Below are 45,135 nucleotides of genomic sequence, written 5' to 3'. Positions count from 1 at the left end.
GGGCGTAATGCGCTGGCGAGCCAGCTCCTACAAACACGTTGGCCGTTCTAGCCGTGGGGGCCGGCTTGCCGGCGATCAGACTTTGAGTTTGCGTCGCTCTTGCGGGCGTCATCGCTGGCGAGCCAGCTCCTACCAAGTTATGCGAACAATGTATTTAGGCGGCGGGTTTGCTGCGTTCGGCGGGGCGGCGCACGCCGGCGACGATTTTATCCACAGCCTTGGTGGCCGCCACCATGCCGAAGGTCGCCGTCACCATCATCACTGCGCCAAAACCGCCGGCGCAGTCCAGCTTCACGCCGTCGCCGACAAAACTCTTCTGCAGGCAAATGCTGCCGTCCGGCTTCGGGTAGCGCAGTTGCTCGGTGGAAAACACACAAGGCACGCTGTAATGACGGGTCACGGTGCGTGAAAAACCGTAGTCGCGACGCAAAGTCGAGCGCACCTTGGAGGCCAGCGGATCGTTGAAGGTGCGGTTCAAGTCGCAGACCTGGATCAAGGTCGGGTCGATCTGCCCGCCCGCACCGCCGGTGGTGATGATCTGGATCTTGCGGCGCTTGCACCAGGCGATCAGCGCCGCCTTGGCATTCACGCTGTCGATGCAGTCGATCACGCAATCGATGTTCGGCGTGACGTACTCGGCCATGGTCTCGCGGGTCACGAAATCCGCCACCGCGTGCACCCGACAATCCGGGTTGATGCCCCGCAGGCGTTCGGCCATGACCTCGACCTTGGCCCGGCCCACGGTGCTGTCCAGGGCATGCAGTTGGCGGTTGCTGTTGCTCACACACACGTCGTCCAGGTCGAACAGCGAGATCTCGCCGACACCGCAACGGGCGATGGCTTCCGCCGCCCAGGAACCGACGCCACCGACCCCGACGATCGCCACATGGGCCGCGCGCAGCCGCTCCAGGCCCTCAATGCCATACAAACGGGCGACACCAGCAAACCGCGGATCTTCTGTACTCATGACCATTACCCCAAAAACCGGCGCGCATTATAGGGCTTCGCAACGACAAGTTTTAAGCGACAAGCTACAAGTTAAGAACTTAAGTTCAAATGCAGTGCCCAAGGTCTGGTTTTCCTCTGCGCTGTACGCTCAGTTGAGGGCCGGTGTAGGATGCCCGCCGTTTGGCGCCTGCCAACCCTCCCCTCGTTCCACACCTTTTGGAACCCGAAATAGCTATGTCATCGCGTAAATTTGGACTCAATCTGGTGATAGTGCTGGCCATTGCCGCACTGTTCACCGGTTTCTGGGCGCTGATCAATCGCCCGGTTTCGGCCCCGAACTGGCCTGAACAGATCTCCGGTTTTTCCTACTCGCCTTTCCAGCAAGGCCAGTTCCCGCAGAAAAACCAGTACCCGTCGGACGATGAGATGCGTCGCGACCTGGAGATCATGAGCAAGCTGACGGATAACATCCGCACCTACTCGGTCGACGGCAGCCTGGAGAACATCCCCAAGCTCGCCGAAGAGTTCGGCCTGCGAGTGACCCTGGGCATCTGGATCAGCCCGGACCTGGAGCGCAACGAGCGGGAAATCACCCGCGCCATCGAGATCGCCAACAGCTCCCGCAGTGTCGTGCGAGTCGTGGTGGGTAACGAAGCGATCTTCCGCAAGGAAATCACCGCCGACCAACTGTCGGTGCTGCTCGACCGGGTTCGCGCGGCGGTGAAAGTGCCGGTGACCACCTCGGAACAGTGGCACGTCTGGGAAGAACACCCGGAACTGGCCAACCACGTCGACCTGATCGCCGCGCACGTCCTGCCGTACTGGGAGTTCATCCCGGTGGACAAGGCCGGGCAATTCGTCCTCGACCGCGCCCGCGACCTGAAAAAACTGTTCCCGAAAAAGCCCCTGCTGCTTTCCGAAGTGGGCTGGCCGAGCAACGGTCGTATGCGCGGTGGCGCTGACGCCAGCCCGGCAGACCAGGCGATCTACTTGCGTACCCTGGTCAACAAGCTCAACCGCCAGGGTTACAACTACTTCGTCATCGAAGCCTTCGACCAGCCGTGGAAGGCCAGCGACGAAGGTTCCGTGGGCGCCTACTGGGGCGTGTACAACGCTGCGCGCCAGCAGAAATTCAACTTTGAAGGCCCGGTGGTGGCGATTCCGCAATGGCGGGTCCTGGCCATCGGCTCGGTGGTCCTGGCGTTGCTGTCCCTGACCCTGCTAATGATCGACGGCTCGGCCCTGCGCCAGCGTGGCCGCACCTTCCTGACCTTTATCGCCTTCCTGTGCGGGTCGGTGCTGGTGTGGATCGGCTACGACTACAGCCAGCAATACAGCACCTGGTTCAGCCTGACGGTGGGCTTCCTGCTGGCCCTCGGCGCCCTCGGGGTGTTTATCGTCTTGCTGACCGAAGCCCACGAACTGGCGGAGGCGGTCTGGACCCACAAACGCCGGCGTGAATTCCTGCCGGTGGAAGGTGAATCCGATTACCGGCCGAAAGTCTCGATCCACGTGCCCTGCTACAACGAGCCGCCGGAGATGGTCAAACAGACCCTCAACGCCCTGGCCAACCTCGACTATCCGGACTTCGAAGTCCTGATCATCGACAACAACACCAAGGACCCAGCGGTGTGGGAACCGGTGCAGGCCTATTGCGAAACCCTCGGCCCGCGCTTCAAGTTCTTCCACGTCGCGCCCCTCGCCGGCTTCAAGGGCGGTGCGCTGAACTACCTGATCCCGCACACCGCCAAAGACGCCGAAGTGATTGCGGTGATCGACTCCGACTATTGCGTCGAGCCGAACTGGCTCAAGCACATGGTGCCGCACTTCGCCGACCCGAAAATCGCCGTGGTGCAGTCGCCACAGGACTATCGCGACCAGAACGAAAGCACCTTCAAGAAGCTCTGCTACGCGGAATACAAAGGCTTCTTCCACATCGGCATGGTCACCCGTAACGACCGTGACGCGATCATCCAGCACGGCACCATGACCATGACCCGGCGTTCGGTGCTCGAAGAGCTGGGCTGGGCCGACTGGTGCATCTGTGAAGACGCCGAACTGGGCCTGCGGGTGTTCGAGAAAGGCCTGTCGGCGGCGTACTACCACACCAGCTACGGCAAGGGCCTGATGCCCGATACCTTTATCGACTTCAAGAAACAGCGCTTCCGCTGGGCCTACGGGGCGATTCAGATCATCAAGCGTCACACCGCCAGCCTGCTGCGCGGCAAGGACACCGAGCTGACCCGTGGCCAGCGCTATCACTTCCTCGCGGGCTGGCTGCCGTGGGTGGCCGATGGCATGAACATCTTCTTCACCGTCGGCGCCCTGCTGTGGTCGGCGGCGATGATCATCGTGCCGCAACGGGTCGATCCGCCGCTGCTGATCTTCGCAATCCCGCCGTTGGCGCTGTTCGTGTTCAAGGTCGGCAAGATCATCTTCCTCTACCGTCGCGCGGTGGGGGTGAACCTGACCGATGCGTTCTGCGCGGCCCTGGCCGGCCTGGCGTTGTCCCACACCATTGCCAAAGCGGTGTTGTACGGGTTCTTCACCAGCAGCATTCCGTTCTTCCGGACGCCGAAGAATGCCGATAACCACGGCTTCTGGGTGGCGATTTCGGAAGCCCGGGAAGAGTTGTTCATCATGCTGCTGTTGTGGGGCGCGGCCTTGGGGATCTTCCTGGTCCAGGGCCTGCCGAGCAACGACATGCGTTTCTGGGTGACCATGCTCCTGGTGCAGTCGCTGCCCTATCTGGCTGCACTGATCATGGCGTTCCTGTCCTCGCTGCCCAAACCGGCAGCAGAAACAGAAGAGGCACCGGCCGTCTAAATCGCTTGCACCTACTAAACGGCGGCCTCTGGCCGCGTTTTGCTTTAAGATATCCGCCATTTTGCGCGCCCTGCCCAACCCTGTAGGAGCTGGCTTGCCAGCGATGTTTTCATACGCACCGCGTTCTCGTTCCGCGCCGGCCAGCCGGCTCCTACACAATGCCTTGCACCGGAGTTCCCCATGACGGCCCACGCCGACCTTTCGCCGACCCTGCAACTTGCCTGTGATCTGATCCGCCGCCCGTCGGTGACGCCGGTCGACGCCGATTGCCAGAAGCTGATGATGCAGCGCCTGGGCGATGCCGGCTTCAAGCTGGAGCCGATGCGCATCGAGGATGTGGATAACTTCTGGGCCACCCACGGCCGCCACGAAGGCCCGGTGCTGTGCTTCGCCGGCCACACCGATGTGGTCCCTACCGGCCCGGTGCAGGCCTGGCAGAACGACCCGTTCGACGCGCTGATCGACGAACACGGCATGCTCTGCGGCCGTGGCGCGGCCGACATGAAAGGCAGCCTGGCCGCCATGCTGGTGGCCGCTGAGCGTTTTGTCGGCGACTACCCGGGCCACAAGGGCTCGGTGGCCTTCCTGATCACCAGCGACGAAGAAGGCCCGGCCCACCACGGCACCAAAGCCGTGGTCGAACGCCTGGCCGCCCGCAAAGAGCGCCTGGACTGGTGCATCGTCGGCGAGCCTTCGAGCACCAGCCTGGTGGGCGACGTGGTGAAGAACGGCCGTCGCGGCTCCCTCGGTGCCAAGCTCACGGTACGCGGCGTACAAGGCCACGTGGCCTACCCGCACCTGGCGAAGAACCCGATCCACCTGGCTGCCGTGGCCTTGGCTGAGCTGGCCGCCGAGCATTGGGACGACGGCAACGCCTTCTTCCCGCCCACCAGCTTCCAGATCTCCAACCTCAACTCCGGCACCGGCGCCACCAACGTGATCCCTGGCGAGCTGGTGGCCCTGTTCAACTTCCGCTTCTCCACCGAATCCACCGTGGAAGGCCTGCAACAGCGCGTGGCGGCGATTCTCGACAAGCACGGCCTGGACTGGCACGTGGAATGGGCACTGTCCGGCCTGCCGTTCCTCACCGAACCCGGCGCCCTGCTGGACGCGGTGTCGGCGAGCATCAAGGCCATCACCGGCCGCGAAACCAAGGCGTCCACCAGTGGCGGCACTTCCGACGGGCGCTTTATCGCCACCCTGGGCACCCAGGTGGTCGAGCTGGGCCCGGTCAACGCCACCATTCACCAGGTCAACGAGCGGGTCTTGGCCAGCGACCTCGACGTGCTGACCGAAATCTACTACCAGACCCTGATCAAGTTGCTCGCCTGATGCTCGCCTGCCCCATTTGCAATGCGCCGCTGAGCGCAGTAGACAACGGCGTGGCCTGCCCGGTCGGGCACCGTTTCGATCGTGCGCGCCAGGGTTACCTGAACCTGTTGCCGGTGCAGCACAAGAACAGCCGCGACCCGGGTGATAACCAGGCCATGGTCGAAGCTCGTCGCGACTTTCTCAACGCCGGGCACTACGCCCCGGTGGCCCGGCGCCTGGCCGAACTGGCCGCTGAGCGGGCGCCGCAACGCTGGGTCGACATCGGCTGTGGCGAGGGTTACTACACCGCGCAGCTCGCCGACGCCCTGCCCGGTGCCGACGGCTACGCCCTGGACATCTCCCGGGAAGCGATCAAGCGCGCCTGCCGCCGCAACCCCGAGCTGACCTGGTTGATCGCCAGCATGGCCCGGGTACCCCTGGCCGATGCCAGCTGCCAATTCCTGGCCAGCGTGTTCAGCCCGCTGGACTGGCAGGAGGCCAAACGCCTGCTCAGCCCCGGCGGCGGCCTGATGAAAGTCGGCCCCACCCGCGGCCACCTGATGGAACTGCGCGAGCGCCTGTACGATGAGGTGCGCGAATACACCGACGACAAGCACTTGGCCCTGGTGCCCGATGGGATGGCGCTGCAACACAGCGAAACCCTGGAGTTCACACTGAGCCTGGCGAGTGCGCAGGACCGCGCCAACCTGCTGGCGATGACGCCCCACGGCTGGCGCGCCAGTGCCGAACGCCGGGCCCAGGTCATCGAACAGGCCGAGCCGTTCGAGGTCACTGTGTCCATGCGCTACGATTATTTCGTCTTGCAATAACCCTTTAACCCACGGCCTTGAGCAACGGCTCGAGGCCGAATAAATCCGCGAATGGATTTTTCAGACCGGCAGTGAGGACATCCATGCGCCAGCCCGATATCGAGATTTACCTGAAAGACGCCGACGTCGACTACAAGGCCATCGCCGCCTGGCTCGGCAGCGCTTTGGGCCCCTGCACCGACTGGGTACAGAAAGGCCAGACCTTCAAGTGCAAGGCCGGAACCGTACCCGTGACCTGGCTGCCCAAAGCCGTGGGCAAGTGGAACAGCCTGTACCTGGAAAGCGACCAGACCCCGTGGGACGACGACATCGCCTGCGCCCGCGCCGCCTTCGCTGCGCTGAACGTCGAAGTGCGCTGTGCACCGGGTACCTGGGTCGAGGAAGAAGGCGAAGAAACCGCCGACCGCTGGATTCGCATCAGCGTTGACGGTGAAGAAGAAATTACTTGGAAGACGGCTTAAAAAGCAGCGGCAAGCTACAAGCGGCAAGTCTCAAGCTGAACCGCTTGCAGCTTGTAGCTCGCACCTACAGACCTACAACATCCTCAGCCTGCAACCCCTTCTCCCCCGTCACCACCGCATATTCCACTTGCTGGCCTTCAGCCAGTGAGCGATGGCCTTCGCCACGAATCGCCCGGTAGTGCACAAAGACATCCGCCCCGCCTTCACGTTGAATGAAGCCGTAACCCTTGGCGTCGTTGAACCACTTCACATTGCCGGTCTCGCGAGTAGACATGAATCCATACCTCATTTTTTTATTATTGGATTGGCGCACTGCAACCAAACCTTGAGAACTTTCCCTCGACCTGCCTCTCTATGAGTGGAAGCCATGCGGCCGCGGGAGAGTCGGCCGAGTATATGACAGGCGTAAAAACTCTCAACTCAATCTTGTTTCGGCGCTTTTTTGCCGATTTTCGGTGAATCCGGCACACTACCGGCCCCGAGCGCCTGCTCGGTTTTTATTCACTCATGCAGAAGCCGTATGACCCGCTCCCCGATCCGCCGTCTTGTGTTTGGCACCTTGCGCCGACTGCTGTATCTCTGGGTTCGCTCCGAGACCATCAACCAGTCGTCCTTCACCCTCGACCTCGACCGCAGCCGACCGGTGTTCTACGTCCTGCAAAACCCCTCGCTGACCGACCTGGCGGTGGTCGACGCCGAGTGCACCAAGGCCGGCCTGCCGCGTCCGGTGCTGCCAGTGGCGGTGGGTAGCCTGCTGGAACCGGCGGCCTTCTTCTACCTGACCCCGGAACCGGACTGGCTTGGCCGCCAGGACAAGCGCGGCGCACCGCCGACCCTGACCCGCCTGGTCAGTGCCCTGACGCAAAACGCCGCCGAAGACGCGCAGATCATTCCGGTCAGCGTGTTTTGGGGCCAGTCGCCGGACAGCGAGTCCAGCCCCTGGAAACTCCTGTTCGCCGACAGTTGGGCCGTCACCGGACGCCTGCGCCGGCTGCTGAGCATCATGATCCTGGGGCGAAAGACCCGGGTGCAGTTCTCGGCGCCAATCAACCTGCGTGAACTGATCGAACACAATAAGGGCCACGAGCGCACCGTGCGCATGGCCCAGCGCATCCTGCGGGTGCACTTTCGCAACCTCAAGGCGGCAGTGATCGGCCCGGATATTTCCCACCGGCGCAACCTGGTCAAGGGCCTGCTCAACCAACCCCTGGTCAAGCAAGCGATTCTCGAAGAGGCGGAGCGCGAAAAGATCGCCCCGGAAAAAGCCAAGGCCCAGGCCCTGCGCTACGGCAACGAGATCGCCTCGGACTACACCTACACGGCAATCCGCTTCCTGGAAGTGGTGCTCAGCTGGTTCTGGAACAAGATCTACGACGGGATCAAGGTCAACAACATCGAAGGCGTGCAAAAGGTCGCCCAGGGTCACGAAGTGATCTACGTGCCCTGCCACCGCAGCCACATCGACTACCTGCTGCTCTCTTACCTACTGTTCCGCAACGGCCTGACCCCACCGCACATTGCCGCCGGGATCAACCTCAACATGCCGGTGATCGGCAGCCTGCTGCGGCGCGGCGGCGCGTTCTTCATGCGCCGCACTTTCAAGGGCAACCCGCTCTACACCTCGGTGTTCAACGAGTACCTGCACACCCTGTTCACCAAGGGTTTCCCGGTGGAGTACTTCGTCGAGGGCGGCCGTTCGCGCACCGGGCGCATGCTGCAACCCAAGACCGGCATGCTGGCCATCACCCTGCGCAGCTTCCTGCGGTCCTCGCGCATGCCCATCGTCTTCGTGCCGGTGTACATCGGCTACGAGCGGGTGCTGGAAGGTCGCACCTACCTGGGCGAGCTGCGTGGCGCGAGCAAGAAGAAAGAATCGATCTTCGACATCTTCAAGGTCATTGGCGCCCTCAAGCAGCGCTTCGGCCAGGTGGCGGTGAACTTCGGCGAGCCGATCAAGCTGGCGGAGTTCCTCGACCAGGAGCAGCCGGACTGGCGCAGTCAGGAACTGGGCCCGCAATTCCGCCCGGCCTGGCTCAACGAAACCACCAACCGCCTCGGCGAGCGGGTGGCTCAGCACCTTAACGAAGCGGCTGCGATCAACCCAGTGAACCTGGTGGCCCTGGCGCTGCTGTCCACCAGCCGCCTGGCCCTGGACGACCGTGCCATGGCTCGGGTGCTGGACCTGTACCTGGCGCTGCTGCGCCGGGTGCCCTACTCGCCCCACACCACGCTGCCGGAAGGCGATGGGCAGGCGCTGATCGAGCATGTGAAGGACATGAAGCTGTTGTCCGAGCAGAACGACGCCCTGGGCAAGATCCTCTATCTGGATGAGCAGAATGCCGTCCTGATGACCTATTACCGCAACAACGTGCTGCACATTTTCGCCCTTCCGGCGCTGCTGGCGAGCTTCTTCCAGAGCTCGTCGCGCATGAGCCGCGAACAGATCCTGCGCTACACCCGCGCGCTCTATCCCTACCTGCAGTCGGAGCTGTTCATCCGCTGGTCCCTGGAAGAACTGGACAGCGTGGTTGACCAGTGGCTGGAGGCCTTTGTCGAACAGGGGCTGCTGCGTTTCGAGAAAGACGCTTACCTGCGACCCGCTCCAAGTTCGCGGCACTTTGTGTTGCTGACCCTGCTGTCCAAGAGCATCGCCCAGACCCTGCAACGCTTCTACATGGCCATTTCCCTGTTGCTCAACAGCGGCCAGAACAGCATCAGCGCCGAAGAACTGGAAGACCTGTGCACGGTCATGGCCCAGCGCCTGTCGATTCTCCATGGCCTGAACGCCCCGGAGTTCTTCGACAAAAGCCTGTTCCGGCACTTTATCCAGACCTTGCTCGACCTCGACGTGCTGCGCCGCGACGCCGCCGGCAAGCTCAGCTACCACGAACTGCTGGGGGACCTGGCCGAAGGCGCGGCCAAACGCGTGCTGCCGGCGGAGATTCGCCTGTCGATCCGCCAGGTCGCCCTGCACCGCAGCGAAGATGCCGCCGATCAGGTCGCGGCGCCTGAGCAAAGCGACTAGATTCTTATGGGCGCCTGGCAACTTCAGGCGCGCCGATACGGAGATCCTCCATGAAGAAACTCATCCTGCTGGCCGTCACCACCCTGCTCGGGGCCTGTCAGACCATGCACCCGGCCGCCAAGCTCGACGGTGAAGTCTTCTACCTGCAACGTATTGCCTTGCCGCCAGACGCCACCCTGAGCGTCAGCCTGCAGGACGTGTCCCTGGCCGATGCCCCCGCGGTCATCCTGGCCGAGCAGAAAGGCCCGGTAAAAGGCCAGGTTCCGCTGCCCTTCCACCTCAACTACGACCCGGCCCAGGTCAAGCCCGGCCATCGCTATTCGGTCAGCGCGCGGATCGAAGTGGACGGCCAACTGATGTTTATCACCACCGAAAACCACGCGGTGCAACTCGACGGCAGCGACCTGCAGCCGTTGAAAATCCGCGTCGACGCAGTCCGTTAATCCCCCCCTTTTTTGCACAAGGAAGCCGTCATGCTCCGTTCCTCCCTGCGTTTCACCAGCCTGTGCGCCGGTTTGCTGATTTCCGCCAGCGCCCTGGCCTTGTCCCTCAGTGACCTGTCCCAGGGCGACGCCTCCGGCGGTCTCAAGGACGCCCTGACCCAAGGCGCGCAAATCGCCGTCAAGCAACTGGGCACCCCGGGCGGCTTCAGCGGCAACCCGGACGTGCGCATCGAGCTGCCGGGCAACCTGGGCAAAGTGGCGAAAAAAATGAAGCAGTTCGGCATGGGCGACCAGGTCGATCAACTGGAAGCCAGCATGAACAAGGCCGCCGAAGCGGCCGTGCCACAAGCCCAGGCGCTGCTGGTGGATGCAGTGAAGAAAATGACTGTGTCTGACGCCAAAGGCATTCTCAGCGGTGGCAAGGATTCCGCCACCCAGTACCTGGACAAGAGCAGCCGCGAGCAGATCCGCGCCAAGTTCCTGCCAATCGTCAAACAAGCCACCGACCAGGTCGGTCTGGCCAAGCAGTACAACTCCTTTGCCGGCCAGGCCGCGACCCTGGGCGTACTGGACGCCAAGAGCGCCAACATCGAAAACTACGTCACCGAGCAGGCGCTCAATGGCCTGTTTGAGATGATCGGCAAGCAGGAAGAAACCATCCGCAAAAACCCGGCAGCCGCGGCCACCAGCCTGGCCAAGAAAGTCTTCGGCACCCTGTAAACCCGCCCCTCCTCACACACCCCGTAGCTGGCTTGCCAGCGATAGCGTTCTCAAGGGCAACACCTGCCTTGAGGACCTCTCGCCGGCAAGCCGGTTCCTACCAATGGGGTTATGTCTTTTTCACGCGGAACCAGGCGGCGTAGAGGGCTGGCAGGAACAACAGGGTGAGGGCCGTCGCTACAATCAGCCCGCCCATGATCGCCACCGCCATCGGGCCGAAGAACACACTGCGTGACAGTGGGATCATCGCCAAGACCGCCGCCAGGGCCGTCAGCACGATGGGCCGGAAACGCCGCACGGTGGCTTCGATGATCGCGTCCCACGGGCGCATGCCTGCCGCAATGTCCTGTTCGATCTGATCCACCAGGATCACCGAGTTGCGCATGATCATCCCCGACAGGGCAATGGTCCCCAGCATCGCCACAAACCCGAAGGGCTGGCGGAACACCAAGAGGAACAGGGTCACGCCGATCAAGCCCAGGGGCGCTGTGAGGAACACCATCAGGGTGCGCGAGAAACTGCGCAGCTGCAGCATCAGCAAACTCAACACCACCACGATAAACAGCGGCACGCCGGCCTTGACCGAGTTTTGCCCGCGGCTGGAATCCTCGACAGTGCCGCCCACGTCCAGCAAGTAACCGTCCGGCAACTCGGCACGCACCGACTCCAGGGACGGCAAAATCTGCTGCACCAGGGTCGCCGGTTGTTCCTTGCCGTAGATATCGGCCCGCACCGTCACGTTGGGCAAGCGGTTACGGTGCCAGATCACGCCCTCTTCGAAGCCGTACTCAAGCGTCGCGATCTGCGCCAGCGACACGCTGCGGCCATTGTCGGTGGGCACCGCCAGGCTGGGCAGCGACGACAATGCCGTGCGCTCCTGGGGCGTGCCACGCAGGAGAATTTCGATCAACTCGTTACCTTCGCGATACTGGCTGACACTGGAGCCGGTGAGCGAGCTTTGGAGGAATTTCGACAAGTTGGCGGTGCTCACGCCCAAGGCCCGAGCGCGGTCCTGATCGATGTTGAGATAAATCACCTTGCTCGGTTCTTCCCAGTCCAGGTGCACGTTGACCACGTAGGGGTTCTCCCGCACCTTGGCCGCCACTTTGCGAGCCAGGGCGCGAACCTCATCAATGTGCTCGCCGGTCACCCGGAACTGCACCGGGTAGCCCACCGGCGGACCGTTCTCCAGCCGCGTGACCCGTGAACGCAGGGCCGGGAACTGCTCGTTGAGGGTTTCAATCAGCCAGGTACGCAGGCTTTCCCGCTCTTCGATGCTGTTCGCCAGGACCACGAACTGGGCGAAGCTGGTGGCCGGCAGTTGCTGGTCCAGTGGCAGGTAGAAACGCGGCGAGCCCGTACCCACATACGCCACATAGTTATCAATGCCGGCATGGCCCTTGAGCAAGGCTTCCAGGCGCTTGACCTCATCCGCGGTGTTGCTCAGGGACGCGCCTTCAGCCAGCTTCAGGTCGACCATCAGCTCCAGGCGCCCGGAGGCCGGGAAGAATTGCTGAGGCACGAAGCGAAACAGCACCACCGAGCCCACGAACAGCACCACGGTCAGGGTAATCACCGTCTTGCGCCGCTCCACACACCAACCCACCACGCGCCGCACCCGCTGGTAGAACGGGGTGCCGTGAGGGTCGTTCTGGCCATCGTCCGTGCCGTGCTTGGCGGCATGCCGCTTCGCCAGGTCCGGCAGCAGCTTGTCCCCCAGATACGGAACGAAGACCACCGCGGCGATCCAGGACGCCACCAGGGCGATGGTCACCACCTGGAAGATCGAACGGGTGTACTCGCCGGTGCCAGACTGCGCCGTGGCAATCGGCAGGAACCCCGCCGCAGTAATCAGGGTGCCGGTGAGCATGGGGAAGGCGGTGCTGGTCCAGGCAAAGCTGGCGGCCTTGAAGCGGTCGAAGCCTTGCTCCATTTTGATCGCCATCATTTCCACCGCGATGATCGCGTCGTCCACCAGCAAGCCCAGGGCCAGGACCAGGGCGCCCAGGGAAATCTTGTGCAGGCCGATGCCAAAGTAATACATGGCGGCGAAGGTCATGGCCAAGACCAAGGGAATGGCCAGCGCCACCACCATGCCGGTGCGCATACCCAGGGAGAAAAAGCTCACTAGCAGCACAATGATCAAGGCTTCGGCCAAGACTTTGACGAACTCGCCAACCCCGGTTTTCACCGCTGCCGGCTGATCGGAAACCTTGTGCAACTGCATGCCTGCCGGCAGGTTGTTCTGGATCCGCGCAAACTCGCTTTCCAGGGCCTTGCCCAGCACCAGGATGTCGCCGCCCTCCTTCATCGCCACCGCGAGGCCGATAGCGTCTTGCCCCATAAAGCGCATGCGCGGCGCCGGTGGGTCATTGAAGCCGCGACGCACATCGGCCACATCATCGATGCGCAGGGTGCGATCACCAATGCGGATCGGGAAGGCGCGGATTTGCTCCACCGTCTGGAAGTTGCCGGAGACACGCAGTTGCAGACGCTCGCTGGCGGTTTCAAAGAAACCGGCAGTGGACACCGCGTTCTGCTGCTCCAGCGCCTGTTGCACCGCTGCCATGGGCAAACCGAGGGTGGCCAGTTTGAGGTTCGACAGTTCGATCCAGATCTTCTCGTCCTGCTGCCCCTCCAGCTCGACCTTGCCCACATCCTTGACCCGCTGCAGCTGCAGTTGCACCCGGTCGGCGTAATCCTTGAGCACCGCGTAATCGAAGCCCTCCCCCGTCAGTGCGTAGATATTGCCGAAGGTGGTGCCGAACTCGTCATTGAAAAACGGCCCTTGAACACCGGGCGGCAGGGTCTGGCGGATGTCGCTGATCTTCTTGCGCACCTGGTACCAGAGGTCGGGGATTTCATTGGAGTGCATGGAGTCCCGGGCGACGAAGGTCACCATCGACTCGCCGGGCCGGGAGAACGAGACGATGCGGTCGTACTCACCGGTTTCCATCAGTTTCTTTTCAATGCGCTCAGTGACCTGGCGCGACACTTCCTCGGCCGTTGCTCCGGGCCAGTTGGTGCGGATGATCATGGCCTTGAAAGTGAAGGGCGGGTCTTCGCTCTGCCCCAGCTTGGTGTAGGAAAGCGCCCCGACGATGGCCAGCAACAGCATCATGAACAGGACGATCTGGCGATTGCGCAACGCCCAGGCGGAAAGGTTGAAATCCATCGGGGATTACTCCTTGGCCGCCAGGTTGACCACACGGTTGTCGCGGTCCACCGGACGCACGGACTGCCCCTCATGCAGCACATGCACGCCGGCCGCCACCACCCAATCGCTGGCACTCAGGCCCTCGAGCACCGGAACGCTTTTCTCGCCAAAGGCACCGACCCGCACAGGGGTCTTGCGCAGGGTGTTGTGGGCATCCACGCGCCAGACATAGGTGGCGCCGTTCTCGGCGGTCACCGCCGCCAGGGGCACGGTCAAAGCCACCGCCTCGGCACTCTGGATAAACACGCGGGCACTCTGCCCGAGTTCAGCCGGCTGCTTGCCGGCGTTGAAAGCGATCCGTGCAGCGAAGGTCCGGGATTTCGGATCCGCCGCCGGAGACAGCTCACGAATATGCCCGGCAAAACGCTGGCCGGGTTGGGTCCAGAGTTCGATGGCCACCGGCTGCCCGACCTTGATTCGGCCGAAACTCTGTTCCGGGAAGCTGATGGAGACTTCACGCTCGCCGTCCGCCGCGAGGGTGAAGACGGTTTGCCCCGCCGCCACCACTTGCCCCACTTCCACCGCGCGCTTGGCCACGACACCGTCCTGGGGCGCCCGCAGCACGGAATAGCCCGCCTGATTGTTGGCGACGTCAAACTCGGCCTTGATCTGCTGCAAACGGGCGGCGCCCGCGCGATAGAGGTTCTCGGCATTGTCGTATTGCGAATGGCTGACCATCTGCCGATCCAGCAGGGTCTTGTAGCGGTCTCGTTCGGCGCGCACCAGGTTGAGGTTGGCCTCGGCGGCCGAGACCTGGGCGCGGGTGGCTTGCAGTTGCAGGCGCACATCCTGGGGATCGAGTTCGGCCAGAGGTTGATTGGCCTTGACCCGATCACCCTCTTCTACCAGTCGTCGACTGACTTTGCCGCCGATGCGAAAGCCCAGCTCCGGCTCGTAGCGTGCCCGCACCTCGCCCGGATAACTGTCCGCGGCCTGCGACGAAGGCTCTGGCTGGACCACCATGGCCGGACGCACAACACTTTGAGTCGGCTCCTCATGCCCACAAGCAGACAGAAAAAAAGCCAGGCTGACTGGCAAAGCGAGGGGCAAGGCATAGCGGAACATGGCGAGAGACCTTTCGCTAATGGAGCTTGGAATAATTATACTGGCCGGTATGTTATTAATAGCAAACTCACCAGTCCAGTATTAAAAGCGAAAAATGTCCGACAATAATTCTGCAAATGTTGGCCCAGGTCGGCCCAAGGATCTGGCCAAGCGCCAGGCCATCCTCGAGGCCGCCAAAGACCTGTTCCTGAGCAAGGGTTACGCCAATACCAGCATGGATGCTGTCGCCACCGCCGCCGGGGTTTCCAAACTCACGGTGTACAGCCATTTCACCGACAAAGAGACCCTGTTCTCCGCCGCCGTGGTCGCCAAGTGCGAGGAGCAACTGCCGACCTTGATCTTCGAACTGCCGGAGGGCATGTCCGTCGAAAAGGTTCTATTGAACGTTGCCCGGGGCTTTCACCTGCTGATCAACAGTGACGAGTCGGTGAACCTGCATCGCCTGATCATGACCCTGGGCAGCCAGGACCCTAAGCTTTCGCAGATATTTCTCGAAGCCGGCCCCGAGCGCGTGCTCACCGGCATGGAACGCCTGCTGGGCAAGGTCAACCAGACCGGCACCCTGAGCATCGACAAACCGCGCAACGCCGCCGAGCACTTCTTCTGCATGCTCAAGGGCGGGGCGAATTTTCGTTTGCTGTATGGCTGCGGCGAGGCCTTGCGCGGCGAGGCTGCGGAGGCCCATGTGCAGGAAGTGGTGAGGTTGTTTATGCGGGCCTACCGCCCCTAGGGGCAGCCAAGCGCTGCCCGCGCAAACGTGTTGCTGCAACGCTTTGGCCCGCGCTCAGGGCCTGCCGTTCAGGCCTTGAGAGCCTTCTTCGGATAGATGTCGTAGCGACTGGACTTGCCCTCCAGACCATGGCTCGGCTTCGGCCCTTCAATGCATGGCGCCTTGCGCGGACGCTTGACCACCACCCGATGACTGGCCAGGGCCAGGGCCGCCGCCAGCAAAGCCGGTGCATCCAGGTCATCGCCCACCAGCGGCCGGAACAGGCGCATTTCCTTCTTCACCAGGGCGGTTTTCTCACGATGGGGAAACATCGGGTCCAGGTAGATGACTTGGGGCGGCTCGCCTTCCCAGTTGCGCATCACCTCGATGGAGTTGCCTTTGAGCAGGTGCATGCGGGCGACGATGGGCGCGACATCGAAGTCCGTCGCAGCCCGTGCCAGGCCATCCTCCAGCAAGGCGCCGATCAGCGGCTGGCGTTCGATGAGGCTCATCTCGCAACCCAGGCTCGCCAGTACGAACGCATCCTTGCCCAAGCCGGCCGTGGCATCCAGCACCCGCGGGCGCACGCCCTGGGCCACGCCCACCGCCTTGGCGATCATCTGCCCGCTGCCGCCGCCGTACAGCCGCCGGTGAGCCGCGCCACCCTCGACAAAATCCACCCGCACCGGCCCCGGCGCGTCCGGCCCCAACTGCTGCAACTGCAAGCCTTGTTCACCCAATTGCAAGGCGAACTCGGCGTCATCGATCTGCAACGGCAGGCTTAAACGCTCGGCCCACTGCTCGGCCGGGCCCTGGAATTCATCGCTCAAGGCCTGGACTTTGATGCGGCAGGCCGCAGGTTGCTCACTCATCAGAAAACACACTCAAAAAATTAATGATCGGCAAAAACGGCCGATAACAAAACTATCGGGCATTTTGCCAGAGCTGAGCGTCGACCGAGAGCAATGTCAGACATTCGATCCACCTCCATAGGTTATATCTCGCCCCACGGCGACTATGGCCTGCGCAACTCCCAGGCACTGAGCGGCGTCAGCCACCTGTGGCAGGACTTCTTTGCCCAGGCCCTGGCCGAGCAACGGGGTGAGGGTGCGGGGGTTGAGCCGACAGCATTGGTGGCCGTGGACGGCCCGGTCGAACCCAGTGGCGGCAGCGACCTGCTGGCGCAAATCGTGACCCAGCGCCATTGCGACGTAAAAGACACCGAGATTCGTCCGCCAGAGCCGCTGTTCCTGCCGATCGCCGAATTCGAGACCGAACTGCTGGACAAGCCGTTCCCGCCCTTCCCCGAGGACGAAATCCTCGCTCAGCAGGCCCAACAGAACTTCGAGAGCGGCTGGGTTCGCCCGATCGTGCTCAACGCCGGTCAGCCGCTGCCAGAGCCGGGCCCGGCGCCACATCCGCGCCCGCTGCACCTGCCGATCGCCGAGTTCGAACTGGACCTGCTGGACAAACCGGCCACGCCGTTCCCGCCTGAAGAACTCATCGAGCAGCAGAAGCAATTCGACTTCGACATCCGCTGGGCCCGTCCGCTAGTCCTGCAAAACCTGCGCATCGCCGCCTAAGCCTCAACAACGCCTCAGCGACACACCCACCAAGGGCCCACGTCCAGGTGAAAGTGATTCCGATGGGCTGCGTTGTAATCCGGGCTCAACACCACATTGAACGCCTCGCAGGCTCCGTCCCGGGCCAAACGCAGAAACCGCCCCTGTTCACTGTCTTTGGGCCAATCCCTGAGCACGCTGATGCTACGCCCATCCGCCAGGCGAAACCCGGCGATATCCAGGGCGTTGGCACTGGCATGCTGACTGCGCGCCCCGCCCTCGCGGTTGTACATGTTGCGACAGGCAAAACTCCCCAAGTGATCGACCCGCGTCACCGCTTGGCCAAACACCTGCCGCGCCGCAGGTTGCAGGCCATGGCGCTCGAACAAGGCAAAGGCCACCGCCAGCGGGCAACTGGCAAGAAAGCTGCTGCTCAAGCCGACCTCGCCACCCTGCACCCGCAGGGTATTGCTCAAGGGGCAGGCAACATCCGGGCGGCTGTCCTGCTGGCGGGTGGCTCGCAAGCCTGACTGGCTCAGCACCTGATCGCACAACACCGGGTCGTTCCGCAGTCGCGCCAGTTTGAAACGGGTCAGCAGATTGGGCTCGGCCCGCACATCCAGGGGCGCCCAAGGGTTCCATGCCGCCGGCAACGGCAACCAGCCACGCCAAACGGCCAGCAGCGACAAGCCGAGCACGCCGGCAAACAGCATCAGCACTTTCAAGAAACGCACACAGACTCCCGGCTGATCAGCCCTTGAACAACTGATTGATCTGCCCGAACGGCATGGCCCGATCAGCGAAATCGAAGCGGCCATGCTCGCGCATGTCTTGCGCCGCGGCATAGAACGCACCGTAGGCGGCCCGGGCCAGGGTCGAACCAACGCTGATGCGCTTGACCCCCATCTCACTCAGCTCGGCGAGGGTCAGGTTGAGCCCACCGGACATCAGGATATTCACCGGCTTGGGCGCCAGCGCCCGCACCACCAGCAAAACATCCTCACGACTGCGCAAGCCGGGGGCATACAGCACGTCGGCCCCGGCTTCGGCAAACGCCTGCAAACGGCGCAAGGTGTCGGGCAGGTCATCGCGGCCATGCAGCAGGTTTTCCGCCCGGGCGGTCAGGGTGAAGGGGAATGGCAAACCGCGCACCGCCGCCACACAAGCCTCGATGCGCTCGACCGCCAGATTGAAATCGTAGATGGGCTCTTCGGCGCGGCCGCTGGCGTCTTCGATGGAGCCGCCCACTGCCCCACAAGCCGCCGCTGCCAGCAAGGCCTGGGCGCAGGCGCCGGGGCTGTCGGCAAAGCCGTTTTCCAAGTCCACCGCCACCGGCAGCTCACTGGCTCCGACAATAGCCCGCACGTTGCTCAAGGTGTCGTCCAGGGACAGCGCCCCTTCGGCATCTGGTCGCCCCAAGGAGAAGGCGTAACCCGCGCTGGTGGTGGCCAGTGCCTCGAAACCCAGGCTGGCGAGCATCTTCGCCGAGCCGGCGTCCCAGGGGTTGGGAATGACAAAGGCACCGTCACGCTCATGCAAGGCTTTGAAGGCGTGGGCTCGGAGGGTTTGCGCGTCCATAGGCTCGCTCCTGGAGAAGGGAACAACCCCGTCTCAGAGCAGGCCGAGCTGCTCCGCGACGGGCTCTCTGTATAACTCAGGCAGGGCGGGCAAGCCAGGCAAACGTTCCATCAAGCGAGCATGGAAACGTCGCGCCAATTCGGCCGCCAGGCGGTTGTCCGACGTGTGCAGAAACACATAAGGCGTGCGCCCTTCTTCAATCCAGCTGGCCACTTTTTCAATCCAGGGCGTCAGGAACGGATCGTTGGCTTCAAGCTCGGGATGGCCGATAAACCGCACCTGGGGAAACAAGGTAAAGGCGGCCGGACGCGGCGGTACCTTGGGCTTTTTCGATTGAGCATGAAGCACCGCCGGGGCGGTTGAGGTGCAACTGAACAGCGCCCGCGGATCCAGGCAAATGCGTTCCACTCCGCGGTCCAGCAGCAAACGGTTGAGGCTGCGCTCGGCGTCGCCCTTGGCAAAGAACTCCGGGTGCCGCACCTCCACCGCCAGCGGCCGATCCAGGCCGTCGATAAAGCCGGCCAGCTCCGCCAGGCGCTGGGGCGCAAAACTCGCCGGCAACTGCAGCCACAGGGGTGAGACGCGCGCGCCTAAAGGGCTGAGCAACTGGACAAAGGTCTCGGCGGCCGTCAGTTGCTCGCGCAGGTCGCCGCCGTGGCTGATATCCCCCGGGAACTTGGCGGTGAAGCGAAAGTGCTCGGGCATGATTTCCGCCCAGCGCTGCACCGTGGTTTCGGCGGGGCGGGCATAGAAGGTGGTGTTGCCTTCAACGGCATTGAACACTTGGGAATAGAGGCTGAGAAAATCCGCCGGCCGCGCGTTTTCCGGGTACAGGTACTCGCGCCAAGCGTTTTCGCTCCAGGACGGGCAACCGAGAAAATAAGGCAGCATCAGATATGCAGGTCGAGACCCACGACTTCCAGATCCCAATCGACAAAGCCGGCCGTGGTCAGGTAGCTGGCCAGGGCATTGGCCACGCTTCTTTTCATGGCGCGCTGGAAAATCATGTCTTGCTGGCGGGCGGGGAGATTGCTGGTGCGTGAGGCCGATCCCTGGGAACGGCTCTGCGGGGCAGGCTCGGGCTGAACCTCGATGGCATCCACGTCGTCCTGGTTATCGTCCAGCAGCACGTTGCCTTTGCGAGGCTTGCGCTTAATGGGATAGGACTGGGAGGAAATGCCGTCGATGCGCATAAATACATGCCCGGTATCAATGATGGCAATTTAGCGGCACACGTCCGACTTAGCAAATGCCCGAGTGATAACTAGAACACAGAAAAGCAAAAAGGTTTAAAAACCCCCTGAATCTGGCATGAAAACCGGACGACTGACCCTATAGACGGGGATCAACGCGCCTTGGGCGTGGCCACTTTATCCCGCAGATACACGGGTTGGGCGTCGTCGGCGACGATGGCTTCACCACGTTCCCAGGCAAAGCGCGCCAGGGTCAGCAGATCTTCGGCGTGGGGCAGCATGGCCGCGTCTTGGCCAGCCAATTTAACAGCGATGCGCTCGCCGTAACCCCAGCCAGTGCCGGCACCGAACCAGTCGCCAGTGGCTGCCTCGGGCAAATGGGCGACTTCCGGCGGCAAGACCGCTTCGGCGCCTACCAGGCGCATCTCGCCGGCGGTTTCCTGGTAGCAGCCCCAATAGACTTCATCCATGCGCGCATCGATGGCCGCCGCGACCTGGGTTGCACCGTGTTCACGCAGGGCCCGCTGCGCCAGTACCGCCAGGTTGGACACCGGCAACACCGGACGCTCCAGGGCAAAGGCCAGCCCCTGCACCACGCCAATGGCGATGCGCACCCCGGTAAAGGCGCCAGGGCCGCGACCGAAGGCAATCGCATCCACCGCTTGCAGGGTGGTCCCCGCCTCGGCCAGCAGCGTCTGAATCATCGGCAACAGCTTCTGCGCGTGCAGGCGCGGGATCACCTCGTAATGGCTCGTGACCTTGCCGTCGTGCAGCAAGGCAACGGAGCAAGCTTCAGTCGCGGTGTCCAGGGCCAGCAAGGTGCTCATCGATGTATCCATGGGGGTCAGTGAAAAAAGTGACGCATTATAAACAGCAACGCCCGCAAGCGGGCCGTTGACGATGAAACCGATCAGGCAACTCAGCTCAGGGCTTCGAGCACCTTGCCGGTGATCGCTTCAACCGAACCGACACCCGCGATATGGCTGTACTTCGGCTTGCCCTGGCTAGCGGCCAGGTTCTGGTAGAAGGCCACCAGCGGCTTGGTCTGGGAGTGATAGACCGACAGACGATGACGCACAGTTTCTTCGGTGTCGTCTTTACGCTGGATCAGCTCTTCACCCGTGACGTCATCTTTACCCTCGACTTTCGGCGGGTTGTAGACGGTGTGGTAAACGCGGCCGGAAGCCTCGTGCACACGACGGCCAGCGATACGCTGGACGATCTCTTCGTCATCGACGGCGATTTCCACTACGTTGTCCAGCTCGACACCGGCTTTGACCAGGGCTTCAGCCTGGGGAATGGTGCGTGGGAAGCCGTCGAACAGGAAACCGTTGGCGCAATCGGCCTGGCTGATACGTTCCTTGACCAGGTTGATGATCAGGTCATCGGATACCAGGCCACCGCTGTCCATCACGCTCTTGGCGATCAGGCCCAGCTCGGTGCCGGCCTTGACCGCAGCACGCAACATGTCGCCAGTGGAGATTTGCGGAATGCCGAATTTCTCGGTGATGAACTTTGCCTGAGTACCTTTACCGGCCCCGGGAGCTCCCAGCAGAATTACGCGCATCGATGTGCTCCTCAATTTTTTATTTAGAAACGCTCGGATTCGCCTCGTGGGGCCAATCTCGTCAATAGGATAGTGGCCGCCCAAACGGCCAAAGGCTGATCAAGATACACAGCCGACAGGGACCACACAAGCAGCCGAAAGTCGGAGAAACCGGCTGCTGTGGCAGCCCTTCGACGGGCTGTACCAAGTCGCACCCCAGCAACAAAGTGTCGCCAGAACGCTCTGAAGGACACCTTCAGATCATCCTGACCACAGCCGTGCCAGGGCCAACCCAAGCGCGTGGCCGGCTTAGCCGGTATTGCGCAAACCGGCGGCGATGCCCGCCACAGACACCAGCAGCGCTTGTTCTACCGGGCTGTCCTGCGCCGCATCCTGCTGTCGCGAGCGCGCCAGCAGTTCGGCCTGCAATAGATGCAGAGGGTCCAGGTAGGTGTTGCGCAGGCGAATGAACTCCAAGGTGTCTGGGCTATGTGCCAGTAGTTGCGACTGGCCAGTCAGGCCCAGGACCACCGCACAGGCCTGCGACAATAGGTCGCGTAAATGTGCGCCCAAAGGCAGCAGTTCCGCCTCCACCAAACGCTCGTCATACGACCGGGCAATCTCTGCGTCGGCCTTGGCCAGCACCATCTCCAGCATGTCGATGCGGGTGCGGAAAAACGGCCACTGCTCACGCATCTGCCCCAACAACTCACCCTCGCCCCGCTCCAGCGCCTTGCTCAGGGCCGCCTCCCAGCCCAGCCAGGCCGGCAGCATCAGGCGCGTCTGGGTCCAGCCGAAAATCCACGGAATCGCCCGCAGGCTTTCTATACCGCCCGCGCGGCGCTTGGCCGGGCGGCTGCCCAACGGCAGGCGCCCCAGTTCCTGCTCCGGGGTGGACTGGCGGAAGTACTCGACAAACTGCGGGTTGTCGCGCACCACCGCCCGGTAAGCCTTAACCCCGTCGCTGGCCAACTCGTCCATCAGGTGGCGCCAGGCCGGTTCCGGCGGGGGCGGCGGCAAGACGGTCGCCTCAAGCACGGCAGCCAGGTACAGGTTGAGGTTCTGCTCGGCGATGTCCGGCAGCCCGAACTTGAAACGAATCATCTCCCCTTGTTCGGTGGTGCGGAACCGACCGGCCACCGAACCCGGTGGCTGCGACAGAATGGCCGCGTGGGCCGGGCCGCCGCCACGGCCGACAGTGCCACCACGGCCGTGGAACAGCAGCAGTTCCACCTGCTGCTCGCGGCAGATATTCACCAGTTGCTCCTGGGCCCGGTACTGCGCCCAGGCTGCCGCAGTAGTACCGGCGTCCTTGGCCGAATCGGAGTAACCGATCATCACTTCTTGCGGCCCCTGCAAGCGCGAACGGTAGCCCGGCAAGTGCAGCAGCTTCTCGATCACCGGGCCGGCGTTGTCCAGGTCGGCCAGGGTTTCGAACAGCGGCACCACGCGCATCGGCCGCAACACGCCGGATTCCTTGAGCAGCAGTTGCACCGCCAGCACGTCGGAAGCCGCCCCGGCCATGGAAATCACATAGGAGCCCAGGGACGCTGCCGGTGCAGCGGCGATTTCGCGGCAGGTGGCAAGGACTTCGGCGGTGTCTGCCGAGGGCTTGAAGTAGCCCGGCAGCAGCGGACGACGGTTGCCCAGCTCACGCATCAAGAAGGTGATGCGCTCCTCTTCGCTCCAGTCCTCGTAGCGGCCCAGCCCCAGGTAATCGGTGATCTCGGTCATGGCGGCGCTATGCCGGCTGGAGTCCTGGCGTACATCCAGGCGCACCAGGAACAGGCCGAAGGTCACCGCCCGCCGTAGGCAGTCGAGTAACGGGCCATCGGCGATCACCCCCATGCCGCATTCATGCAGCGAGTGGTAGCACAGCTCCAGCGGATCCAGCAGATCGCGGTTGTTCTGCAGCACATCGGCGCCCGCCGACACGCTGCCACTCAGGGACGCCTGGGCCCAGTTCCGGGTGGCCCGCAGGCGTTCGCGCAATTGCTTGAGCACCGCGCGATACGGCTCGGCGCTGTCCCCTGCCTGGGCCAGCAAGGCGGCACTGGCTTGTTGCATGGAAAGGTCCGCGGCCAGATGGTCGACATCGCGCAGGTACAGGTCCGCCGCCATCCAACGCGCCAGCAGCAACACTTCCCGGGTGACCGAGGCAGTGACATTGGGGTTACCGTCGCGGTCGCCGCCCATCCACGAGGCAAAGCGGATCGGCGCCGCCTCCAGGGGCAAGTGCAGGCCAGTGGCGGCATGCAGGGCCTGGTCGGCCTTGCGCAGGTAATTCGGAATGGCCTGCCACAGGGAATGCTCGATCACCGCAAAGCCCCACTTTGCCTCGTCCACCGGGGTGGGCCGGGTGCGGCGGATTTCTTCGGTGTGCCAGGCCTCAGCGATCAAGCGCTGCAGGCGCTGTTGGATTTGCCCACGCTCGGCGCTGGTCAGGTCGCGATGGTCCTGGGCGGCCAATTGCGCGGCAATGGCGTCGTATTTCTGGATCAGGGTGCGGCGCGCCACTTCCGTGGGGTGGGCCGTCAGCACCAGTTCGATCTCCAGGCGCCCCAATTGCCGGGCCAAGGCGTCGGCGCTGTGGCCGGCGGCCAACAGGCGCGCCAGCAGTTCCGGCAAGGCGCGGGCTTCGAAGGGGGCCGGTTGCGACTCGTCGCGCCGGTGAATCAACTGATACTGCTCGGCGATGTTCGCCAGGTTGAGGAACTGGTTGAAGGCCCGGGCCACGGGCAGCAATTCGTCTTCGCTCAGCTGATCTAGGCTGGCGCTCAATTCGGCCCCGGCGGACCCGCGACGGTCAGCCTTGGCGCCCTTGCGAATCTGCTCGATCTTGTCGAGAAACCCCTCCCCGTACTGGTCACGAATGGTGTTGCCCAATAACTCACCCAGCAGGTGAACATCTTCGCGCAAGCGCGCATCAATATCGGTCATCGAGGGGTCTCCAGCAGACTCGGGGCGGCACGAAAGCCTCAAGAGTGCCGCCAGCGCCACGCTCTTAGCAAGCCTGCAACAAAGCGCCACCAAACCTTATGCGATCCGACTAGTCTCAAGACTAGGCCGCACAACGGCCCAGCACCGGCGCCGGCCGGTCACTTACCACAGACTGCCACGAGCAGCTCGCTGATTGAGGTCGCCATGAAAATCCGTGAACTCGCACAACACTGGGAAGAAAACGCCAAGGGTCGCCTGACCAAGACCGGCTACGCGATTCATCTGGACGTCGAGGCTGCCGCGCGCCTGGCGGCCCTGGCCGAGATGTACCCCAAGCGGCACCCGGAAGAACTGCTCGGGGAGCTGATCGGCGCCGCCCTGGAAGAACTGGAAGCCAGCTTCCCCTACATTCAGGGGCAGCACGTGGTGGCCACCGATGAAGAGGACAACCCACTGTACGAGGACGTCGGCGCTACACCGCGTTTTCTCGCCCTGTCCCGGCGCCACCTGCAGGACCTGTCGGCCCAGAACGACGACCAGAAACACTGATTCTCCCCCGCCCAGCCATCGCTGAAGCCCTTTATTCCTGGCCCTTGACCGGGCCGGGAATACCCCTGGCCGCGGCAAAAGTTCAGACGTTTTAGCGCTGACCGCTCGGTCAGCATTGTCTTCGGGCCAATCGCCATCTTTTCTGAACTATTCAAAAAAGCCGCCGGTCACAGCCAATAACCATCACTGGAACGGCCGTTTCAATTGTCGCTAACAGCGTCCGCCGTCACTCAGCGTTACGGCGCCAGAACCGGGATGGATTTTGATGTTTTCCAGGAGTTACCCAATGGAGTTGAAGACCATGAAGATCAGCACTGCCACATCCTCGTCTACCCCTCTGCGCGGTCTCAAACTGGCCGCCCTGGCGCTGGGCAGCAGCCTGGTTCTGGCCGGTTGCGCCGGCAACCCGCCGACCGAGCAGTACGCCGTGACCCAGTCAGCAGTCAACAGCGCCGTGAGCGCTGGCGGTACCGAATTTGCCGCGGTGGAAATGAAGTCGGCCCAGGACAAACTCAAACAAGCCGAAATCGCCATGCACGACAAAAAGTATGACGAAGCCAAGCGCCTGGCCGAGCAGGCCGAGTGGGATGCCCGTGTTGCCGAGCGCAAGGCCCAGGCCGCCAAAGCCGAGCAGGCCGTGAAGGACTCTCAGCAAGGGGTTCAGGAACTGCGTCAGGAAAGCCAGCGCAGCGTGCAGTAAACCGCCGCGCCTGCCGCTTGAACGACTTCGCAGCCTGAAGCTGCAACCGATAGAAAGGACGAACCATTATGCGTAAACAAGTGATGATCCCAGCCCTCCTGGCCCTCAGCGTCGGCCTGGCCGCCTGCTCCTCCCAGCCTAACGTCAACCTGGAGCAAGCCCGGACCAACTACTCGGGCCTGCAAGCCGACCCGCAAGCCAGCAAAGTGGCTGCGCTGGAAACCAAGGACGCTGCCGACTACCTGGACAAGGCCGACAAGGCCTACCTGAACAAGGAAGACCAGAGCAAAGTCGACCAATTGGCCTACCTGACCAACCAGCGGGTTGAAGTGGCCAAGCAGACCATTGCCCTGCGCACCGCTGAAGCCAACCTCAAAGACGCTTCGGCCCAACGCGCCCAGGCCCGCCTGGATGCCCGTGACGCTCAGATCAAGCAACTGCAGGACAGCCTCAACGCCAAGCAGACCGATCGCGGCACCCTGGTGACCTTCGGTGACGTGCTGTTCGCCACCAACAAGTCCGACCTGAAATCCAGCGGCCTGGTTAACATCAACAAGCTGGCGCAGTTCCTTCAGGAAAACCCGGACCGTAAAGTGATCGTCGAGGGCTACACCGACAGCACCGGTTCCGACAGCTACAACCAGTCGCTGTCCGAGCGCCGTGCCACCTCGGTGCAAGTCGCGCTGATCAAGATGGGCGTCGACCCGGCACGTATCGTTGCCCAGGGCTACGGCAAGGAATACCCGGTGGCCGATAACGCCAGTGTGTCTGGCCGGGCGATGAACCGTCGTGTGGAAGTGACCATTTCCAACGACAACCAGCCGGTCGCGCCACGTTCGTCTGTCAGCAGCAACTGATAGACCGACGGCGTCACCCTCAAGCCCTGCCTCTTTTCAGGCAGGCACACTAAAACGCCGCTGCCCCCCAAGGGACAGCGCGTTTTACTGAGCGCCTGTTATTGAACCTGTTGCGGCGTTTCCTGGCCGATGCAGCGTACGGCCTGCTTCTTGTTATTGACCAACACCCCGGTCAGCCCCTTCTGCTCGGTATCGAACAGCACCAGCACACCATCGATGCACTGCGCCACTTCGGCGGCCGGCTGCAGGGACACCTTGTAATCCTCCCCCGGCACGGTCTTGAGCATGGTGAAATCGTTGAGCAGCAGCGCATCCGTGGGCTTGGCGAAGTGCAGGTAACCGTAGTACCACAGGCAGCCCACGGTGCCGAGGATGGTGCAGATACCGGTGATGATCAGGGGAATGGCGTTGCGTTCTTCACTCATTGCGGACTCTCTGGAGGTTCAACTGCTGAATTCGCGGGGGCCGGGTAATTGGGGATTTCCCCCAGGCGGCGCAACCCGTTGAAGTGTTGCGGATCGTCCAGGTAGCGCAGCATCACAGTGCGCCAGGTCGGATCGGCGAAGGTTTGCACATGACCGCCCCGGGTCAACTGCAGCACCCTTGGCGGGGGCGCGGCTTGATACAGGCGGATGCCGTTGGCAAGGGGCACGATCGGGTCATCGAGGCTGTGGTAGAGCAGTTTCGGCACCCCGGTCAGGCGCGGCATGAAACGGATGGCGCTGTCGCCGTCGGGCACCAGCCACGACAGCGGTACCTGGAACGGCCAGGTCAGCCAGGACGTGCTCAGGGCAAAACGCCCCACATCGCGATAGCTGGCGGGAACCCCGTCGAGCACCAGCGCCTTGAGCTGGGCCTGGCGCTCGGGATGCTCCACCAGATAATGAATGGCCAGGGCACCGCCCAAGCTCTGTCCCAGCAAGACCAGGGGCTTGCCCTGGACTTCAGGGGCCGCATCGAGCCATTTGTAGGCGGCATCCAGGTCCTGATAGATCGCCGGCAGGCTGGCCTGCCCTTCTGACAAGCCATAACCGCGGTAGTCCAGCAACAGCACCTGATAGCCCTGCTCTGGCAACCACCAACTGCCACCCAAGTGCCAGGCCAAGTTGCCGCCATTGCCATGCAGGTGCAGCACCGTACCCTTGACCGGCACCCCGGCCTTGGCCGGCAGCCACCAAGCGTGGAGCTTGACCCCATCGGCAGCGGTCAGGGTGATGTCGCGGTATTCCAGCCCGGCTCGCTGCGGGGTGAACGGCAGGTTGCGCTCGGGGTAAAACAGCAGCGAGCTGCAACCGCCCAGGCTCAAAAGCAAAAGAACGACGCTGAGGATTCTCATCCGTTGGAAGCCTCACAAAGTGCGGGAAACCCTGCAGAAGTCAGAGAATGTTCGAGTAGTCCGCTTCGATGCGGTCCAGGCTCAAATGGTTGAGGAAGTTGGAGAAACACATCCAGGCCGACAAGGCATTCATGTCGCGGAACTGGTCCGGCAAATACTTGGGCGGCACCACCAGGCCTTCATCCACCAATTGCCGCAAGGTGCGCATGTCTTCGAGGGTGGTCTTGCCGCAGAACAGCAAAGGCACTTGCTCGAGCTTGCCCTTGCGCACGGCGAGCTGAATGTAGTTGTAAACCATGATGAAGCCCTTGAGATAGGACAAGTCTTTGGTAAACGGCAAGCCAGTAGGCACCGAGCCGCGGAACACCCGACTGGCGTTGCCGTAGCTTTCGGCCATCTCGAAGCCCTGCTCGCGGAAGAACTCGAATATCTGCAGGAAGTCCGCCCCCTCTTCCACCATGTGAATGGCGCGGGTGCGGTTGGTGAGCTTGCGCAAGCGACTCGGGTAGGAAGCGAAGGTAATGATCTCCATCAGGATCGCCAGGCCTTCCTGGGTCACCGTGGACGAGGGTGGCCCCTTGGAGAGGAAGGTGCAGATCGGCTGGTTCAAGCCATTGAGGGTGGTGCCCACGTGCACCAGGCCCTCATGCACTTCCAGGGCGCGCACGTCGCGGTTGTTGAACATCGCGTCGCTGCGGATCTTGATGTAGTCGGCGCCGGCCGCGGCGTCGGCTACAATGCCGTCGGACTCGAACACCCGAATGGTTTCCTCGGCCTCGCCAAACACCTTGTTCAGGCGGCTTTGCAGCAGGCTCACCGCGTCTTTGGCAGTGAGCACCTTGGGTTCATCCTTGAGATCACCCCGGCCATCGATGTTGTTCAGGTAGTCGGAGAGCATCAGGCCGAGGTCGGCCAGGGTCGGGTCGCCTGCGTGAAAGGCATCGGACGCGGCGCCGTACAGCTCCTGGGAAATCAGCCCGAAATCCTCGGTGCCCCGGGCCTCGAGCATGCGCACTACCATGCGGTATTCCTTGCACATGCGGCGCATGATCTGGCCCACCGGGTTGAACTGGCCCAGTTGCCGGGTGATGTCCCGTTCAATGTTCTGGAACTCCAGCTTGACCGCGCTGGAGTCGAAGGACAGCGGCCGGCCTGTGTAGTAGGCGCGGTCCACCGCGGGCATTTCCTTGCCTTTGGCCTTGAGAAATCCCTGGCGGATGTTCTCGTCCCACTTCACCGCATCCAGTACGCGAATCGGTGTTTGCGCCAGCACAATGCGATCGGACAAGGTGCGTATCGTCTGCTGGTAATCGTCCACCGGAAGCTCCTATTGATAACGTCTGTGCCGCGTTTTACTTGCTTGCCCGCTGAAAGCGCGCCGCCTCGACGAAGACGTCGGAGTTGGCGGGGTCATCCAGGTAGGCGAAGACTTGGGGCAACGCACTGTCGATCAGCACGCCATCGCCTTGCGCCGTGGAAAAGGGCTGGCCCGTCAGGGCCTTTTGACCGAGGGCCTGGTTGATCTGTTCCAGGTCCAGGCCATAGAGCACCAGCTCACGCTGGTCGGTGAGTTCGAACCCGGCAATGGTGTAGTGCCCGCCAAGCCTGGCTGGCAACGCCGCCGACAGGTACCAGCGGTTGCCGTGCCGGGACACAGTGAATTCATAGACCTCGCGCTGGCTTTTGCCCTTGCCGTGGCTGACGGCCATGTAGCGATTACCGGCAATCCGGTTCAACTCCATGCTCAAGGGCTCGCCCCAGGCATTTTTGCTGGTCCACTTGCCCAGCAGGGCCGCCGGGGCCGCTTCATCGGCCGGCAACGGCGCCTTGAACGCCACCAGACAGCCGCTGAGCAAGAGAAACGACAAGGCGATCAGCACGCGCCAGGCTTTCATTCAACACTCCCAATGAGCACAAGAACCGCGGTTGCCGCTATGCCCTGCAAGGCCTCGGGAGTGCGGCGCGGCAAGCGCCCATCAGACCGAAGCCAGTACCAGATGCATGTAGCGGGTGAGGATGCCGAGCAGGTCTTCATCGGCCAGAGGCTCGGGACCATTAAGCAGGCCCTGATATTCCATCCGTCCGATTATAGCCGTCAACACTTTGGCATCCTGTTGCGGCTCTCGCGAACCCAATACCTGGAAAAACTGGCAAGTGCCCTGCAGCAGGATTTGCTGGTGCGAGCGCACCAACAACGCCAGGCGCGGGTTGAGCAAGGCCTCCTGGCGGAACGCCTGCTCGGCCATCAGGTGCTCACGGCGGTTCTGCAATTGCCGCTGCACGTAATCGGCGGTCAGGCGGGCGATGTCGTCGGCCAACTGCGAACGGGACTGCGGGCTGCCATCGCCATAGGCGACCATCTCCCGCAGCAGCCCTTCGTTATTGGCCCAGAACTTGGCCATGAAGGCAGCGCTGCGCTCGACGTACTGGGCGAAGGTATCGGTGAGCAGGTCATCGATGTCCTTGAAGTAATAAGTGGTGGCCGACAAGGGCACACCGGCCTCGGCGGCCACCGCGCGATGACGCACGGCACGCACGCCGTCACGCACGACAATGCGCATGGCGGCATCGAGAATCTCCTGCCGACGCTGCTCACTGCCCTGACGGCTTGCCTTGCGACCTTGATACTGAACGCTTTCAGCGACCGCAGTGGCGATGCCAGCGGCACCTTCTTGAGCAATTGCGCGGTTCACGACAGGTATTCCTCTTAAAAATCACAGAATCAAAAAGCGGTACGTCAGTTCCACCCAGGCAATAAAAAGCCGCCTGGGAAAGGCGGCTTCTTATTCAAGGCATTTACGCTTGCGGCCGCATGTGCGGGAACAGGATCACGTCGCGAATCGACGGAGAGTTGGTCAACAGCATGACCAGACGGTCGATACCGATGCCTTCACCCGCGGTTGGCGGCATGCCGTATTCCAGGGCACGGACGAAGTCGGCGTCGTAGTGCATGGCTTCGTCGTCGCCGGCGTCCTTGTCGGCCACCTGGGCCATGAAGCGCTCGGCCTGGTCTTCCGCGTCGTTCAACTCGGAGTAGGCGTTGGCGATTTCACGGCCGCCGATGAACAGTTCGAAGCGGTCGGTGACGTTCGGGTTGTCGTCGTTGCGACGGGCCAGCGGCGACACTTCGAACGGGTACTGAGTGATGAAGTGCGGCTGCTCCAGCTTGTGCTCGACCAGCTCTTCGAAAATCATCACTTGCAGCTTGCCCAGGCCTTCGAAGCCCAGGACCTTGGCCCCGGCTTTCTTGGCGATGGCACGGGCCTTGTCGATGTCGTTCAGGTCATCGGCGGTCAGTTCAGGGTTGTACTTGAGGATCGAGTCGAACACCGACAGGCGCACGAACGGCTCGCCGAAGTGGAACACCTTGTCGCCGTACGGCACGTCGGTGCTGCCCAGAACCAGCTGTGCCAGCTCGCGGAACAGTTCTTCGGTCAGGTCCATGTTGTCTTCGTAGTCGGCGTAGGCCTGGTAGAACTCCAACATGGTGAATTCTGGGTTGTGACGCGTCGAAACGCCTTCGTTACGGAAGTTGCGGTTGATCTCGAAGACTTTTTCAAAGCCACCCACAACCAGGCGCTTCAGATACAGCTCTGGGGCGATACGCAGGAACATTTCCATGTCCAGGGCGTTGTGGTGCGTCTCGAACGGCTTGGCCGCAGCACCGCCGGGGATGGTTTGCAGCATCGGCGTTTCCACTTCCAGGAAGTCACGCTTCATCAGGAAGCTGCGGATGTGGGCGATGACTTGCGAACGCACGCGGAAGGTCTGGCGCACGTCTTCGTTGACGATCAGGTCAACGTAACGCTGGCGGTAGCGCTGTTCGGTGTCGGTCAGGCCGTGGTGCTTGTCCGGCAGCGGGCGCAGGGATTTGGTCAGCAGGCGCACCTGGGTCATTTCAACGTACAGGTCACCCTTGCCGGAACGGGCCAGGGTGCCTTCGGCGGCAATGATGTCGCCCATGTCCCAGGTTTTCACCGCGGCCAGGGTATCTTCCGACAGGGTCTTGCGGTTGACGTAGACCTGGATGCGACCGGTCATGTCCTGGATCACCATGAACGAGCCACGGTTGAGCATGATGCGACCGGCAACCTTGACCGGGATCGCCGCCTCTGCGAGCTCTTCCTTGGTCTTGTCGGCGTACTGCTTCTGCAGATCTTCGCAGTAGTTTTCGCGGCGGAAGTCATTCGGGAAGGCATTGCCCTTGGCGCGCTCGGCAGCCAGCTTTTCCTTGCGCAGGGCGATCAGGGAGTTTTCTTCCTGTTGCAGGGCTTGCGGGTCGAGTTGTTGGTCGCTCATGTCTTTTGAAATTCCATCACAGGTTCATTGCCCCCACGCCTTCGGCCTGGGGATCGCCGGCAAGCCGGCTCCTACGGGATCGCGCTGTGTCAGCCGATCCCGTATTGCAGTATTACAGGCCTGATTTCAGGCTGGCTTCCAGGTATTCGTCGATGTCGCCGTCGAGCACCTTGTCGCAGTCACTGCGTTCGATGTTGGTGCGCAGGTCCTTGATCCGCGACGCGTCGAGCACGTACGAGCGAATCTGATGACCCCAGCCGATATCCGACTTGGTGTCTTCAAGAGCCTGGGAAGCCGCGTTGCGCTTCTGCATTTCCTGCTCGTACAACTTGGCCCGCAGCATTTTCATGGCGGTGTCTTTGTTGGCGTGCTGGGAACGTTCGTTCTGGCAGCTGACCACGGTGTTGGTCGGTACGTGGGTAATACGTACGGCCGAGTCAGTGGTGTTGACGTGCTGACCACCGGCACCGGAGGAGCGATAGGTATCGATCCGCAGGTCGGCCGGGTTGATTTCGATTTCCACCTTGTCGTCGATCTCTGGCGAGACGAACACTGCGGAGAACGAGGTGTGGCGACGGTTGCCGGAGTCGAACGGGCTCTTGCGCACCAGACGGTGTACGCCGATCTCGGTGCGCAGCCAGCCAAAGGCGTATTCGCCCTTGATGTGCACGGTCGCACCTTTGATCCCGGCGACTTCACCGGCCGACAGTTCCATGATGGTCGCGTCGAAACCGCGTTTGTCTGCCCAGCGCAGGTACATGCGCAGCAGGATGTTGGCCCAGTCCTGGGCCTCGGTGCCGCCGGAACCGGCCTGGATGTCCAGGTAGGCGTTGTTCGGGTCCATTTCGTGGCTGAACATGCGGCGGAATTCAAGCTTGGCGAGGCTTTCCTCGAGACGGGCCAGCTCGGCGACGACATCGCCCACTGCGCCTTCGTCATTTTCTTCGACGGCCATGTCCAGCAGGTCACGGCAATCGGCCAGGCCAGCGTTCAATTCGTCCAGGGTATCGACGATCTGCGCCAGCGCCGAGCGCTCGCGGCCCAATTCCTGGGCGTATTCGGGTTTGTTCCAGACACTCGGATCTTCAAGCTCGCGATTGACCTCGGTCAGACGCTCATGCTTTTGATCGTAGTCAAAGATACCCCCGAATAGTTTCGGAGCGCTCGGACAGGTCCTTGATGGTGTTAAGGATCGGGTTGATTTCCATGGGGGGCGGCACTCGTTGGCGAACTTTCGAAAGCCGACGATTATAACGGAATCACCGAATCACGGCAGCCCGCTTAGCGGCTTTAGCGGCCAATCGGCCATCTAATTTCAGTGGCAGAACCCCTGGAATCCGGGCGCACCTGAATTTTATCGCCCCCATTCACCCCGCCCTGCCCGCCTCGGAAAACCCGCGCTCGCGGCGTGCAACCCCAGCCCCCTCAAGAGCGGCCGGCGCTATACAATCCGCCCCCTGACAGGACAAGGAAGCAGCAGGCCCATGGGACGTACACTCAGCCGTGTCGAAATCCAAGACATCCAGCGCAGGGAGCGCCAAAACCTGAGGGCAACCCAGGCCTTTTTCTTCGCGCTTTTCAGCGCCCTGGCCTTTATGCCGCTGATGGGCGTCTGGCTGATGGCCTCACCGGCGCTGGCCTGCGCCCTGGTGGTGCCCTGGCTGATCGTGTTGTGGTGGTGGGTCTACTACCGCGCCAGGGTGCTGGTGGATGAGGTCGGCGAACAAACCCAGTGGCTGCAAGCCAGGTTCAGCGTGCGCCTGGTCACGGCTAGAAACAGCTACCTCGACTACCGCTTTGGCGACTACCCCGTCGCCCCGAGCAACCTGCTGAACAACTGGTTTATCGACAAGACCCTCAACACCCATTCCACCTACCGCGTCGAAGCGGTCAAGCTCACCTGCCGGTACACGTCGAGCCACAGCTACTACCTGTTCAGAGACACCCTGGTGGAGGTGCCCCAGGATCAGGCGCCCGCCACAGATGCAGTGGGTGTAACGACCACCCCCTGAAACCGGCTACGCGATCCCCACTTGATTGCGACCGTTGTTTTTCGCCAGGTACAGCCCCTTGTCCGCCGCCAGGATCAGCTCCCGGCAATGGCTGCCGGACTGCGGAACCACGGTCGACAAGCCGATGCTGACCGTCAGGCTTGAGCCTTCGGCGGGGGCGACATGGGGAATCTTCAGTCCGGCCACGGTCTGGCGCAGCTTCTCGGCCACCAGCCGTGCACCGCCAGGCGAGGTGTTGGGCAACACCAGGGCGAACTCTTCACCGCCATAACGGGCCGGCAGGTCCGAAGGACGACTGCTGGCCTCGCGAATGGCCGTGGCCACCTTGCGCAGGGCTTCGTCCCCTTCCAGGTGGCCAAAGCTGTCGTTGTAGGACTTGAAATAATCCACGTCGATCATCAGCAGCGACAACTGGGTCTGCTCCCGCGCGCCACGGCGCCACTCCAGCTCCAGGTACTCATCGAAATGCCGCCGGTTGGACAGCCCGGTCAGGCCATCGGAGTTCATCAACCGCTGCAGCACCAGGTTGGTGTCGAGCAACTGCTGCTGGCTGACCCGCAGCGCCCGATAGGCCGCGTCGCGCTGCAACAGGGTCATGTAGGAGCGCGAGTGGTAGCGAATCCGCGCCACCAGCTCGATGTTGTCCGGCAGCTTGACCAGGTAATCGTTGGCCCCGGCAGCGAAGGCCGCGCTTTTGATCAGCGGGTCTTCCTTGGTCGAAAGCACAATGATCGGGATGTTCTGGGTCGCCGGGTGGTTGCGGTACTCGCGCACCAGGCTCAAACCATCCAAGCCTGGCATCACCAGGTCCTGGAGAATCACCGTGGGCTTGATGCGGATCGCCTGGGCGATAGCCTGGTGGGGGTCGGCGCAAAAATGAAAGTCGATGTTTTCTTCGCTCGCCAACCCACGCCGGACGGCTTCACCGATCATTGCCTGGTCGTCGACCAGCAACACCATGACGGCATCTTCATCGGTCTTGAATTCGTCGAGCTGTAAATCATCCATGGGGGATCCCCTGAGTTGCCGCTTGGCCAGGGCAGCAGCGTTTATCAGTCATTTGGCGAAGATCTCCAGCAAACGTGGAGCGATCTTATCCAATGGGCGAATTTCTACCGCAGCGTCGATGGCCGCTGCCGCCTTGGGCATGCCATACACCGCACTGCTGTTCTGGTCCTGGGCAATGGTCAGGTAGCCCTGGTCACGCATCAGCTTCAGGCCCTGGGCGCCGTCGCGGCCCATGCCGGTCAGCAGCACGCCGACCGCATCGCCGTTCCAGTAACTGGCGACGCTTTCAAAAAACACATCGATCGACGGCCGATAGATCTCGTTGACCGGTTCGGCGGTGTACGCCAGGGTGCCGTTCTTCAACAGGCGGATGTGATGGTTGGTGCCGGCCAGCAGCACGGTGCCGGGTTGCGGCGGCTCGCCCTCACGGGCCAGGCGCACTTGCAGGCCCGAGGCACTGCTGAGCCATTCGGCCATGCCGGCGGCGAACACCTGGTCCACGTGCTGGACCAGCACAATGGCCGCGGAGAAATCCGTGGGCAACCCTTTGAGCAACACTTCCAGGGCCGCTGGGCCGCCGGCGGACGAACCGATGGCCACCAGGCTCTGGCGCGGCGCCTGGGTGCGCAGCGGTGTGGCCACCGAACGCACGCGGCTGCCGCGCTGGCCGATCAGCCAACCGATATTGAGGATCTTGCGCAACAACGGCGCTGCCGCTTCCTGAGCATTGCCGGCGCCCAGGGCCGGGGTGTCGACCACGTCCAGGGCGCCGTGGCCCATGGCCTCGAACACCCGGTGCACATTCTGCTGGCGGTCCACAGTGACGATGACAATGGCGCAGGGCGACTCGGCCATGATCCGCCGCGTCGCTTCCACGCCATCCATCACCGGCATGATCAGGTCCATGAGAATCAGGTCCGGGGTGAGCTGGGCGCAGCACTGCACCGCCTCGGCGCCATTGCTGGCCACCCACACCACTTCGTGGCTCGGGTCGAACGCCAGGGCACGCCGCAGCGCCTCTACCGCCATGGGCATATCGTTGACGATGGCTATCTTCATGCCCGCGCGCCTCCAATCAGTTCCACCACCGCATCCAGCAGAGCGTCATCATGGAAACTGGCTTTGGCTAGATAGTAGTCGGCTCCGGCATCCAGTCCACGGCGACGGTCTTCTTCTCGATCCTTGTAAGACACCACCATCACCGGCAACGACTGCAGACGATTATCGCGACGCAAGAGTGTGACCAATTCAATACCATCCATTCGAGGCATATCGATGTCAGTGATCAGCAAGTCGAAAGTTTCAGCACGCAGGGCGTTCCAGCCGTCCATGCCATCCACCGCCACGGCCACGTCGTAGCCGCGATTGAGCAGCAGCTTGCGCTGCAACTCCCGCACCGTCAGCGAGTCGTCGACCACCAGGATACGTTTGCGCGCAACCTCGGCCTGGGTGTGCTTGTGCCGGGCGATACGCTCCAGGCGGCCAGTGTTGAGCAGCTTGTCCACCGAACGCAGCATGTCTTCGACGTCGACAATCAGCACCACCGAACCGTCATCGAGCAAGGCACCGGCGGAAATGTCCTGGACTTTGCCCAGGCGCTCATCCAGGGGCAGCACCACCAGGGTGCGCTCGCCGACAAAGCCCTCGACGGCAATCCCGTAGACCGCATCGCGCTCGCGGATCACCACCACCTTGAGGCTTTGCTCATTGCTCTGGGCGGCCGGCCGTTGCAGCAATTGACTGGCGGCCACCAGGCCCACGTGCCGGCCTTCGTGCCAGAAATGCTGGCGCCCTTCCACTTGGACAATGTCGTCCGGCCCCAAATCGCACATGCGCTCGATATGGGCCAGCGGGAACGCATAGGCTTCATCACCCACGGTCACCACCAGGCTGCGCACCACCGACAGGGTCAGCGGCACTTCCAGGTGAAAGCGGCTGCCCTGACCGCTGCTCTGTTCCAGCCCCACGGCACCGCGCAGCTGGCGCACGCTGTGTTGCACGGCGTCCAGGCCAACCCCCCGGCCCGACACCTCGGTGACCTTGTCCCGCAGGCTGAAACCTGGCAGGAACAGGAACGTCAGCAGTTCCTCTTCACTCAACTGGGCAACGGTGTCGGCCGTGGACAATTGGCGCTCGATGACGTTTTTGCGCAGGCGTGGCAGGTCCACGCCATGGCCGTCGTCACTCAGTTCCAGCACCAGCAGGCCGGCCTGGTGGGACGCACGCAAGCGAATCAACCCCTCGGCGGGCTTGCCGGCCGCCAGCCGCTGCTCAGGCAGCTCAATGCCATGGTCGACGGCGTTGCGCAGCAGATGGGTCAACGGCGCTTCAAGCTTTTCCAGCACGTCACGGTCGACCTGAGTCTTTTCACCTTCGATTTCCAGGCGCACCTGCTTGCCCAGGCTACGGCCCAAATCCCGGACCATGCGTACTTGCCCCGTCAGCACATCGGCAAAGGGCCGCATGCGGCACGCCAAGGCGGTGTCATAGAGCACTTGGGCCCGCTGACTGCTCTGCCAGCCGAACTCATCCAACTCAGCGGTCTGCTCGGCCAGCAGTTGCTGGGACTCGGCCAGCAACCGGCGGGTTTGCGCCAAGGCTTCCTGGGCTTCCAGGCTCAGGGTCTGGGTATCGAGGTGCAGATTGAGGTTTTCCAGGGCCCGCAGGCTGCCACTCTGCATACGCTTGAGGCGCTGCAGGTTGGCCAGGTAAGGCTTGAGCCGCTGGCTTTCGACCAGGGACTTGCTGGACAGGTCCAGCAGGCTGTTCAAACGTTCGGCGGTCACCCGCAACACCCGCTCGCCGCCTTCCGCCGGGCGTTTGCCTTGGCGTGAGACTGCAGGCTGGACGGGCTCCGGCGGCGCCTCCACCGGCAAGGGCTCGGGTGCTGACGGGACCTGAGGCTCGGGTTGAAGTTCGGCTGGAAGTTGAAGCTGTAGCGCCAGTTCAGCGTCCAGCGCCAGGACCGCCGCGGCATTGGGCGGTGTTGAGGGCGCATCGACCTTGGTCAGCGTCGGCGCCTGGGCTCCTGGGGCTGACGGCGCCAGCAAAGCCTCCATCAAGGCCACATAGGCGCTGATATCCCCCGCCCCGGTGTTGCTTCCGGGGGTGGCAATGCGCATCAACAAATCCGTGCCCTGGAGCAAGGCATCGATGTGTTCGGGCAGCAGGTACAGGCGGCCTTCCTGGGCACTGACCAGGCAGTCCTCCATCACATGGGCCACGCTGACGCCGGCATCCACCCCGACAATACGCGCCGCGCCCTTGAGGGAGTGGGCGGCGCGCATGCAGGCTTCCAACTGGTCGGCCTGGGTCGGGTTACGCTCCAGGGCCAGCAACCCGGCGCTGAGCACCTGGGTCTGGGCCTCGGCCTCCAGGCTGAAGAGTTCCAACAATGAGGCATCGCGCATCTGTTCGGGGGTCATGTCAGGCTCCGGGTCACGGCCGAGAGCAACTGCTCTTGATCCAGCAGGCGCAGGCTGCGCCCCTTCCACTGCAACACACCCAGGGTGTAGCGGGCGCTGGCGTGCTGACCCGAGAGGGACGCGGCCTGCAGGCTGCGCTCTTCAATGGCGTGAATGCCGTCCACCTCATCCACCGGCACCACCACCGGGCCGCCCTGGGCGGCAATGATCAGCATGCGCGGCATCACCCGCCCGCCAGCGGCCACATTCTCCGCCGGCCCGAGCCCAAGCAGCTCCGCCAGGGACAGGCAGGCCACCAGGGCCCCGCGCACATTGGCGACCCCGAGCAAAGCCCGCGAGCGCTGATGGGGCAAGGAGTGAATCACCTGCTGCGGTGCCACCTCCACCAGGCAGCGGGTGGGCAGCCCCAGCCACTCCTCGCCCAGCCGGAACATCAGCAGTGAACGGGTGGCGACGTCGCTCTCCACAGGCGGCGCCTGGGAGCGGTCGCGGTCGTCCTGTAGCAACGAATAGCGGTCCAGCAGGCGGGTGGCGGCAGCCGAATACACGCCACAGTTGCGGCAATGAATATGCTCGGGCAGCAACGGGCAAGACTTGTCCCCGTGAATACCGATGCGGTTCCAGCAGTCATCGATGGCCTGGGCATCGGCATGGATCAGGTTGGATGTGTAGGCCTGAGTCATAGGTTGCCCTCATTCTCGGTACCGCGAGCACTGCGGGCGGCCCGCGCCTGCAGGCGCCGGGCTCCAGCGGCGTCGCCCTGGGAGGCGAGCAACGCCGCCAGGTGGGCCAGGGTTTCGGCGTGCTGCGGGTCCAGGTACAGCGCCTTGCGGTACAGGGCCTGGGCCTGCGGGGCATCGCCGGCGACGTCACTGAGCAAACCCTGCCAATAAAAGACCTCGGCCACCGGCTCGTACTGACGCAGGTACTGCTCGCAGGCCGCTTTGGCCTCCGCGCTCTTGCCGCCATTGGCCAGGGCGGCAATCGTTGCCAACAGCGCCGGGGCTTCACCCACTGCGGCAGCCGGGCCCGCACGGGTCGGCAGCTTCGTGCTGGCAAAGGGGCGTTGGCGCACGGGTGCCGCGGCGAGGCTGCGCGGCACTGGAGGCAAGGGGACGGACGCACGGGGGGCCGGGGCGATGGGCAGCGGTTCAGGGGGCGGGGCCGGCTGGCGGCTGAAGGCAAACGACTGGGCAATGCCGATCGAACGCATGCCCAGGCGGCCCAACAGGCTGCCTTCGGCGGGGCCGATAAACAGCACGCCCTCGACGTGGGTCAGGCGCTTGAGCACCTCGAACACCTGACGCTGGGTCGGCTGATCGAAATAGATCAACAGGTTGCGGCAGAACACAAAGTCATAGGCCGGTTCGCTGGCCAGCAACCCCGGATCCAGGACATTACCCACTTGCAAATGCACCTGTTCACGAACCCGGGCACTGAGTTGATAACGCTCGCCCTCGGCACTGAAATGCCGCTCACGAAAATCGCTGTCCTGGCCACGAAACGAGTTCCGGCCATACACGCCACGGCGTGCACGCTCCACCGAAAGTGGGCTGACGTCGAGCCCCTGGACCTTGAATTGGTGAGGTGCAAAACCGCCATCCAGCAGGGCCATGGCAATGGAGTAAGGTTCCTCGCCGGTGGAACACGGCAGGCTGAGAATACGCAGGGCGCGCATGCCCTTGAGCTCGGCCAGGCGCGCCTGGGCCAGCTTGACCAGGGTGGCAAAGGACTCCGGATAACGGAAAAACCAGGTTTCCGGAACGATCACGCCCTCGATCAGCGCTTGTTGCTCATCCCGGGAGTTTTGCAGCAGCAACCAGTACTCATCGACGCTGGGCAGCTGCAAGGCCTGGCTGCGCTGGCGCACCGCGCGCTCGATGATCGCCGGCCCCACGGAGGCGACATCCAGGCCAATGCGCTGCTTGAGAAAATCAAAGAAACGCTGATCGCCGCTCATGGCAACACCTCAAGCGTCTCGGGGTCCAGGGGCGGCGTGGAGAACAACAGGTTGCGTACCTCGGCGCCGAGCAAGGCCTCGACCCGTACCCACTGCAACAACCCCTGGGCGTCCTCGCGCACCGGTCCCAGGTAAGGCGTGGCACGGTTGTCCAGGCCACTGGGCCGGAACTCTGCCGGGTCGCAGCGCAGGGTGTCATTGGCCTGTTCGAGAATCAGCCCGAGCAAACGCGCCGGTTGCAGGGGCTCGGCCGGATAGTGCACCAGCACCAGGCGGGTGCTTGTGCGCAAGCGTGCCGGCTGGCCGAAGCTCAGGGCGCTGAGGTCGATGACCGGCACCACCACGCCACGGTAGGCGAAGATCCCGGCGACCCAGGCCGGCGCCTGGGCCAGTGGCTTGAGGGGCAGCCGCGGCAGCACTTCGACCACCTCGGTGGCTCGCAGGGCATAACGCTCCTCGCCAATACGGAAGACCAGGAACAGCACCGCCTTGTGCTCCGCCCCCGGGCCGCGTTTCACCGCGAACTCGCTCATCAGACTTTGAAACGCGAGACGCCGCTACGCAGCCCCACGGCCACCTGGCTCAGCTCGTCGATGGCAAAGCTGGCCTGGCGCAGGGACTCCACGGTCTGGCTGCTGGCATCGCCCAGTTGCACCAGGGCGTGGTTGATCTGCTCGGCACCGGTGGCCTGGGCCTGCATGCCTTCATTGACCATCAACACCCGCGGCGCCAGCGCCTGGACCTGATGAATGATCTGCGACAGTTGCTCACCGACTTGCTGCACCTCTGCCATGCCCCGGCGCACTTCTTCGGAGAACTTGTCCATGCCCATGACCCCGGCCGACACCGCCGACTGGATCTCACGGACCATCTGCTCGATGTCGTAGGTGGCCACGGCGGTCTGGTCCGCCAGGCGTCGCACTTCGGTGGCGACCACGGCAAAGCCGCGACCGTACTCGCCGGCCTTCTCGGCCTCGATGGCGGCATTGAGGGACAACAGGTTGGTCTGGTCGGCGACCTTGACGATGGTCACCACCACTTGGTTGATGTTGCCGGCCTTCTCGTTGAGGATCGCCAGTTTGGCGTTCACCAGGTCGGCGGCGCCCATCACCGAATGCATGGTGTCTTCCATCCGGGCCAGGCCCTGCTGGCCGGAACCGGCGAGGACCGAGGCCTGATCGGCGGCGGTGGAGACCTCGGTCATGGTGCGCACCAGATCCCGGGAGGTGGCGGCAATTTCCCGCGAGGTGGCACCGATTTCAGTGGTCGTGGCCGCTGTTTCAGTGGCCGTGGCCTGCTGTTGCTTGGAGGTCGCGGCAATTTCCGTGACCGAGGTGGTGACCTGCACCGACGAGCGCTGGGCCTGGGACACCAGGGCCGTGAGCTCGGTCATCATGTCGTTGAAGCCGGTTTCCACCGCGCCGAACTCGTCCTTGCGCTCCAGGTTCAAGCGTCCGCTCAGGTCGCCGGTGCGCATGATGTCGAGGATTTCCACGATGCGGTTCATCGGCGCCATGATGGCGCGCATCAGCAACAGCCCGCACACGCCCGCCGCCAGCACCGCCAGCAACAGCGACACACCCATGCTGACCTTGGCCGCAGTCACCGCGTCACCAATCGCCAGGGTGGCCTTGTTGGCAGCCTCGCTGTTGTTCTCGATCACCTCGTTGAGGTGCTTGCGCCCGTCGATCCAGGCCGGGGTCAGCTCCAGTTGCAGGACTTGCTGGGCCTGGCTGAAATCCTTGCTCTGGTACAGGTCCAGGACCTTGGTCAGGATCTGGTTGTAGGTTTGGTGCCGACGCTCGAAATCATCGAATGCCGCCTGATCATCCTTGTCGAAAACGGTCGCCTGGTAACTGGCCATTTCCTTGACCAGGCGTTGTTCGAACTCTTTGAAGCGCAACTGATCTTCGGTGCTGATCGGATGATTCTCGGACAGGCCGACAATCTGCTGGGTCAGCACGTAGCTGTCGACCCACGCACTGCGGATCATGGAGCTGGCATACACCCCGGGGACTGAGTCGGTGCGAACTTTCTCTTCACTGACTTCGATCTTCAACAGTCGCGAGTACGAGACCACGACCATCAACAGCATGATCGCGATGATCACCGCAAAGCTCGCCAAGATGCGTTGGCGCAACGTCCAGTTCTTCACAGTCAGTCCTCGGGGCCATTCAAAAATGCGGGCAGTATAGCCGAGGGCGAGCCATCGTTTACTGACAGGTTTGCCAACCCGGTCGCAGTCGGCGCGAAGCGGCAATCTGCTCTGGCTGGCTACTCTCCGCCAAGTTAATAGCCATTTGCCAGCGCTGTTTCGGCAAATACCGCTGGCATACCGGCCGCAAAAAAAAAACGGCACCGGGGGACTCCCGACGCCGTGGTGTGTATCAAGCAGCCTGTTACACCGAGGCTTGGCGCACCTGACGCTCCAGTTCCAGCTTCAGCCCGGGCTCCAGCTTGAGCTGGCGGGCCAGTTCGTCCAGGTAGGACTTTTCCATGAAGTTCTCTTCATCCACCAGCATCACGCTGGCGATGTACATCTCGGCAGCCATTTCCGGAGTGCTGGCGGCCCGGGCCACTTCCACCGGGTCCAGGGGTTTGTTGAGTTCATCATGCAGCCAGCGTTGCAGCTCCTGGTCATTGTCCAGGCGAGTGAACTCGCCTTCGATCAGTGCGCGCTCACGCTCGTCCACATGGCCGTCGGCCTTGGCCGCCGCCACCAGAGCCTTGAGGATGCCCTGGCTGTGCTGCTCGGCCTGCTGCGGCGGCAGGCGGTCGATGGTTTGCGGCTCGTGAGCCGGTGCCTTGCCCTGCTGCGCCTGCCAGTTGCCGTAGGCTTTGTAGGCCAGCACCCCGAGGGCCGCGAGGCCGCCGTAGGTCAGGGCCTTGCCGCCAAAGCTGCGGGCCTTTTTGTTACCCAGCAACAGGCCCATGGCCCCGGCGGCCAGGGCCCCGCCGCCCGCCCCGGAAAGCAGGCTGCCCAGGCCACCGGAGCCTTGGCCACCGAGCAGACTGCCCAGCCCGCCTTGCGCCGGCTTCTTGTGCTGGCTGCCTGCCGCCTTGTCCTGCAGCAATTGCTGGCCGGATTTGAGCAATTGATCGAGCAATCCACGGGTGTTCATCGCTAGCCTCCAGAAAATCGTGTCGCGCGGATAAATAAGGCCACCAGCCTAAAGGGAAGTGCCGTGCTCCTTTGCGGCAGAGTGCTTCTGAATGTTGCTTGGCCCAGCGCGGCTGAAAAGCCCTCGGGCAGCCCCTCGATTAAAAAGATATACACTGCGAAAAATCGATAAAAACGCCCGGTACCCGCCCCCCATGATGACCCTGCGCCAGATCCGTCACTTCATCGCCGTGGCCGAGACCGGCTCGATCTCGGCCGCCGCCCAGGCGGTGTTCATTTCCCAATCCACCCTGACCCTGGCCATCCAGCAACTGGAGCAGGAAATTGGCGTGACCCTGTTCAACCGCCACGCCAAGGGCATGACCCTGACCCACCAGGGTCACCAGTTCCTGCGCCAGGCGCACCTGATCCTGGCCACCGTGGACAACGCCAAGCGCAGCCTGCAGCAGAGCACCGACCAGGTGGCCGGGCAGTTGATCATCGGTGTGACCAGCCTGGTGGCCGGTTATTACCTGGCCGACCTGCTGACGCGCTTCCAACGCGCCTACCCCAATGTGGAAATCCGCGTGATGGAGGATGAGCGCCCCTACATCGAGCACTTGCTGGTCAGTGGCGAGATCGACGTCGGGGTGCTGATTGTGTCCAACCTGGAAGACCGCCACGCCCTGCAAACCGAAGTCCTGACCCATTCGCCCCATCGCCTGTGGCTGCCGGCCCAGCACCCGCTGCTGGAACACGACAGCATCAACCTGGCGGATGTGGCACGCGAACCGCTGATCCAGCTCAACGTCGATGAAATGGACCGCAACGCCCAGCGCATGTGGACCGGCACCGGCCTGCAGCCACGCATCACCCTGCGCACGGCGTCCACCGAAGCGGTGCGTAGCCTGGTGGCGGCGGGCCTCGGGGTATCGATCCAGCCGGACATGACCTACCGCCCCTGGTCCCTGGAAGGCGACATCATTGAAGCACGGCCCCTGGCGGACCTGAGCCAGACCCTGGATGTTGGCCTGGCCTGGCGTCGCGGCACCGCGCGCCCCGCCCTGGTGGACCCATTCCTCACCGTGGCCCGGGAGCAGCCCCACGGTGGGCGCAAGCTATCTATTTAATCGAACGCCGCATTCAGTATTTAGTATTTGTCGACCACCGGCCGCGCTACTAGTCTCTGTGCATTCCTGATAGAGCAGGCCCGGTCCCCAGCCCAGGGAACCCCCATGGCCCCATCCGCAAAGAGAACCCGCACAATGGCCGGCGCCCACCCCCCTTTGTTCACTGCGCTGTTGATCGATGGTGAACTGGTCGCTGGCCAGGGCGCGGTCGAACCCATCCTCAACCCGGCCACTGGCGAAGTCTTGACGCAGATCGCCGAGGCCAGCACCGAGCAAGTGGAAAGCGCGATCCTCGCCGCCCACCGGGCCTTTGCCGGCTGGTCGCGGACCACGCCGCAACAACGTTCGAACATCCTCCTGGCCATCGCCGACGCCGTGGAAAAAC

At 63.0% G+C, this 45,135-nt stretch carries 42 protein-coding genes (1 of these 42 running past the window's edge); 15 read left to right on the top strand and 27 right to left on the bottom strand.

What is annotated here, in order from left to right; translation table 11 throughout:
• Nucleotides 1-154: 154 nt before the first annotated feature.
• Nucleotides 155-973, bottom strand: a complete 819-nt coding sequence (gene tcdA / locus M1B34_RS03255; RefSeq protein ID WP_268264428.1) for a tRNA cyclic N6-threonylcarbamoyladenosine(37) synthase TcdA — start codon at nt 971-973, stop codon at nt 155-157.
• Nucleotides 974-1,182: 209 nt separating this feature from the next.
• Between tcdA and M1B34_RS03250 the strand changes: the two genes are divergently transcribed.
• The 4 genes from M1B34_RS03250 (at nt 1,183) to M1B34_RS03235 (ending at nt 6,376) form a co-directional block, all read left to right on the top strand.
• Nucleotides 1,183-3,774, top strand: a complete 2,592-nt coding sequence (locus M1B34_RS03250; RefSeq protein WP_268264427.1) for a glycosyltransferase — start codon at nt 1,183-1,185, stop codon at nt 3,772-3,774.
• A gap of 180 nt (nt 3,775-3,954) precedes the next feature.
• Complete coding sequence (dapE, locus tag M1B34_RS03245; RefSeq protein ID WP_268264426.1) at nt 3,955-5,106, top strand: succinyl-diaminopimelate desuccinylase; 1,152 nt, start codon at nt 3,955-3,957, stop codon at nt 5,104-5,106.
• Complete coding sequence (locus M1B34_RS03240; protein WP_268264425.1) at nt 5,106-5,915, top strand: putative RNA methyltransferase; 810 nt, start codon at nt 5,106-5,108, stop codon at nt 5,913-5,915. The genes dapE and M1B34_RS03240 overlap by 1 nt, the downstream gene beginning before the upstream one ends.
• A gap of 83 nt (nt 5,916-5,998) precedes the next feature.
• Entirely contained in the window at nt 5,999-6,376 is a 378-nt protein-coding gene (locus M1B34_RS03235; RefSeq protein ID WP_123336728.1) for a hypothetical protein, read from the top strand.
• 64 nt (nt 6,377-6,440) lie between these two features.
• On the opposite strand, the gene M1B34_RS03230 is transcribed toward M1B34_RS03235, so the two are convergent.
• On the bottom strand, nt 6,441-6,650 hold the full coding sequence (locus tag M1B34_RS03230; protein WP_123336730.1) for a cold-shock protein: 210 nt from the start codon (nt 6,648-6,650) through the stop codon (nt 6,441-6,443).
• A gap of 246 nt (nt 6,651-6,896) precedes the next feature.
• Between M1B34_RS03230 and plsB the strand changes: the two genes are divergently transcribed.
• The 3 genes from plsB to M1B34_RS03215 are packed head-to-tail and all read left to right on the top strand — an operon-like array spanning nt 6,897 to nt 10,564.
• A complete protein-coding gene (gene plsB / locus M1B34_RS03225) occupies nt 6,897-9,401 on the top strand; it encodes a glycerol-3-phosphate 1-O-acyltransferase PlsB (protein WP_268264424.1) in 2,505 nt (834 codons plus the stop codon).
• 50 nt (nt 9,402-9,451) lie between these two features.
• Nucleotides 9,452-9,844 (top strand): YbaY family lipoprotein, encoded by a 393-nt coding sequence (locus tag M1B34_RS03220; RefSeq protein ID WP_123336734.1) that lies wholly within the window; start codon nt 9,452-9,454, stop codon nt 9,842-9,844.
• Between the two features lie 30 nt (nt 9,845-9,874).
• On the top strand, nt 9,875-10,564 hold the full coding sequence (locus M1B34_RS03215) for a DUF4197 domain-containing protein (RefSeq protein ID WP_123336736.1): 690 nt from the start codon (nt 9,875-9,877) through the stop codon (nt 10,562-10,564).
• Between the two features lie 109 nt (nt 10,565-10,673).
• Here the strand turns inward: M1B34_RS03215 and M1B34_RS03210 are convergent, their stop codons facing one another.
• Both M1B34_RS03210 and M1B34_RS03205 read right to left on the bottom strand, forming a co-directional pair.
• Nucleotides 10,674-13,739 carry an efflux RND transporter permease subunit gene (locus M1B34_RS03210; protein ID WP_268264423.1) on the bottom strand — a complete coding sequence of 1,022 codons (3,066 nt, stop codon included), beginning with the start codon at nt 13,737-13,739 and terminating at the stop codon, nt 10,674-10,676.
• 6 nt (nt 13,740-13,745) lie between these two features.
• Nucleotides 13,746-14,846 (bottom strand): efflux RND transporter periplasmic adaptor subunit, encoded by a 1,101-nt coding sequence (locus M1B34_RS03205; protein WP_268264422.1) that lies wholly within the window; start codon nt 14,844-14,846, stop codon nt 13,746-13,748.
• Nucleotides 14,847-14,940: 94 nt separating this feature from the next.
• On the opposite strand from M1B34_RS03205, the gene M1B34_RS03200 reads away from it, so the two are divergent.
• Nucleotides 14,941-15,576, top strand: a complete 636-nt coding sequence (locus M1B34_RS03200; protein WP_123336741.1) for a TetR/AcrR family transcriptional regulator — start codon at nt 14,941-14,943, stop codon at nt 15,574-15,576.
• Nucleotides 15,577-15,644: 68 nt separating this feature from the next.
• Here the strand turns inward: M1B34_RS03200 and M1B34_RS03195 are convergent, their stop codons facing one another.
• Nucleotides 15,645-16,427, bottom strand: coding sequence for a class I SAM-dependent methyltransferase (locus M1B34_RS03195; RefSeq protein WP_123336743.1), 783 nt, complete (start codon nt 16,425-16,427; stop codon nt 15,645-15,647).
• Between the two features lie 93 nt (nt 16,428-16,520).
• On the opposite strand from M1B34_RS03195, the gene M1B34_RS03190 reads away from it, so the two are divergent.
• On the top strand, nt 16,521-17,138 hold the full coding sequence (locus M1B34_RS03190; protein WP_123336744.1) for an energy transducer TonB: 618 nt from the start codon (nt 16,521-16,523) through the stop codon (nt 17,136-17,138).
• A gap of 14 nt (nt 17,139-17,152) precedes the next feature.
• On the opposite strand, the gene M1B34_RS03185 is transcribed toward M1B34_RS03190, so the two are convergent.
• The 7 genes from M1B34_RS03185 to ppc form a co-directional block, all read right to left on the bottom strand.
• Nucleotides 17,153-17,851, bottom strand: coding sequence for an extensin-like domain-containing protein (locus tag M1B34_RS03185; RefSeq protein WP_268264421.1), 699 nt, complete (start codon nt 17,849-17,851; stop codon nt 17,153-17,155).
• Between the two features lie 16 nt (nt 17,852-17,867).
• A complete protein-coding gene (locus tag M1B34_RS03180; RefSeq protein ID WP_123336748.1) occupies nt 17,868-18,695 on the bottom strand; it encodes an isocitrate lyase/PEP mutase family protein in 828 nt (275 codons plus the stop codon).
• Nucleotides 18,696-18,728: 33 nt separating this feature from the next.
• Nucleotides 18,729-19,589: a DUF72 domain-containing protein gene (locus M1B34_RS03175; protein ID WP_268264430.1), complete on the bottom strand. Its 861-nt coding sequence runs from the start codon at nt 19,587-19,589 to the stop codon at nt 18,729-18,731.
• Nucleotides 19,586-19,888: a hypothetical protein gene (locus tag M1B34_RS03170; protein WP_123336750.1), complete on the bottom strand. Its 303-nt coding sequence runs from the start codon at nt 19,886-19,888 to the stop codon at nt 19,586-19,588. Before M1B34_RS03170 ends, M1B34_RS03175 begins: the two co-directional genes overlap by 4 nt.
• A gap of 152 nt (nt 19,889-20,040) precedes the next feature.
• Entirely contained in the window at nt 20,041-20,715 is a 675-nt protein-coding gene (gene tsaB, locus M1B34_RS03165) for a tRNA (adenosine(37)-N6)-threonylcarbamoyltransferase complex dimerization subunit type 1 TsaB (protein ID WP_268264420.1), read from the bottom strand.
• Nucleotides 20,716-20,807: 92 nt separating this feature from the next.
• Nucleotides 20,808-21,455, bottom strand: coding sequence for an adenylate kinase (gene adk / locus M1B34_RS03160; RefSeq protein ID WP_123336754.1), 648 nt, complete (start codon nt 21,453-21,455; stop codon nt 20,808-20,810).
• A gap of 288 nt (nt 21,456-21,743) precedes the next feature.
• Entirely contained in the window at nt 21,744-24,374 is a 2,631-nt protein-coding gene (gene ppc / locus M1B34_RS03155) for a phosphoenolpyruvate carboxylase (RefSeq protein WP_268261410.1), read from the bottom strand.
• A 204-nt stretch (nt 24,375-24,578) separates the two neighbouring features.
• On the opposite strand from ppc, the gene M1B34_RS03150 reads away from it, so the two are divergent.
• The 3 genes from M1B34_RS03150 (at nt 24,579) to lptF (ending at nt 26,480) form a co-directional block, all read left to right on the top strand.
• Nucleotides 24,579-24,923, top strand: coding sequence for a pilin assembly protein (locus M1B34_RS03150; protein WP_123336758.1), 345 nt, complete (start codon nt 24,579-24,581; stop codon nt 24,921-24,923).
• Between the two features lie 286 nt (nt 24,924-25,209).
• On the top strand, nt 25,210-25,623 hold the full coding sequence (locus M1B34_RS03145) for a DUF4398 domain-containing protein (protein WP_123336760.1): 414 nt from the start codon (nt 25,210-25,212) through the stop codon (nt 25,621-25,623).
• 68 nt (nt 25,624-25,691) lie between these two features.
• Nucleotides 25,692-26,480: a lipotoxin F family OmpA-related lipoprotein LptF gene (lptF, locus tag M1B34_RS03140; protein WP_123336762.1), complete on the top strand. Its 789-nt coding sequence runs from the start codon at nt 25,692-25,694 to the stop codon at nt 26,478-26,480.
• A 98-nt stretch (nt 26,481-26,578) separates the two neighbouring features.
• On the opposite strand, the gene M1B34_RS03135 is transcribed toward lptF, so the two are convergent.
• The 7 genes from M1B34_RS03135 to prfB form a co-directional block, all read right to left on the bottom strand.
• The gene (locus tag M1B34_RS03135; RefSeq protein ID WP_123336764.1) at nt 26,579-26,905 is read right to left on the bottom strand and encodes a PA3694 family proteiin; all 327 of its coding nucleotides are present in this window, start codon (nt 26,903-26,905) and stop codon (nt 26,579-26,581) included.
• Nucleotides 26,902-27,816 carry an alpha/beta hydrolase gene (locus M1B34_RS03130; RefSeq protein ID WP_268264419.1) on the bottom strand — a complete coding sequence of 305 codons (915 nt, stop codon included), beginning with the start codon at nt 27,814-27,816 and terminating at the stop codon, nt 26,902-26,904. Before M1B34_RS03130 ends, M1B34_RS03135 begins: the two co-directional genes overlap by 4 nt.
• A 40-nt stretch (nt 27,817-27,856) precedes the next feature.
• On the bottom strand, nt 27,857-29,134 hold the full coding sequence (locus M1B34_RS03125; protein WP_123336768.1) for a flavohemoglobin expression-modulating QEGLA motif protein: 1,278 nt from the start codon (nt 29,132-29,134) through the stop codon (nt 27,857-27,859).
• 34 nt (nt 29,135-29,168) lie between these two features.
• Complete coding sequence (locus tag M1B34_RS03120; protein ID WP_123336770.1) at nt 29,169-29,711, bottom strand: hypothetical protein; 543 nt, start codon at nt 29,709-29,711, stop codon at nt 29,169-29,171.
• Between the two features lie 81 nt (nt 29,712-29,792).
• Entirely contained in the window at nt 29,793-30,509 is a 717-nt protein-coding gene (locus M1B34_RS03115) for a TetR/AcrR family transcriptional regulator (protein ID WP_123336772.1), read from the bottom strand.
• 103 nt (nt 30,510-30,612) lie between these two features.
• The gene (gene lysS, locus M1B34_RS03110) at nt 30,613-32,115 is read right to left on the bottom strand and encodes a lysine--tRNA ligase (RefSeq protein ID WP_123336774.1); all 1,503 of its coding nucleotides are present in this window, start codon (nt 32,113-32,115) and stop codon (nt 30,613-30,615) included.
• A 112-nt stretch (nt 32,116-32,227) separates the two neighbouring features.
• Nucleotides 32,228-33,323, bottom strand: a protein-coding gene (gene prfB, locus M1B34_RS03105; protein WP_099093329.1) for a peptide chain release factor 2 whose coding sequence is annotated in 2 segments (ribosomal slippage) — nt 32,228-33,250 and nt 33,252-33,323 — 1,095 coding nt in all. Because the reading frame shifts where the segments join, the coding sequence is not laid out codon by codon here.
• A gap of 276 nt (nt 33,324-33,599) precedes the next feature.
• Here prfB and M1B34_RS03100 point away from each other — a divergent pair.
• A complete protein-coding gene (locus M1B34_RS03100) occupies nt 33,600-34,127 on the top strand; it encodes a hypothetical protein (protein WP_268264418.1) in 528 nt (175 codons plus the stop codon).
• Nucleotides 34,128-34,133: 6 nt separating this feature from the next.
• Here M1B34_RS03100 and M1B34_RS03095 read toward each other — a convergent pair whose 3' ends face one another.
• The 8 genes from M1B34_RS03095 to M1B34_RS03060 all read right to left on the bottom strand — a co-directional run bounded on the left by M1B34_RS03095 (nt 34,134) and on the right by M1B34_RS03060 (nt 43,642).
• Nucleotides 34,134-35,135 carry a response regulator gene (locus M1B34_RS03095; protein WP_123336778.1) on the bottom strand — a complete coding sequence of 334 codons (1,002 nt, stop codon included), beginning with the start codon at nt 35,133-35,135 and terminating at the stop codon, nt 34,134-34,136.
• 48 nt (nt 35,136-35,183) lie between these two features.
• Nucleotides 35,184-36,194 (bottom strand): chemotaxis response regulator protein-glutamate methylesterase, encoded by a 1,011-nt coding sequence (cheB, locus tag M1B34_RS03090; protein ID WP_123336780.1) that lies wholly within the window; start codon nt 36,192-36,194, stop codon nt 35,184-35,186.
• Entirely contained in the window at nt 36,191-38,560 is a 2,370-nt protein-coding gene (locus tag M1B34_RS03085) for a hybrid sensor histidine kinase/response regulator (protein WP_268264417.1), read from the bottom strand. The genes cheB and M1B34_RS03085 overlap by 4 nt, the downstream gene beginning before the upstream one ends.
• On the bottom strand, nt 38,557-39,243 hold the full coding sequence (locus M1B34_RS03080; protein ID WP_123336784.1) for a chemotaxis protein CheW: 687 nt from the start codon (nt 39,241-39,243) through the stop codon (nt 38,557-38,559). The genes M1B34_RS03085 and M1B34_RS03080 overlap by 4 nt, the downstream gene beginning before the upstream one ends.
• On the bottom strand, nt 39,240-40,520 hold the full coding sequence (locus M1B34_RS03075) for a CheR family methyltransferase (protein WP_268264416.1): 1,281 nt from the start codon (nt 40,518-40,520) through the stop codon (nt 39,240-39,242). Before M1B34_RS03075 ends, M1B34_RS03080 begins: the two co-directional genes overlap by 4 nt.
• Complete coding sequence (locus M1B34_RS03070; RefSeq protein WP_268264415.1) at nt 40,517-41,053, bottom strand: chemotaxis protein CheW; 537 nt, start codon at nt 41,051-41,053, stop codon at nt 40,517-40,519. The genes M1B34_RS03075 and M1B34_RS03070 overlap by 4 nt, the downstream gene beginning before the upstream one ends.
• Nucleotides 41,053-42,675 (bottom strand): methyl-accepting chemotaxis protein, encoded by a 1,623-nt coding sequence (locus tag M1B34_RS03065; RefSeq protein ID WP_123336789.1) that lies wholly within the window; start codon nt 42,673-42,675, stop codon nt 41,053-41,055. Before M1B34_RS03065 ends, M1B34_RS03070 begins: the two co-directional genes overlap by 1 nt.
• A gap of 244 nt (nt 42,676-42,919) precedes the next feature.
• Nucleotides 42,920-43,642 carry a tellurite resistance TerB family protein gene (locus tag M1B34_RS03060; protein ID WP_268261417.1) on the bottom strand — a complete coding sequence of 241 codons (723 nt, stop codon included), beginning with the start codon at nt 43,640-43,642 and terminating at the stop codon, nt 42,920-42,922.
• Between the two features lie 193 nt (nt 43,643-43,835).
• On the opposite strand from M1B34_RS03060, the gene M1B34_RS03055 reads away from it, so the two are divergent.
• On the top strand, nt 43,836-44,750 hold the full coding sequence (locus tag M1B34_RS03055) for a LysR family transcriptional regulator (protein WP_268261418.1): 915 nt from the start codon (nt 43,836-43,838) through the stop codon (nt 44,748-44,750).
• Nucleotides 44,751-44,885: 135 nt separating this feature from the next.
• Nucleotides 44,886-45,135: the 5' portion of a gamma-aminobutyraldehyde dehydrogenase gene (locus M1B34_RS03050; RefSeq protein WP_123336795.1), read on the top strand. It continues 1,208 nt past the right edge of the window; 250 of the gene's 1,458 nt are visible here — the first part of the coding sequence; its start codon is at nt 44,886-44,888; the stop codon falls past the right edge of the window.

Source organism: Pseudomonas morbosilactucae (genome assembly GCF_023241715.1).
In the GTDB taxonomy this organism is placed as follows: Bacteria; Pseudomonadota; Gammaproteobacteria; order Pseudomonadales; family Pseudomonadaceae; genus Aquipseudomonas; species Aquipseudomonas morbosilactucae.
This window is presented reverse-complemented; position numbering and strand designations above follow the sequence as displayed.

What these genes read in the sequence shown, in the direction of transcription:
- tcdA (WP_268264428.1), bottom strand. Translation starts at nt 973, where the DNA reads ATGGTCATGAGTACAGAAGATCCGCGGTTTGCTGGTGTCGCCCGTTTG.
- M1B34_RS03250 (WP_268264427.1), top strand. Translation starts at nt 1,183, where the DNA reads ATGTCATCGCGTAAATTTGGACTCAATCTGGTGATAGTGCTGGCCATT.
- dapE (WP_268264426.1), top strand. Translation starts at nt 3,955, where the DNA reads ATGACGGCCCACGCCGACCTTTCGCCGACCCTGCAACTTGCCTGTGAT.
- M1B34_RS03240 (WP_268264425.1), top strand. Translation starts at nt 5,106, where the DNA reads ATGCTCGCCTGCCCCATTTGCAATGCGCCGCTGAGCGCAGTAGACAAC.
- M1B34_RS03235 (WP_123336728.1), top strand. Translation starts at nt 5,999, where the DNA reads ATGCGCCAGCCCGATATCGAGATTTACCTGAAAGACGCCGACGTCGAC.
- M1B34_RS03230 (WP_123336730.1), bottom strand. Translation starts at nt 6,650, where the DNA reads ATGTCTACTCGCGAGACCGGCAATGTGAAGTGGTTCAACGACGCCAAG.
- plsB (WP_268264424.1), top strand. Translation starts at nt 6,897, where the DNA reads ATGACCCGCTCCCCGATCCGCCGTCTTGTGTTTGGCACCTTGCGCCGA.
- M1B34_RS03220 (WP_123336734.1), top strand. Translation starts at nt 9,452, where the DNA reads ATGAAGAAACTCATCCTGCTGGCCGTCACCACCCTGCTCGGGGCCTGT.
- M1B34_RS03215 (WP_123336736.1), top strand. Translation starts at nt 9,875, where the DNA reads ATGCTCCGTTCCTCCCTGCGTTTCACCAGCCTGTGCGCCGGTTTGCTG.
- M1B34_RS03210 (WP_268264423.1), bottom strand. Translation starts at nt 13,739, where the DNA reads ATGGATTTCAACCTTTCCGCCTGGGCGTTGCGCAATCGCCAGATCGTC.
- M1B34_RS03205 (WP_268264422.1), bottom strand. Translation starts at nt 14,846, where the DNA reads ATGTTCCGCTATGCCTTGCCCCTCGCTTTGCCAGTCAGCCTGGCTTTT.
- M1B34_RS03200 (WP_123336741.1), top strand. Translation starts at nt 14,941, where the DNA reads ATGTCCGACAATAATTCTGCAAATGTTGGCCCAGGTCGGCCCAAGGAT.
- M1B34_RS03195 (WP_123336743.1), bottom strand. Translation starts at nt 16,427, where the DNA reads ATGAGTGAGCAACCTGCGGCCTGCCGCATCAAAGTCCAGGCCTTGAGC.
- M1B34_RS03190 (WP_123336744.1), top strand. Translation starts at nt 16,521, where the DNA reads ATGTCAGACATTCGATCCACCTCCATAGGTTATATCTCGCCCCACGGC.
- M1B34_RS03180 (WP_123336748.1), bottom strand. Translation starts at nt 18,695, where the DNA reads ATGGACGCGCAAACCCTCCGAGCCCACGCCTTCAAAGCCTTGCATGAG.
- M1B34_RS03170 (WP_123336750.1), bottom strand. Translation starts at nt 19,888, where the DNA reads ATGCGCATCGACGGCATTTCCTCCCAGTCCTATCCCATTAAGCGCAAG.
- tsaB (WP_268264420.1), bottom strand. Translation starts at nt 20,715, where the DNA reads ATGAGCACCTTGCTGGCCCTGGACACCGCGACTGAAGCTTGCTCCGTT.
- adk (WP_123336754.1), bottom strand. Translation starts at nt 21,455, where the DNA reads ATGCGCGTAATTCTGCTGGGAGCTCCCGGGGCCGGTAAAGGTACTCAG.
- ppc (WP_268261410.1), bottom strand. Translation starts at nt 24,374, where the DNA reads ATGACCGATATTGATGCGCGCTTGCGCGAAGATGTTCACCTGCTGGGT.
- M1B34_RS03150 (WP_123336758.1), top strand. Translation starts at nt 24,579, where the DNA reads ATGAAAATCCGTGAACTCGCACAACACTGGGAAGAAAACGCCAAGGGT.
- M1B34_RS03145 (WP_123336760.1), top strand. Translation starts at nt 25,210, where the DNA reads ATGGAGTTGAAGACCATGAAGATCAGCACTGCCACATCCTCGTCTACC.
- lptF (WP_123336762.1), top strand. Translation starts at nt 25,692, where the DNA reads ATGCGTAAACAAGTGATGATCCCAGCCCTCCTGGCCCTCAGCGTCGGC.
- M1B34_RS03135 (WP_123336764.1), bottom strand. Translation starts at nt 26,905, where the DNA reads ATGAGTGAAGAACGCAACGCCATTCCCCTGATCATCACCGGTATCTGC.
- M1B34_RS03130 (WP_268264419.1), bottom strand. Translation starts at nt 27,816, where the DNA reads ATGAGAATCCTCAGCGTCGTTCTTTTGCTTTTGAGCCTGGGCGGTTGC.
- M1B34_RS03120 (WP_123336770.1), bottom strand. Translation starts at nt 29,711, where the DNA reads ATGAAAGCCTGGCGCGTGCTGATCGCCTTGTCGTTTCTCTTGCTCAGC.
- lysS (WP_123336774.1), bottom strand. Translation starts at nt 32,115, where the DNA reads ATGAGCGACCAACAACTCGACCCGCAAGCCCTGCAACAGGAAGAAAAC.
- M1B34_RS03100 (WP_268264418.1), top strand. Translation starts at nt 33,600, where the DNA reads ATGGGACGTACACTCAGCCGTGTCGAAATCCAAGACATCCAGCGCAGG.
- M1B34_RS03095 (WP_123336778.1), bottom strand. Translation starts at nt 35,135, where the DNA reads ATGGATGATTTACAGCTCGACGAATTCAAGACCGATGAAGATGCCGTC.
- cheB (WP_123336780.1), bottom strand. Translation starts at nt 36,194, where the DNA reads ATGAAGATAGCCATCGTCAACGATATGCCCATGGCGGTAGAGGCGCTG.
- M1B34_RS03085 (WP_268264417.1), bottom strand. Translation starts at nt 38,560, where the DNA reads ATGACCCCCGAACAGATGCGCGATGCCTCATTGTTGGAACTCTTCAGC.
- M1B34_RS03080 (WP_123336784.1), bottom strand. Translation starts at nt 39,243, where the DNA reads ATGACTCAGGCCTACACATCCAACCTGATCCATGCCGATGCCCAGGCC.
- M1B34_RS03075 (WP_268264416.1), bottom strand. Translation starts at nt 40,520, where the DNA reads ATGAGCGGCGATCAGCGTTTCTTTGATTTTCTCAAGCAGCGCATTGGC.
- M1B34_RS03070 (WP_268264415.1), bottom strand. Translation starts at nt 41,053, where the DNA reads ATGAGCGAGTTCGCGGTGAAACGCGGCCCGGGGGCGGAGCACAAGGCG.
- M1B34_RS03060 (WP_268261417.1), bottom strand. Translation starts at nt 43,642, where the DNA reads ATGAACACCCGTGGATTGCTCGATCAATTGCTCAAATCCGGCCAGCAA.
- M1B34_RS03055 (WP_268261418.1), top strand. Translation starts at nt 43,836, where the DNA reads ATGATGACCCTGCGCCAGATCCGTCACTTCATCGCCGTGGCCGAGACC.